General features: G+C 42.0%; 53 protein-coding genes and 1 riboswitch (1 of these 54 running past the window's edge). Of the genes, 29 read left to right on the top strand and 24 right to left on the bottom strand.

Features of this window, described 5'->3' with window-relative positions:
• Positions 1-111 carry the final stretch of a manganese-dependent inorganic pyrophosphatase gene (locus ACFX4I_RS11205; RefSeq protein WP_309519131.1) on the top strand. 819 nt of this gene lie to the left of the window's left edge, so the window shows 111 of its 930 coding nt (coding positions 820-930); the start codon falls outside the window, past its left edge; the stop codon is at positions 109-111.
• A 99-nt stretch (positions 112-210) separates the two neighbouring features.
• On the opposite strand, the gene ACFX4I_RS11200 is transcribed toward ACFX4I_RS11205, so the two are convergent.
• Together ACFX4I_RS11200 and ACFX4I_RS11195 are read right to left on the bottom strand one after the other, a co-directional pair.
• Positions 211-357 carry a hypothetical protein gene (locus tag ACFX4I_RS11200; protein WP_179891129.1) on the bottom strand — a complete coding sequence of 49 codons (147 nt, stop codon included), beginning with the start codon at positions 355-357 and terminating at the stop codon, positions 211-213.
• Positions 358-441: 84 nt separating this feature from the next.
• A complete protein-coding gene (locus ACFX4I_RS11195; RefSeq protein ID WP_377420616.1) occupies positions 442-1,899 on the bottom strand; it encodes a SulP family inorganic anion transporter in 1,458 nt (485 codons plus the stop codon).
• A 288-nt stretch (positions 1,900-2,187) separates the two neighbouring features.
• Between ACFX4I_RS11195 and ACFX4I_RS11190 the strand changes: the two genes are divergently transcribed.
• Complete coding sequence (locus ACFX4I_RS11190) at positions 2,188-2,352, top strand: hypothetical protein (RefSeq protein WP_377420614.1); 165 nt, start codon at positions 2,188-2,190, stop codon at positions 2,350-2,352.
• Between the two features lie 466 nt (positions 2,353-2,818).
• Complete coding sequence (locus ACFX4I_RS11185) at positions 2,819-2,989, top strand: hypothetical protein (RefSeq protein WP_309519133.1); 171 nt, start codon at positions 2,819-2,821, stop codon at positions 2,987-2,989.
• Between the two features lie 217 nt (positions 2,990-3,206).
• Positions 3,207-3,297, bottom strand: a riboswitch (cyclic di-GMP riboswitch).
• Positions 3,298-3,724: 427 nt separating this feature from the next.
• On the opposite strand, the gene ACFX4I_RS11180 is transcribed toward ACFX4I_RS11185, so the two are convergent.
• On the bottom strand, positions 3,725-4,936 hold the full coding sequence (locus ACFX4I_RS11180) for an MFS transporter (protein ID WP_230302251.1): 1,212 nt from the start codon (positions 4,934-4,936) through the stop codon (positions 3,725-3,727).
• A gap of 202 nt (positions 4,937-5,138) precedes the next feature.
• Here ACFX4I_RS11180 and ACFX4I_RS11175 point away from each other — a divergent pair, with 202 nt between their 5' ends.
• Both ACFX4I_RS11175 and ACFX4I_RS11170 read left to right on the top strand, forming a co-directional pair.
• Positions 5,139-6,446 carry a CitMHS family transporter gene (locus tag ACFX4I_RS11175; RefSeq protein WP_230302250.1) on the top strand — a complete coding sequence of 436 codons (1,308 nt, stop codon included), beginning with the start codon at positions 5,139-5,141 and terminating at the stop codon, positions 6,444-6,446.
• 168 nt (positions 6,447-6,614) lie between these two features.
• Positions 6,615-7,247, top strand: a complete 633-nt coding sequence (locus ACFX4I_RS11170; protein ID WP_230302249.1) for a superoxide dismutase family protein — start codon at positions 6,615-6,617, stop codon at positions 7,245-7,247.
• A gap of 309 nt (positions 7,248-7,556) precedes the next feature.
• On the opposite strand, the gene trhO is transcribed toward ACFX4I_RS11170, so the two are convergent.
• Positions 7,557-8,522: an oxygen-dependent tRNA uridine(34) hydroxylase TrhO gene (trhO, locus tag ACFX4I_RS11165; protein WP_377420611.1), complete on the bottom strand. Its 966-nt coding sequence runs from the start codon at positions 8,520-8,522 to the stop codon at positions 7,557-7,559.
• Positions 8,523-8,662: 140 nt separating this feature from the next.
• Here trhO and ACFX4I_RS11160 point away from each other — a divergent pair, with 140 nt between their 5' ends.
• Both ACFX4I_RS11160 and ACFX4I_RS11155 read left to right on the top strand, forming a co-directional pair.
• A complete protein-coding gene (locus tag ACFX4I_RS11160) occupies positions 8,663-9,679 on the top strand; it encodes a nitronate monooxygenase (RefSeq protein ID WP_377420609.1) in 1,017 nt (338 codons plus the stop codon).
• 17 nt (positions 9,680-9,696) lie between these two features.
• Positions 9,697-10,152, top strand: a complete 456-nt coding sequence (locus ACFX4I_RS11155) for a GNAT family N-acetyltransferase (RefSeq protein ID WP_377420697.1) — start codon at positions 9,697-9,699, stop codon at positions 10,150-10,152.
• 265 nt (positions 10,153-10,417) lie between these two features.
• On the opposite strand, the gene ACFX4I_RS11150 is transcribed toward ACFX4I_RS11155, so the two are convergent.
• Positions 10,418-10,996 (bottom strand): GNAT family N-acetyltransferase, encoded by a 579-nt coding sequence (locus ACFX4I_RS11150; protein WP_230302246.1) that lies wholly within the window; start codon positions 10,994-10,996, stop codon positions 10,418-10,420.
• A 103-nt stretch (positions 10,997-11,099) separates the two neighbouring features.
• Here ACFX4I_RS11150 and pdxR point away from each other — a divergent pair, with 103 nt between their 5' ends.
• Positions 11,100-12,491 carry a MocR-like pyridoxine biosynthesis transcription factor PdxR gene (pdxR, locus tag ACFX4I_RS11145; RefSeq protein ID WP_377420607.1) on the top strand — a complete coding sequence of 464 codons (1,392 nt, stop codon included), beginning with the start codon at positions 11,100-11,102 and terminating at the stop codon, positions 12,489-12,491.
• A 68-nt stretch (positions 12,492-12,559) separates the two neighbouring features.
• On the opposite strand, the gene ACFX4I_RS11140 is transcribed toward pdxR, so the two are convergent.
• Together ACFX4I_RS11140 and ACFX4I_RS11135 are read right to left on the bottom strand one after the other, a co-directional pair.
• Complete coding sequence (locus ACFX4I_RS11140) at positions 12,560-12,979, bottom strand: MarR family winged helix-turn-helix transcriptional regulator (protein ID WP_076367409.1); 420 nt, start codon at positions 12,977-12,979, stop codon at positions 12,560-12,562.
• 359 nt (positions 12,980-13,338) lie between these two features.
• The gene (locus tag ACFX4I_RS11135; RefSeq protein WP_098372640.1) at positions 13,339-13,542 is read right to left on the bottom strand and encodes a hypothetical protein; all 204 of its coding nucleotides are present in this window, start codon (positions 13,540-13,542) and stop codon (positions 13,339-13,341) included.
• Between the two features lie 128 nt (positions 13,543-13,670).
• On the opposite strand from ACFX4I_RS11135, the gene ytvI reads away from it, so the two are divergent.
• The gene (ytvI, locus tag ACFX4I_RS11130) at positions 13,671-14,714 is read left to right on the top strand and encodes a sporulation integral membrane protein YtvI (protein ID WP_377420605.1); all 1,044 of its coding nucleotides are present in this window, start codon (positions 13,671-13,673) and stop codon (positions 14,712-14,714) included.
• Between the two features lie 348 nt (positions 14,715-15,062).
• On the opposite strand, the gene ACFX4I_RS11125 is transcribed toward ytvI, so the two are convergent.
• The gene (locus tag ACFX4I_RS11125) at positions 15,063-16,415 is read right to left on the bottom strand and encodes a hemolysin family protein (protein ID WP_230302243.1); all 1,353 of its coding nucleotides are present in this window, start codon (positions 16,413-16,415) and stop codon (positions 15,063-15,065) included.
• A 615-nt stretch (positions 16,416-17,030) separates the two neighbouring features.
• Between ACFX4I_RS11125 and ACFX4I_RS11120 the strand changes: the two genes are divergently transcribed.
• The 4 genes from ACFX4I_RS11120 (at position 17,031) to uptA (ending at position 19,454) form a co-directional block, all read left to right on the top strand.
• A complete protein-coding gene (locus tag ACFX4I_RS11120) occupies positions 17,031-17,603 on the top strand; it encodes a YitT family protein (protein WP_309519136.1) in 573 nt (190 codons plus the stop codon).
• 94 nt (positions 17,604-17,697) lie between these two features.
• Positions 17,698-18,411, top strand: a complete 714-nt coding sequence (locus ACFX4I_RS11115; RefSeq protein ID WP_377420603.1) for a FixH family protein — start codon at positions 17,698-17,700, stop codon at positions 18,409-18,411.
• A gap of 92 nt (positions 18,412-18,503) precedes the next feature.
• The gene (locus tag ACFX4I_RS11110; RefSeq protein ID WP_230302241.1) at positions 18,504-18,668 is read left to right on the top strand and encodes a hypothetical protein; all 165 of its coding nucleotides are present in this window, start codon (positions 18,504-18,506) and stop codon (positions 18,666-18,668) included.
• Positions 18,669-18,830: 162 nt separating this feature from the next.
• Positions 18,831-19,454, top strand: coding sequence for an undecaprenyl phosphate transporter UptA (uptA, locus tag ACFX4I_RS11105; RefSeq protein ID WP_377420695.1), 624 nt, complete (start codon positions 18,831-18,833; stop codon positions 19,452-19,454).
• A 55-nt stretch (positions 19,455-19,509) separates the two neighbouring features.
• Here the strand turns inward: uptA and ACFX4I_RS11100 are convergent, their stop codons facing one another.
• From ACFX4I_RS11100 to ACFX4I_RS11085, 4 genes are all read right to left on the bottom strand, one after another.
• Positions 19,510-20,841: a hemolysin family protein gene (locus ACFX4I_RS11100; RefSeq protein WP_230302240.1), complete on the bottom strand. Its 1,332-nt coding sequence runs from the start codon at positions 20,839-20,841 to the stop codon at positions 19,510-19,512.
• Between the two features lie 281 nt (positions 20,842-21,122).
• Positions 21,123-22,232 (bottom strand): histidine kinase N-terminal domain-containing protein, encoded by a 1,110-nt coding sequence (locus ACFX4I_RS11095; RefSeq protein WP_230302239.1) that lies wholly within the window; start codon positions 22,230-22,232, stop codon positions 21,123-21,125.
• 227 nt (positions 22,233-22,459) lie between these two features.
• Entirely contained in the window at positions 22,460-23,347 is an 888-nt protein-coding gene (locus ACFX4I_RS11090) for a cation diffusion facilitator family transporter (RefSeq protein WP_230302238.1), read from the bottom strand.
• Positions 23,348-23,817: 470 nt separating this feature from the next.
• A complete protein-coding gene (locus ACFX4I_RS11085) occupies positions 23,818-24,342 on the bottom strand; it encodes a universal stress protein (RefSeq protein ID WP_230302237.1) in 525 nt (174 codons plus the stop codon).
• Between the two features lie 282 nt (positions 24,343-24,624).
• Here ACFX4I_RS11085 and ACFX4I_RS11080 point away from each other — a divergent pair, with 282 nt between their 5' ends.
• Positions 24,625-26,682 (top strand): transglycosylase domain-containing protein, encoded by a 2,058-nt coding sequence (locus ACFX4I_RS11080; protein ID WP_230302236.1) that lies wholly within the window; start codon positions 24,625-24,627, stop codon positions 26,680-26,682.
• Positions 26,683-26,870: 188 nt separating this feature from the next.
• Here the strand turns inward: ACFX4I_RS11080 and ACFX4I_RS11075 are convergent, their stop codons facing one another.
• A complete protein-coding gene (locus ACFX4I_RS11075; RefSeq protein ID WP_061461953.1) occupies positions 26,871-27,179 on the bottom strand; it encodes a hypothetical protein in 309 nt (102 codons plus the stop codon).
• A 193-nt stretch (positions 27,180-27,372) separates the two neighbouring features.
• Between ACFX4I_RS11075 and iadA the strand changes: the two genes are divergently transcribed.
• From iadA to ACFX4I_RS11045, 6 genes are all read left to right on the top strand, one after another.
• Positions 27,373-28,548, top strand: coding sequence for a beta-aspartyl-peptidase (gene iadA / locus ACFX4I_RS11070; RefSeq protein ID WP_377420599.1), 1,176 nt, complete (start codon positions 27,373-27,375; stop codon positions 28,546-28,548).
• A gap of 499 nt (positions 28,549-29,047) precedes the next feature.
• A complete protein-coding gene (gene pdhA / locus ACFX4I_RS11065; RefSeq protein ID WP_230302261.1) occupies positions 29,048-30,136 on the top strand; it encodes a pyruvate dehydrogenase (acetyl-transferring) E1 component subunit alpha in 1,089 nt (362 codons plus the stop codon).
• Entirely contained in the window at positions 30,136-31,119 is a 984-nt protein-coding gene (locus ACFX4I_RS11060) for an alpha-ketoacid dehydrogenase subunit beta (RefSeq protein WP_377420597.1), read from the top strand. Before pdhA ends, ACFX4I_RS11060 begins: the two co-directional genes overlap by 1 nt.
• Positions 31,120-31,148: 29 nt before the next feature.
• Positions 31,149-32,429, top strand: coding sequence for a dihydrolipoamide acetyltransferase family protein (locus ACFX4I_RS11055; protein WP_377420595.1), 1,281 nt, complete (start codon positions 31,149-31,151; stop codon positions 32,427-32,429).
• A complete protein-coding gene (gene lpdA / locus ACFX4I_RS11050; RefSeq protein WP_377420593.1) occupies positions 32,430-33,854 on the top strand; it encodes a dihydrolipoyl dehydrogenase in 1,425 nt (474 codons plus the stop codon).
• A 351-nt stretch (positions 33,855-34,205) separates the two neighbouring features.
• The gene (locus ACFX4I_RS11045; RefSeq protein ID WP_377420591.1) at positions 34,206-35,585 is read left to right on the top strand and encodes an amino acid permease; all 1,380 of its coding nucleotides are present in this window, start codon (positions 34,206-34,208) and stop codon (positions 35,583-35,585) included.
• A 77-nt stretch (positions 35,586-35,662) separates the two neighbouring features.
• Here the strand turns inward: ACFX4I_RS11045 and hisC are convergent, their stop codons facing one another.
• On the bottom strand, positions 35,663-36,787 hold the full coding sequence (hisC, locus tag ACFX4I_RS11040; RefSeq protein ID WP_377420589.1) for a histidinol-phosphate transaminase: 1,125 nt from the start codon (positions 36,785-36,787) through the stop codon (positions 35,663-35,665).
• Between the two features lie 174 nt (positions 36,788-36,961).
• Here hisC and ACFX4I_RS11035 point away from each other — a divergent pair, with 174 nt between their 5' ends.
• The gene (locus ACFX4I_RS11035) at positions 36,962-37,429 is read left to right on the top strand and encodes an Lrp/AsnC family transcriptional regulator (RefSeq protein ID WP_034314805.1); all 468 of its coding nucleotides are present in this window, start codon (positions 36,962-36,964) and stop codon (positions 37,427-37,429) included.
• 99 nt (positions 37,430-37,528) lie between these two features.
• On the opposite strand, the gene ACFX4I_RS11030 is transcribed toward ACFX4I_RS11035, so the two are convergent.
• Positions 37,529-37,924, bottom strand: coding sequence for a carboxymuconolactone decarboxylase family protein (locus ACFX4I_RS11030; RefSeq protein ID WP_377420587.1), 396 nt, complete (start codon positions 37,922-37,924; stop codon positions 37,529-37,531).
• 118 nt (positions 37,925-38,042) lie between these two features.
• Here ACFX4I_RS11030 and ACFX4I_RS11025 point away from each other — a divergent pair, with 118 nt between their 5' ends.
• Both ACFX4I_RS11025 and ACFX4I_RS11020 read left to right on the top strand, forming a co-directional pair.
• Positions 38,043-38,471, top strand: coding sequence for an Lrp/AsnC family transcriptional regulator (locus ACFX4I_RS11025; RefSeq protein WP_230300994.1), 429 nt, complete (start codon positions 38,043-38,045; stop codon positions 38,469-38,471).
• Between the two features lie 152 nt (positions 38,472-38,623).
• Complete coding sequence (locus ACFX4I_RS11020; RefSeq protein ID WP_377420585.1) at positions 38,624-39,556, top strand: catalase family peroxidase; 933 nt, start codon at positions 38,624-38,626, stop codon at positions 39,554-39,556.
• 283 nt (positions 39,557-39,839) lie between these two features.
• Here ACFX4I_RS11020 and ACFX4I_RS11015 read toward each other — a convergent pair whose 3' ends face one another.
• Both ACFX4I_RS11015 and ACFX4I_RS11010 read right to left on the bottom strand, forming a co-directional pair.
• Complete coding sequence (locus tag ACFX4I_RS11015) at positions 39,840-41,510, bottom strand: ABC1 kinase family protein (RefSeq protein WP_377420583.1); 1,671 nt, start codon at positions 41,508-41,510, stop codon at positions 39,840-39,842.
• A gap of 15 nt (positions 41,511-41,525) precedes the next feature.
• Positions 41,526-41,828, bottom strand: coding sequence for a phasin family protein (locus ACFX4I_RS11010; RefSeq protein WP_309519143.1), 303 nt, complete (start codon positions 41,826-41,828; stop codon positions 41,526-41,528).
• Between the two features lie 243 nt (positions 41,829-42,071).
• Between ACFX4I_RS11010 and ACFX4I_RS11005 the strand changes: the two genes are divergently transcribed.
• Positions 42,072-42,821 carry a glucose 1-dehydrogenase gene (locus ACFX4I_RS11005; protein WP_377420581.1) on the top strand — a complete coding sequence of 250 codons (750 nt, stop codon included), beginning with the start codon at positions 42,072-42,074 and terminating at the stop codon, positions 42,819-42,821.
• Between the two features lies 1 nt (position 42,822).
• Here the strand turns inward: ACFX4I_RS11005 and ACFX4I_RS11000 are convergent, their stop codons facing one another.
• The gene (locus ACFX4I_RS11000; protein WP_054397303.1) at positions 42,823-43,053 is read right to left on the bottom strand and encodes a hypothetical protein; all 231 of its coding nucleotides are present in this window, start codon (positions 43,051-43,053) and stop codon (positions 42,823-42,825) included.
• 63 nt (positions 43,054-43,116) lie between these two features.
• Positions 43,117-43,908: a TIGR00266 family protein gene (locus tag ACFX4I_RS10995; protein WP_377420579.1), complete on the bottom strand. Its 792-nt coding sequence runs from the start codon at positions 43,906-43,908 to the stop codon at positions 43,117-43,119.
• A 190-nt stretch (positions 43,909-44,098) separates the two neighbouring features.
• Here ACFX4I_RS10995 and glpK point away from each other — a divergent pair, with 190 nt between their 5' ends.
• The gene (glpK, locus tag ACFX4I_RS10990; protein ID WP_377420577.1) at positions 44,099-45,589 is read left to right on the top strand and encodes a glycerol kinase GlpK; all 1,491 of its coding nucleotides are present in this window, start codon (positions 44,099-44,101) and stop codon (positions 45,587-45,589) included.
• 73 nt (positions 45,590-45,662) lie between these two features.
• Complete coding sequence (locus ACFX4I_RS10985; protein ID WP_230300989.1) at positions 45,663-46,130, top strand: CBS domain-containing protein; 468 nt, start codon at positions 45,663-45,665, stop codon at positions 46,128-46,130.
• A 54-nt stretch (positions 46,131-46,184) separates the two neighbouring features.
• Here the strand turns inward: ACFX4I_RS10985 and ACFX4I_RS10980 are convergent, their stop codons facing one another.
• The 3 genes from ACFX4I_RS10980 to ACFX4I_RS10970 all read right to left on the bottom strand — a co-directional run bounded on the left by ACFX4I_RS10980 (position 46,185) and on the right by ACFX4I_RS10970 (position 50,208).
• On the bottom strand, positions 46,185-48,299 hold the full coding sequence (locus ACFX4I_RS10980; protein WP_377420575.1) for a peptidoglycan D,D-transpeptidase FtsI family protein: 2,115 nt from the start codon (positions 48,297-48,299) through the stop codon (positions 46,185-46,187).
• Positions 48,300-48,661: 362 nt separating this feature from the next.
• Complete coding sequence (locus ACFX4I_RS10975; RefSeq protein WP_377420573.1) at positions 48,662-49,015, bottom strand: hypothetical protein; 354 nt, start codon at positions 49,013-49,015, stop codon at positions 48,662-48,664.
• Between the two features lie 74 nt (positions 49,016-49,089).
• On the bottom strand, positions 49,090-50,208 hold the full coding sequence (locus ACFX4I_RS10970) for a DUF2515 family protein (RefSeq protein WP_377420571.1): 1,119 nt from the start codon (positions 50,206-50,208) through the stop codon (positions 49,090-49,092).
• A 768-nt stretch (positions 50,209-50,976) separates the two neighbouring features.
• Here ACFX4I_RS10970 and ACFX4I_RS10965 point away from each other — a divergent pair.
• The 3 genes from ACFX4I_RS10965 (at position 50,977) to ACFX4I_RS10955 (ending at position 55,125) form a co-directional block, all read left to right on the top strand.
• The gene (locus ACFX4I_RS10965) at positions 50,977-52,728 is read left to right on the top strand and encodes an ABC transporter ATP-binding protein (RefSeq protein WP_377420569.1); all 1,752 of its coding nucleotides are present in this window, start codon (positions 50,977-50,979) and stop codon (positions 52,726-52,728) included.
• Positions 52,725-54,743 carry an ABC transporter ATP-binding protein gene (locus tag ACFX4I_RS10960; protein ID WP_377420567.1) on the top strand — a complete coding sequence of 673 codons (2,019 nt, stop codon included), beginning with the start codon at positions 52,725-52,727 and terminating at the stop codon, positions 54,741-54,743. The genes ACFX4I_RS10965 and ACFX4I_RS10960 overlap by 4 nt, the downstream gene beginning before the upstream one ends.
• Positions 54,744-54,876: 133 nt before the next feature.
• On the top strand, positions 54,877-55,125 hold the full coding sequence (locus tag ACFX4I_RS10955) for a type B 50S ribosomal protein L31 (protein ID WP_061461980.1): 249 nt from the start codon (positions 54,877-54,879) through the stop codon (positions 55,123-55,125).
• 112 nt (positions 55,126-55,237) lie between these two features.
• Here the strand turns inward: ACFX4I_RS10955 and metC are convergent, their stop codons facing one another.
• Positions 55,238-56,419: a cystathionine beta-lyase gene (metC, locus tag ACFX4I_RS10950; RefSeq protein WP_377420565.1), complete on the bottom strand. Its 1,182-nt coding sequence runs from the start codon at positions 56,417-56,419 to the stop codon at positions 55,238-55,240.
• Positions 56,416-57,528, bottom strand: coding sequence for a methionine biosynthesis PLP-dependent protein (locus ACFX4I_RS10945; protein WP_230300981.1), 1,113 nt, complete (start codon positions 57,526-57,528; stop codon positions 56,416-56,418). The genes metC and ACFX4I_RS10945 overlap by 4 nt, the downstream gene beginning before the upstream one ends.
• Positions 57,529-57,671: the final 143 nt, after the last annotated feature.

Genomic DNA, 57,671 nt, shown 5'->3' with positions numbered 1-57,671 from the left:
GTGGAAAAAGCATATGACGTTTCATTAAACAATAACATCGCCGTCTTAGAAGGCGTTGTATCCCGTAAAAAACAAATCGTGCCGGTCTTAACGGACGTATTCAGCAAATAATACAGGAAAAGGGGTGCTCATTAATAACATGGGCATCCTTTTTCTGTACATGCAAAAAAAAGACTCAACCACCATTAAGGGTGTTTTGAGTCTTTTTTCTTAATTCAAAGCTTCCTTTTCTTTTTCATAGGCAATGACAATCAGTTCTTTGTTGGCTTCCTCGCCAAGTCTGCTTTCAAAGCTTTTCAGTTCATTCAATAAATCCGGTGACAGATTTGCTGCCGTATAATCCTGCTCGGGTGTCATGCTTTTCGCTCCTTTCAAAAGGAATCATTCATGTTATCTATTTTGTCGGTTTGAAAAGTTTCTATTCAGCAAAATTTTACTTCTTCAAGATATTTTACTTTCTGAGGTGGCGAGTTTTTCAAGCAATAACGAACTTTCTTCATCGAGTCCTTGCACTTGGACAGGTATTCCCAGAAGCTGATATTTAAGGACAACCGTATCAACAGCACCGACTGCCGAAGCATCCCAGATTTTAGAATGGGAAAAGTCGATGACGATTGAATCGGCTTTTTCCTTGAAGTCGAACTTCGAAACAAAGTCCTGGACAGAAGCGAAAAATATTTGCCCGCTGATATGATAAATGATTTTCTTAGCCTGGAAATCTTCCGTTTTCTCTACAGCCACTTTAGAAATTTTAGCCGAGAAGAAAATCATGCTCAAGAGCACTCCGGCAAATACCCCTTTTGATAAATCATGTGTATAAAGGACAATGAGGACCGTCACGATCATCACGGCTGCATCCGACTTTGGAGCTTTAGTGAGCCTCTTTAGGGAAGACCAGTCAAAGGTCCCGATTGAAACCATGATCATGACTGCGACAAGTGCAGCCATCGGGATTTTAATAAGGACATCATTCAGTACCACGATTAATATCATAAGGAATGCGCCAGCTACAAATGTGGAGAGCCGGCCCCTTCCTCCCGATTTAATATTGATACCGGATTGGCCGATCATCGCACATCCTGCCATGCCGCCAAAGCATCCGGCAATGATATTCGAAATCCCCTGACCTTTGGCTTCCTTATTTTTATTACTGTCCGTGTCAGTCATCTCATCGACTATTTGAGCTGTCAATAATGATTCAAGCAGCCCAACAAATGCGAGGGCAATGGAATAAGGGAAAATGATCGCCAAAGTTTCGAAGGTCAAAGGGATATCTGGAAGCATGAACATCGGAAGCGCTTCGGTCAATTGCCCCATATCCCCAACCGTCCGTACCGTAGCCCCCGTGGTAACAGCGACGATCGTCATGAATATGATGGCGACAAGTGGTGAAGGTATGACTTTCGTGATGAGCGGAAAAAGATAAATGATAGCTAAAGAAACGGCTGTCATGACATACATGATCCATGTTTCGCCCACGAAATGGGTGAGCTGTGCCGTGAAAATCAAGATGGCTAAAGAATTCACAAAACCAGTCATGACCGGCTTCGGTATGAACTTCATTAATTTCCCGATTTTTAAAACCCCTAGTAAAATTTGCAGCAAACCAGTCAATATTGTTGCAGCAAGTAAATAGTTCAAGCCATGATCTTTAACAAGATCGACCATGACGAGTGCCATTGCGCCAGTGGCTGCCGATATCATTCCCGGCCTTCCGCCGACAAAAGAGATGACGATGGCAATGCAGAATGAGGCATATAGACCAACCATTGGGTCAACGCCAGCAATGATCGAAAAGGCAATCGCCTCCGGAATCAATGCCAAGGCAACGACAATTCCCGATAGAACATCTCCTCTAACGTTGCCGAACCATTCCTGTTTATATCCAGATGTATTCAAAGAAACACTCCTTCTTTCTATATATGTGTGTTCATTTCCTTTTTAACGCACTAAATTATAGCATGGGTCCTTCTTTCTATCTATATGGATAATATTAACGACAAACCGAGGGCTATTCATTTCTTAGCATTGACGACAGAATTTAAAATTCCTAAAAAGGGGCATCATCCAATAAGAAAGGGCAAAAAATTTCCAAAGGCTTCTGAATGGATTTCGCTTCATGATTCAGATTTTTATGTGTTTAAATGTGTTATTCCTTTATTATGAATGAAAATGGGGGTTACTCCTATGAACAAGAGTGAGAAAAGAACGAAACTATTGGAAAAGATTGAGAATCATGTAAGACTGACTGCAAGAAATTTAGTGAAATTCGATACAATCCAGGAAACATTGGATTTTACGGTGGAATCATTTCTTTTCGTGGGACTTTGTGGCGATCGTATTGAGGGATGATGATCGTTTATATCCAAAAGTATGGAAAGGCGGTTCGCCGCATTTTGCTGATTCTTTTTCCATTCACATAGGTGAATGTTCTCCGGATATTCTAAGAGGAAGAGGCTTGACGATACTATGGGGGTGTATGGTCCACCAATAAGCTGGAGGATTATTATTATGCCTTCAAACAGGCCATGCATGCCTATATTGTTCCCCGAAATGGATTCCCGAAAAATGTCTTGGCCATTTTTGACGAATTGGGAGAGACCCTGGACTTGCCGAGTTATTACTTAAGAAATATTTGCCCCAGTTGATGGAATATCAAAAGGGAAGCGGAGTAGAGCTTATAAACTGCATGATTTATATGAATCGAACCAGTTATATTCCGCCGCACATTCAATTTACATAGCAATGATAAAAGGTCTTGAAAGGGTCTTTTTTTATTCGATTTTGTGTGTAATCTAGGTAAGGAGGCATGAGGAAGATGGCTATTGTTACCGGAACAATAACTTCCCTTTTCAACATACATGGAAGTGGTGTGGGTGAAAAGGCCAGCTCAATCAAAGTTTTTGGAGTAGGAACCCTCCCGGTGTTAAGAGGCTATTCCTTATCAATGATACTGGATTTACATTTAGGACATGTCACTTCATTATAATGCTTGAACCTGATCTTTCGAAGGTCGCTTCTGGTCAACATTGCGAATACATTATACCTTGTGCCGCATGCACAAGTATTTTTATCTTTAACTATGTGTCTCTCATCCGTAGTAGCTGAATAAATGGTTGGAAAAAACATATATAACCCTCCTATTTTTAATTTTAGGCAAATTAAAAAGGGGCAATTGATAATAAAGTGATCCATTCAAGAAAAATCTTGGCAGCTCGGCTGCCATAACAACTAAGATGTTGTGTTAGGCCCGTGGCTTTGCGTCTTTTACTTTCATAAAATTTGCCTAAAATAATCTTAACATAAAATTTGATGCGTTATGAAGTGTTTATGGCTGCGGCCAAACTTCCCCTTTTATTAAGTATCAACAGCAATCAGCGGGATTGTCCAGAAGGTAAATAGAGAAGGAAGGTTTGGAATGGGTACTTATTTAGTTGCTAGGTATACAAAAGGGTCTCTTCGATTCGTACAAAAAGTACGAATGAAAGAGACCCTTTTGGTACGCTATGTACATATAGCTTGGGAAACCATGTGCAGCAGCTGGTTTCCAATATTCCTTTTTCATGTGTGCAGTACTCTTGTTCTTTTTTGGCCTCACTGCCTGTATCGGAATACGACCGAAACGAAATCCAGTTCCAGAAGTATCCAGCACTACAGCTGTAGGAGCATTAAACATGAGAAAGCCTGCTTCCATCTGGAGGCAGGCTTTCATGCCAAAGTGTGATTAATGTGATCTTGCCAATTCCGGATTGCGGTGCATCGCGAAATAGAGAACAAGTCCCGCTATGAGGAGTAACGTGCTTGTCGTAATGAAAACGGCGGAGAATCCGTAGAAACCAGCAACCATTCCGCCCATCGCGGGTCCAATGATATTGCCTAAAAAGCGCAGGCTCGTATTGTACCCAAGTACTTCCCCCTGCATTGCGACAGGAGCTTCCTGGCGAATGTAGGCAATCCTAACAGGGATGATGCCGCCTATTGCCATGCCAAGTATGAAACGTACCAAAACAAGCTGCCAAAAATGATTGATGAAGGCACCGGGCAAGTAGACTGTAGCAGTTAGAAAAAGAAGCAGCACAAGAATCTTCACATGTCCATGACGATCACCTATCTTGCCCCAGTGGCGCGCCATCAATAAATTCCCCAGGCCTGCTGCAGAAAAGGCGATACCTGAATAAAATCCAAGATTGGAAGTTCCATGCAGCTCGCCAACGTATAAAGAAAGAATGGGCTGGATGCTGAAGTGGGCAACTTGAACAAGTGTCGAAATGAGCATGACATTGACCAGGATGGGATTCCTTAAGATATGCGATAGAACCTCCCTGCTTGTATAGCTCGACTTTGTTCCCTTCTGCTGTTCCATTCGGTACTCCTTGGTTGCAAAAACAAGAAGTCCAGAGATGAAAATGGTGATGGAGGTGAATTTAAAGGCGGTTGAATAGCCGAGTGTGTCTGCAAGCAGACCGCCAAGCAATGGTCCGAAAAGGGAACCGGTTATATTTCCCGTTTGCAAGGTTCCCAGTACGCGTCCGGCAATTTCTTTAGGGGTCTGCGTTGATATGAAGGCCTGTGACATGGAAATAAAGCCAGTGAATATTCCGGTGAACATCCTTAAGACGAATAGCTGCCAAACATTTTCAACGAATCCCATCAGGAAAATGGACAGTCCCATCCCAAAGGCACAGGCAATCAAGATTTTCTTTCTGCCGTACCGATCACCAATTCGTCCCCAAATGGGAGAAAATAAAAAGGCAGTCACAAAAGTGATTCCAAATGTCCAACCGGACCAGTGCTGGATATATTGAGTCGAATAATCTCCGAATGTACCAATGTATAAGGATATGAATGGGAGAACCATCGTCATGCTCCCGCCTATGAAGAAATTGGCGAACCACATGATAAAAAGATTCCGTTTAGCTATTTTATGAGCATTCATTTTACATTCAACACTTCTTTCCTCCGAAAAAAAACTTCGGGTTCCTAAATAATAGTATACATAATTTAACTAATTTATTAAACGAATTTGTTTTACAGGTTTTTTAATGAATATGCAAATGATATAATGTGAAAATATTGATTTTTCAGAAAAATCAAATTAAACAAAGGTATTTACTTTTCCATTTAAAGGGGTTTTTAACATGTTGACGATTTTAGGATTTTGCATGATTTTAACGTTTCTGGTCTTAGTCATCACAAAACGCTTATCAGTGGTTGTCGCTTTTATCTTTACTGCAATAGCTTTTGGTGTGATTGGTGGCTTTGCTTCGGAAATGGGAGATATGATGGTGGCAGGTATTTTAAAGGTGACACCGACAGCAGTCATGATCGTTTTTGCCATTCTATACTTTGGTTTAATGATTGACGTTGGTTTATTTGAGCCCATGATCGCTAAAATACTCAGTTTTGTAAAAGGAGATCCGCTAAAGGTTGTCATGGCAACCGCCATTATAACCATGTTGGTAGGTTTGGACGGAGACGGTTCTTCCACATTCATGATCACCGTTTCAGCCATGCTGCCGCTTTATATCAAATTAGGGATGAACAGGCTCGTATTGGCCTGTGTTGTTGGTTTAGCCGCTGGCGTCATGAATATGATTCCTTGGGGAGGTCCTTTGGTCAGGGCGGCCGCGAGCCTTCAGGTTGAAGTATCGGAGTTATTCATTCCTCTCATTCCGGTCATGATTTGCGGTCTTTTATGGACGCTTTTTTCGGCATATGTACTTGGCAAAAAGGAAAGGGAGAGATTGGGAGTCAGCTCCCTGAAGACGAACATGCAACCTGGTATGGGCGAACAGGCTGCAGCTGTTGAAACCGCACCTATTGGAACATCCAAGCTTTTTTGGTTTAATTGGTTCTTGACGATTTTACTGATGGTTTTGCTGGTGATGGAAGTGCTGCCGATCCAAATTTTATTTGCCACTGCTTTTGCGATTGCACTATTCGTTAACTTTCCGAACCCAAAAGAACAGCAGGAAAGGATTTTAAGTCATGCCAATAGCTTTGTGATGATCTGTACACTCATTTTCGCTGCAGGGATTTTCACGGGTGTATTCACAGAAACAAAGATGATGGACTCGATGGCTGCTTCAATCGTAACTGTCATTCCAGAGTGGCTCGGGGCACATTTGCCACTGGTGGTAGCGTTGACGAGCATTCCGATGGGGTTCATTTTTTCACCTGATGCCTATTACTTTGGCATTCTGCCAATAATAAGTGAAACAGCATCGAACTTCGGCATTTCTCCTGTAGAAATCGGAAGGGCGGCTTTATTAGGCCATTCGACCGCAGGGTTCCCATTATCGCCATTGGTTCCTGCAACATTCATATTGATTGGTCTTGTAGGCGTGGATTTTGGGGATCACCAAAAATTCCTGTTTAAATGGGCATTTGGGACAACCATCATCATGACGATTGCAGCCATTACTTTTGGGGTCATCACTTTGTAAAATGTGAGCCCATTAAGCTATAATGCAAAATTTTTGTCTGTGATTTTAGTAAGGTGTTCACCCTCACGGAATAATCTATTTACCTATTTATTCCTCTTTCTGTTTATTCTTCCATAATGGTGGAAAGTAATAAGAGGAAGATACATATAAGAGAGTGAGGGAGTTTATATGAACTATAAACAAAAACTTGTGCTGCCTATGTGTGCTGCCCTTTTACTGTATGGATGTAATTCGGCGGATGATTCAAATCAGTCCGACAATGATGCCGAGGACATGACTACAGTGGGACAAGGAACAGAAACAGGGGTTGATCCGCAGGTGAAAGCGGAAGTTAAAGATGTAGAAGGTAAAACACTTGGGACGGTTAACTTTACCGCCGAAGGGAATACTGTAGTGATCGAGACCGCTTTGGAAGGCCTTGAGCCAGGCTATCATGGATTCCATGTCCACGAAAACGCAGTATGTGAGCCGGATGCTAAGGAAGGCCCTTTCACTACAGCGGGAGGACACTTTAATCCAACTGGTGAAACGCACTCTAAACATGCAGGGGATATGCCCCCTTTATATGTAAAAGAGGATGGGACAGCCATATATACGGCAACATTGGATAACATGACGATAGACCAGCTGAAGAAAGAAGAGTTGGCTGTAATCGTTCATGCGAATCCAGACAACTTTGCCAATATTCCTGACCGTTATGAAGCCAATGGAGAAAAAGGACCGGATGTAGATACCTTGAAAACCGGTGATGCAGGCGATAGGCAAGCTTGCGGGATTGTTGTAAGTTCAGAGGGAAAATAACATTAATGAAGCAAAAGCGATTCCTCTAAAAAGGAATCGCTCTTTTCATTGAAGGTAAAACCACTGGCCGCTAAAATCTTAAAAGAGCTGAATTTTTTCTTTTTTCGTTTTAAGAAGGTTTTTTCTATTGTGATATAGAAGTAAGAGAGTAAGTAATATTGCATTAGAAGCAGAGGGTATTAAAAGCATAGTTAATTCTTGCAGTGGGATGAAGTCCAAGGCATAGGTTTAATATAGGAAAATAAGATTTGGTTTATATGGATAAAAAAACCCGAATAGGGATCATGTCCGCTGATTCGGGTTTGCTTATCATTTTGCGGTAATGGATTCTTCAATTAGCTGTAATCTCTCAGCCACTTCTTCTTCAGAAAGGTTGTGCTCGACTACATAGCGGTTACGGGGATGCACTCGGCATTCATGAGTACAGCTGCGCATATGTTTGTGTTCGTTCTCTTCACTGCAAAGGATTTTCTTGTTGCATTCAGGGTTAGCACAATTAACATAGCGTTCACAAGGTTCGCCGGAATAAATATCGCGACCGACAATGACATGTTCCTTTTGATTGATAGGTACGGCAATCCTTTCATCGAATACATACATTTGGCCATCCCAAAGTTCACCTTGGACTTCGGGATCTTGTCCGTATGTTGCGATGCCGCCATGCAGTTGGCTTACATCTTCAAAGCCTTCTTCGACAAGCCAGCCGGAGAATTTCTCACAGCGGATACCGCCGGTGCAATACGTTAGGATTTTTTTGCCTTCGAACATTTCTTTATTTTCCCGGACCCAATCCGGAAGTTCACGGAAATTCGTGATTTCTGGCTTGATTGCACCCCTGAAATGTCCCAAATCAAATTCATAGTCATTTCTGGCATCAAGGACGATGGTATTTTCATCTTGCATTTGCTCGAAGAACTCCTTCGGGCTCAAGTATTTGCCTGTCGTCCGGTTCGGGTTGATGTCATCTTCCAAACGAAGCGTTACAAGTTCATTTCGTGGACGAACATGCATTTTTTTGAAAGCATGGCCGTCAGCTTCATCTATTTTAAACACGATATCGGCAAAGCGGGGATCGCTTTTCATCATGTCCATATATTTGTTGGTTTGTTCGATCGTACCAGAAACTGTTCCGTTGATACCTTCTGCTGCCACCAAGATACGGCCTTTCAATTCAAGTGCTTTACATGCCGCAAGATGCTCGGCTGCGAATTCTTCGTGATTCTCTATGGGTACATACAAATAATAAAGTAATACTCTATATGGTTTTGTTTCCATTTTTATTTACCACCTATGTTTTATATTTGCAAGATATAAAGGGTGATCATTTAGACACTTTTCTCTTACAGATAATCATTATACCAAGAAAACGTAAAAATGATAAGGGCATGAAGAAAAATCAAAAGGAGTTGTATGGAATGTTGAAAGAGTTAATGAGATATCCAATCATTCAAGCACCGATGGCAGGAGGAGCTTCCACCCCGAAGCTTGCGGCTTCAGTATCCAATGCAGGAGGATTAGGCTTTCTCGCAGCTGGCTATAAGACTGCAGAAGAGATGAAGGACGAGATAGGGCAGACCCGTCAGTTGACTGAGCACCCTTTTGGCGTGAATGTCTTTGTGCCGGGCAACGAGGCAGTGGATGAAAATATATTATTTGCCTATCGTGAAAAGATCAAAAAAGAGGCCGAGAGCGTTGGGGCTGAGATTGGAAAAGACAATAGTGATGACGATGATTGGGAAAATAAAATAACGGTATTGAAGGAGGCTGGGGTCGCCGTCGTCAGTTTTACATTTGGATGTCCAACGGAAGATGTAATAAGGGAACTCCAAGATGTCGGTTCCCTTATAGCCGTGACGGTAACCAACCTTCAGGAAGCAAAAAGGGCGGCGGGAGCAGGTGCGGATGCACTATGTGTACAGGGTTTTGAAGCAGGGGGTCACCGGGGCAGCTTTGAAAACCGCACAGAAGACGATTACGGTCTTTTAGTTTTGATACGGTTGATACAAGGTGAGTTGAACTTGCCGATCATTGCGGCGGGCGGATTGATGCATGGAAAGGATATCGCGGCCGTGCTCGAAGCGGGAGCAACAGCGGCACAATTGGGAACAGCTTTCCTTCGCTGTCCCGAAAGCGGGGCAAGTCCCGTCCATAAGGAAGCTCTGGGAAATCCACGGTTTACCCAGACCTCTATTACCCGAGCCTTCAGCGGCCGGAGGGCACGCGGGTTGGTGAATCACTTTATAACCGAATATGATGGCGTTGCACCAGTCGCCTATCCTCATGTCCATCACATGACAAAGCAAATGCGAAAAGCTGCTGGACAAAAAAACAATCCTGAATTGATGGCTTTGTGGGCAGGACAAGGATATAGGTTGAGCAGGGAACTTCCCGCATCGGAATTGATTGAACTTCTTGTACAAGAACTAAAATGAGAAGGGTTTGGATGGAGATGGAGATAAGGGAATTATTCATGGATGAGCAACCGCCGATGCATTTATTGCTTTTGGCAGATCCTTCAAGGGAATTGGTCGAGGAATACTTGGGAAGCGGAACATGCTTTGTTGCCGTGACTGATGAGCGAATGATCGGTGTTTATGTTTTACTGCAAAAAGGTCCAAAGCTGGTAGAGATAATGAACATCGCGGTGGATGAACGGCACCATGGAAGAGGGATCGGCAGGCAATTGATTGAACATGCCATAGGTCATGCAAGGGAACAGGGATATAAAACGATTGAAATCGGCACGGGAAATTCGGGGATAGGGCAGATTGCCCTTTACCAAAAATGCGGTTTTAGAATAACTGGGGTCGATCGGGATTTTTTTAATAGAAACTATGCCGAGGCCATTTATGAAAATGGGATTCAATGCCAGGATATGATTCGCTTGTCACAAAGTTTGGACTAAGCAATGATCATCCAAGTTTGACGGAAAAGCTTTACAGACAAAAGTGCGCGTCGCATTGCTTAGGGGGAATGAACTTGTTCATTGGAGATATGATTTATCTTCTTCTTGCTTTACTAATGCCGTTTTTATTTGCGATTGGCGTTTTCATATTCCTTCGATCAACGAAAAGGCAAAAGGATTTTTTATCGGAGATTAATAAAGACTCACATGAAAGATGGCATCAAGAGAAAAAGAGTGCAAAACAACGGCACTCTTTTTCATATCTTCACCTTTTCAAAAAGGCTTCCAAATTCCTTTTCACACTGGGCCATTCATGCTCGAGAATACTGTAGACCACCGTGTTCCTTATCCTTCCATCTTGCAGTTTTTTCTCCATTCTCAAAATGCCTTCTTCTAGGGCGCCGAGCCTGGTTATTGCTGCGCGCGATCTTTTGTTGCATTCGTCTGTCCTGAATTCAACCCGTTTCATTTCCCACTTTTCAAAAGCATGCTGCAATAGCAGGTACTTACATTCTGTGTTAATGGCTGTCCGCCATTTGTCGGGATGATACCAAGTCGCACCGATTTCCAGGGATTGATTATGAAATTGAATATTTCTTAAGCTCGTGCTGCCAACTATCGAATCATCAGTCTGATCGATAACGACAAATGGATGATGAAGTTCCTGTTCCCTTGCTCGAATGCCATCCTTTACATAAGAAATCGCCTCTTCATATGACAAAATTTTTGTTGCGCTCCATTCCCATATTTCAGTTGGCAGGGAAGCGGCGTATAGCGGTTCGATATGATGATCCATCATCGGGGTGAGTATCACGTGTTTCCCTAATAATTCGATATGTTCCATAGTATCCTCCTCTTGATTGATAACTTCATTATAAAAATATTCTGGTCCTGCAATAAGGACCAATGCTGATATAATTTATGGAACCAGTTTGAAGGAGGACCAAATGTTTGAAATCACCCTAAACTTAGATAAAACGAATAAAGAAGCTTTATATGTCCAATTGTATAAATACTTTATAAAGGAAATACAGAATGGACAAATAAAGGCCGGAATGAAACTGCCTTCTAAACGAAAACTAGCTGTGCATTTAGGGATAGGCCTAAATACAGTGGATACGGCTTATCAGCAGTTGATGGCAGAAGGATATGTGGAAAGTCAATTAAGGAAAGGGTATTACGTAGCCGATTTAGAACCGATCTCACCTTTGAATGAGCCTTTGCCTGTAAAAGAAGGGATGATGTGCCCTCCGAATGAAAGAAATGAGATAGATTTCAATCATGGACGGGTGGACGTGGATTCTTTCCCGCATGCCGTGTGGAAAAAATGCTTGAACCATACAGTGTATTTACAGGAAAGGGAACTGTTCATGAGCGGTGATCCTCAAGGGGAATGGGGGCTCCGGTCTGAGATCTCATCCTATCTATTTCAATCGAGAGGAGTTCGCTGCGGGGCCGATCAAATCATCATTGGGGCAGGTACCCAGTATTTCATCCATCTGCTTCGGTTACTTCTTGGAAATGAGCGGGTATTTGGGTTGGAAGACCCTGGCTTTCATCGAGTAAGGGAGGTACTGAGGTTGGAGGGGGCGGATATGGCATTCATACCCTTAGATGAAAGTGGAATGAGTGTGGACTCCTTGAAAGAGAGTGCCGCGAATGTTGCCTATGTCACTCCTTCCCATCAATTTCCTTCCGGTATGATCATGCCGATAACTAGAAGGGTGGAATTGCTGAATTGGGCAGTGGAAAAAAAAGGTTATATCATTGAAGATGATTATGACGGGGAATTCCGACATTCAGGCAAACCGATTCCGTCCTTGCAGGGGTTGGACACAAAGGGAAAGGTGATCTACCTAGGCACGTTTTCAAAGTCGCTTATCCCATCAATCAGGGTGGGATTCATGGTGTTACCCATGGAGCTGGCTTGCCGCTATCAGGAGAAGTTAATTGGATATAAACAGACCGTTTCCAGACTGATTCAGGAAACGCTCTGTCTTTTTATGAAAAATGGACATTGGGAACGCCATCTGAATAAAATGCGAACGATTTATCGTAAAAAAAATAAGGTGCTGCTGAATGCAATTGAAGAGAGCTTCCATGATCGTGTAGCCGTTATCGGTGAAAAGTCAGGATTGCACGTTCTTTTAAAAGTAAAAAACGGCAGCAGTGAGGCAGAGCTCATTCAAAAGGCTGCCAGTGTTGGGGTTAAAGTCCGCCCAACTTCGGTTTATCATTCTAAGAATGTGAAAGATCCGACTGTTTTGATTGGGTACGGTGGTTTAACCGAAAGGGAAATCAAAGCGGGAATCCGACTTTTAAAAATGGCATGGCTATAGCTTGGTGCGAAAAAATAAGGAAAAGGCCTTGATTCACACTTATTCAACAATGATATAAGGTATCCATTTTAGTTTCTTATATTATTGAGGATTTTAAGGACCGTCTGGAAAAATATTTCCTGTTCTTCCTCAGTAATGCCTTCCAGGGCTTTTCCTTCGATTTTTTCTGCAATCTTAAGACATTTTGTATGTACCTCTTTTCCCCGGGGAGTCAGTTCGATTCGTTTTTCCTGTTCATCTTTTCCAGGAACTTGTTTAATCATATTATTCTGTTCCATGCTGTTGACCGAACGTGTGATGATAACACTATCAACGTCCAAGTAACTGCAAATATCGGGGATTGTGGAATATCCACAGTTCTTTAAATAATTCAGGATTGTCCACTGATTATGGTAAATTTCAAGGGCTGTAATTTGTTCATTCATTTTGCTGACTAATGATCTCGATACTTGTAAATATTGATGAAATAATTGAGTAGGGTTCGTCATATGATTCTCCTTTATAATGGTCGACCAGTCCATTATATTCTTTAATTCTTAAAAGTCTATTGTAAAGAATCATTTTTTTCAGTCAATGTTTATTTTTGGAAGTAGAGAAGGAGAGGGGGGAATTCCGGCAATGCGAATGAATTATGGGAGAGATCAATTGTACTGAATTTTCAAAAAAACTAACAAGAGGGACCTTAATATATGATGGCAAAAATATATTTTTTTCCTTCAAATGTTCCATTAGCAAGTGCCAAAGTGCCGCCGATAATTGGTAAAAGTCAATACGACACATCACCTTGAAGCTGAATGCAATTATATCCTGCAACCAAAAACCAGCCTCTAAAGTGGCTGGTTTTTGGTTAAACCCTCTCGCTGGTGGAGCGGTGTTTTGTTTCTTTTTTATTTCGTTCTTCTTGTCGTTCATATTTAATTTCATCAATTGGTAAATCATCAATGGGCATGACCACTTGATCACGTTCCAGTTGTTTTTCCTGATCTTTCTTGAATGCCTTGGATTTATCATTACGCTCCTCAAGATACTTTTCTTTATCTTTATTATCCAATGTCAATCCCTCCATCCCTTTGTATCTCTTTTTCCCCTTAATGAGAAAATAAAACGTATAAGCGAAATATATGTGACCCCATTTCATAAATATAAGGAGAACAGGAAAGTGCAAGGAGGGTTTGTTCAGTGAATGTCGCCGTCTTTTTCCGTTGGTTTTGGAGAGGTATTCTCCTTTTAGGCATATTAATCGTCATTCCCTATTCATGGGCTTTGATTTTAGCGTTGCTTACCGCCATTCTTTTGGATGGATTGGTCCGCATGATTGGTGAAACGGCAAAGCTGCATCGGTTTTGGGCAGTATTGATTTCGTTTGCTCTATATGTAGGCGGGCTTATGAGCATCACTTATTTTTCCTTTTCGGTATTGATCAAGAAGGTCATTATCTATTCGGAAGAATTTCCTGGTTTCATACGTGAAGTATATTTGACGGCTATATTGCCAGTCATTAGGCAATGGGAACGATATTCCCAAACGTTGCCGCCAAATCTCATTCAGTCAATAGAACAAACGATGGAAAAGGGAGTCAGGGCTTTAGAGGGGTTCACAGAGGGCTTTGTTCAAGATATGGTTCAGTTCGTTACACTCATTCCGGGATTTTTCATTGACTTTTTAATTTATTTAATCGCTTTATTCTTATTTAGTCTTGAATTGCCTAAGTTAAGAAAAAAGGTGTTCTTTTATTTAAAGACATCCACTTATCAAAAGATTTCGCTAGTTTATCAAGATTTAAGTATGGCAGCCGTAGGCTTCATCAAGGCACAAATCCTTTTGAGTTTAATAACTTTCATCATGGCTTATGGAGGACTATGGTTATTAAATGTGAAGTATACGATTCCATTGGCACTGTTAATAGTAGTTGTGGACATTCTTCCTATCTTGGGGACGGGATCTGTACTGGTTCCTTGGGCAGTAATTGTTTGGGCTCAAGGAAACCATCATCTAGGTGTTGGCCTCATCATCCTATTCCTCGTCATTACCATCATAAGAAGGACCATCGAACCGAAAATCTATTCAGCAAATATGGGATTGAGCCCATTGGCATCGCTGGTCAGCCTTTATTTAGGGTTTAAAATGCTTGGTTTCATCGGGCTTTTCCTTGGACCTTCGATACTGATTGTTTATGATACGTTAAAGAGGGCAGGTGTCATCAAACCCAACTTCAAAATATGAAAGATTATTAGATGTTTTTTGCCTGATTTCTTAGATTTGACATATCTTTTACAGCTTTACCTTGACCGTTGCAATGATTGCAGTCCCGGGAAAAGAATTGCAGATAACGGGTTTTCCCTTTCCCTTTGCAGTGTTGGCAAATGGTTATGAGTTTCATGATTCCTCACTCCTTCAAAAAGTATCGCTTTTTCTAACAGTATGAAACAATAAAGGTAGAAGTATACTTCATGTAATCATTCAATGTTAAATGAAGCAGGTTTTATATAATATGTTTTTATTTCATTTCATGTACCAGTTGGAAAAAAAATAACCCCCGCTCCTAGTGTCAATTAGGAACGGGGGTTATTATCATGAAACGATTTCAGTTTGTGATATCATCGGGAATTCCTTTACTTCGCTTACGACTTTTGCTTGTTTGTATATTTCAATATAACGAATATGGTGATCTTCCATTTCTTTTATCCTAAAGTTATAGGGACCATAAGTCAGGATATCACCTTGTTTGGCCTCGTAATTCTCGGTAAGGATCCATCCGCCCATCGTATCAATATCTTCATCATTGATATCCAATCCAAGTAAATCATTCACTTCACTGACTAATACCTTGGCATCGATGATATAGTGATCTTCTTTTAATTTTCGGACATCCGGAACTTCATCCAGGTCGAACTCATCGCGGATATCGCCAACGATTTCTTCAAGGATATCTTCAACGGTCACCAAACCTGACGTACCGCCGTATTCATCCATGAGGATAGCCATGTGGATGCGCTCCTTTTGCATTTTTAAAAGTAAATCGTGAATTGGGATACTGTCAATGACACGGATGATCGGGCGAACATATCGTTGGATCGTTGATGCTGCCTGATTGTTCCTGTCTATCATTTCAGTGAATAGCTCTTTTATATTGACCATTCCGATAACATGGTCTTTATCTCCGTCAATGACAGGATATCGTGTAAAGTTCTCTTCCGCCATAACGGTGAAAAACTGTTGGATCGTATCATCTTTGGATACCGTTGCAATTTCTGTACGTGGAACCATGATTTCTTTTGCAATCCGATCATCGAATTCAAAAATTTTATTCACATATTTAAACTCTGATTGGTTAATTTCGCCACTTTTGTAGCTTTCGGAAACAATGATACGAAGCTCTTCTTCTGTATGAGCCAAATCATGTTCGGAAACTGCTTTTAATCCTAGCATTTTTGTAAGCGTCCTTGCAGAGCCATTCAGTACCCAGATGAATGGATACATGATTTTGTTAAAACCAATTATAGGTTTGGAAACCAATAAAGTTACTTGCTCCGCTTTTTGAATCGCCAATGTTTTCGGTGCCAATTCCCCAACAACCACATGTATGAAGGTAATGAAAGAAAAGGCAATTGCAACTGAGAGTGCTTGTGAAGCGGAATTTGGAAGATTCAATTGATTCAAGAGTGGGTGCAAAATGTTTTTAACTGTCGGTTCCCCAAGCACCCCAAGCCCTAGAGCGGTAACGGTAATTCCGAGCTGGCATGTTGAGAGGTATTCATCCAGGTTGGATATTACCTTCTTTGCTGAAAGTGCATTCGGCTTTCCTTCTTCAATTAATTGATCGACCCTCGTGCTTCTCACTTTAACAATCGCAAACTCCGTAGCTACAAAAAATGCTGTTAAAGCAATTAAAATGGCAATAAGAACCAAGTTTATTATGTCCAAATAGTCTCCCTTAACTCGCCTACGAGACGAATAAGGAGTCCACCTCCTACATTTTTAAAATATACAAGTATATTTTTTTTGCCGTGCTGAATATTATCGGGAATCATTCAAAATGGCTGTGGTAATTGATGTCCAGCCGCTTGAGCTCCCATTTCTTTAAGTGATGAAGAGAATAATAGTATATGCCGATTGGCGATGCGTAGACGGGAAATAGAAGAATTTCTGTCTGAAGGAGTGCAGCCATTTTTCAATAGGATGCAAATATCCATTACGCAAATCAGCGTCCGCCTGTCAAAACGAACATTCTTTAATGCCCCATCAAATCACCTCAATCTAATTAATTTAAATACTTTCATTATAGAAAGAGTTAATCATTCAGTCAAATAGCTTCCTGCACCAAAAATCCGGTAAATTGCTTGTAAAGGATCAGTTTGAGCTAATAATTAGCTGTTTTTGACTGTTTTCTCTACTTTATTGTATAATATTATAGAATATTCAGAAAACTAGAGGCGGTTTCATAAAAAATTGGTCAGTATCATTATTTTTTCGATGGTTCATACATATTCTATAGAGTCCAAGACAAGTTCTAAATGCAGATTAAAGGGGGTGGCAGCCATGAAAATCATGGAAAGGATGGCAGCGATCATTGCCGGCAGCATGCTTGTAGGCGTGGGAATCAATTTTTTCCTGATACCTTATCATTTATTGGATGGCGGCATGATAGGGATTGGGCTGATTTTTCATTACTATATAGGACTTCCGACAGGCCTGGGTGTGATTTTGAGCAGCATTCCATTATATATATATGCTTGGTACTTTGAAAAGAAATTATTCCTGAACAGCTTGCATGGCCTGCTTTTTTCCTCTTTATGCATCGATATTTTTTCCGACGCTGTCATCGGATGGAATCTTCCCATTTATGTAAGTGCGATGATCGGGGGAGGTTTGATTGGATTAGGAATCGGCTTGATGCTTCGGTATGGGACATCAACCGGCGGAACGGATATGCTGGCACAGATCCTATCCAGGAAGAGCGGATTCAATGTAGGTTTGCTGATTTTTATCATTGATGGATGCGTACTTCTTTGCGGATTGAGTGTTGTGGGGACTTCAATCTTTTTATATTCATTTTTAACGATCATCGCGGTAGCCATGCTGACCTCAGTCACCGTGATGCGAACTATTTGATGATGAATCATGTATAAAAATCCGAAAAAAGGAAAGGATGGGCAATATGAAAAGGACAGATTTTTAGTCTAATAAATAGTAAAGGAAAGTTCATATGAAAAAACTCTATATGTTTACTGCATTGTTAGTTATGCTGGCAGGGTGTCAAGAGTCTGAAATGCCAGAGGATAAGGAAGTGAACAGTGCTGTTCCAGAATCGATGGATGCATCAATTGTCATTAAAGGGAAATTGGAGCCTGGAAAAGAAGTCATTCTTGAAACGGCAGTGAAACAGGGAAGCCAATTGGTGAATGAAGCAGATGAGGTACTGTTTGAAGTGAGAAAGTCAGGGCAGGATAAACGGGAAATGCTTGAAGCAAAGAATACTGGAAGTGGCATGTATCAAGTGATGCATACTTTTGAAGAACAAGGCAAATATATTGTAGTCTCCCATGTAACGGCCAAAGGCCTTCATGTAATGCCTGAAAAAGAAGTTGTCGTTCCAGAACATGATAGTGAAGGCGCATCGGTTCATCCTAGTACGGATGTATCCATCGAGTTTCAAAGTAACCCTGTAAAGGCAGGAAACAGTTCGAACTTTGAAGCGACCGTTGAATTGAATGGGAAGCCACTGACAAATGCAGATGTGAATTTCGAGGTGTGGAAGGAAGGCAGCGAAGAGAGTCATTTCACCAAAGCTGAAGAAGATGGAAAAGGAACATATCTAAATAAGGTATCTTTCGAAGAATCGGGAACCTATAAGGTGCAGGTACATGTTGAAAAAGACGAAGTGCATGAACACCAGCTGCAAACCATTCAAGTCAATTGATTGTTTTTTGGAGCGAATTGTTTAAACAGGTTTTATACTTTCGTTAAATGGGAAGTTAAAGGTTAACGGTACAGCAGAAAGGGAGGGTAAGCATGAATAATCAAATAATCAACAAGTATAAGGATCTCGGGATTCATATTGAAAAAACGAAATCACGCCAGGAGATTTTCACTAATGTTTCGCAAAATGATTCATCCTTACTCACCACAGCTGTTTTTTCTCAATTTTCCCAAAAACGGGAGCTAAAAGAATATTGATGCAATGAGACCGGAGTACATATCAGCTGGTCTTTTTTTGTGCATTCCTAAATGTGATGCATTGTGAAACTGGATATGAAAAGCGAATAGAACGTTATGAGCTGAAATAGGATAGAAGGACAAACAATTTGAAATTAGCGGTAAGGGGAGTCCGATAGCATGATATCACAGCTTATTATGACGATATTGAACTGTTTTGCGGAAATGGGATATATGGGGATTTTATTGGGGCTTATGGTTGAAATCATCCCGAGTGAGCTTGTTCTAGGATACGGTGGTTATGTGGTCGGCCTGGGGAAAATGAATTTTTGGGGAGCTGTTCTTGCAGGTGTGGCAGGCGGGACGATGGCACAACTATTTCTCTATTGGGCTGGTTATTATGGAGGACGGCCCTTTCTCTTGAAGTATGGAAAATATATTTTAATAAAAGAAAATCATATTGTAAATGCTGAAGAGTGGTTTCAAAGGTATGGCGTAGGCGTGATTTTTACGGCTCGATTCATTCCAGTGGTTCGCCATGCTATTTCCATCCCTGCCGGAATTGCGAGGATGTCCGTATGGAAGTTTATATTTTATACGGTTGCGGCTGTCATACCTTGGACCATATTGTTCCTGACCTTAGGAAGGGTCCTTGGCGAGAATTGGCAGCAAATCCGGGAAATAACTGAACCTTATCTAATTCCGGCTGCTGGTTTTTCCTTTATCTTTATCATGCTGTATATCTTATGGAAAAAAAAGAGCACTCCTCCAATCGTAACGGTTAAAAAAATGGGACGGGATAAATGAACAAATTGAAAAAACAGACACGTAAAATCACCTTTTACGTGGCTGTTTTTAATCATTATCCTTGAGGAAGGTCTTCTTCCAGAGGAAGCTGTACGACCTTTTTGGTGACCTCAATAGAACGAATGGCGTGATCTTCCATTTCAATCACTTTAAAGCAGAATCCGTCTTTTTCCATGATGTCCCCTACCTTCACATCATAATTTTCAGTAAGGACCCATCCGCCTATAGTATCGACATCATCTTCTTCTAAGTGAATGCCAAGTAAATCATTCACTTCCTTTACAAGAAGTTTAGAGTCTAAAATATAATGTCCATCTTTAATTTTCCTGATTGAGGCAACTTCATCGATATCGAATTCATCACGAATTTCCCCAACGATTTCCTCGAGGATATCCTCGACTGTGACAAGTCCCGAAGTTCCGCCGTATTCATCCATCAAAATGGCCATATGAATGCGTTCTTTTTGCATTTTTAACAGCAAATCGTGAATTGGTATATTTTCCATCACCCGAATGATCGGACGAGCGTAATTTTCAATCGCTTTGATATGGATTTCCCGGTTCTTAATAAGATCCGAGAAAACTTCCTTTAAGTTCACTAAGCCGATGACATGGTCTTTATCACCTTCGACTACCGGATATCGAGTGTATTTTTCCAATTTGGCCACATCGACGAATTCCTGTACCGTTTCATCTTTGGATATGGTCATGATTTCTGTTCTTGGAACCATGATTTCTTTGGCAACACGATCATCGAACTCAAAGATGTTATTTACATATTTAAATTCCGACTGGTTAATTTCTCCGCTTTTATAGCTATCTGATAGGATGAAACGTAATTCTTCTTCCGTATGGGCTATTTCGCTTTCCGATGCTGGCTTAAAGCCAAATAATCCGACAACAAATCGGGAAGAATGATTCAAGGCCCAAATGAAGGGAAAGGCAATCTTATGGAAAAAAATCAGCGGGTTGGCAATTGCCAAGGCCACTTGCTCAGCCTTTTGGATGGCAACCGTCTTTGGAGCCAATTCACCTACAACCACATTCAGGAACGTAATCAGGGAAAATGAAATAACGAATGTCAGAATGCTTGTGACTTCTTGAGGGATGTTCAATGCATTGAATAAAGGCCCAACCAATTTGAGGACGGTTGGTTGCCCTAGCCACCCCAATCCAAGGGCAGTTACGGTAATTCCAAGTTGTGTCGCGGATAGGTACTCATCAAGATCGGATGTAACCTTCTTTGCCGCAATGGCTTTTTTGTTTCCCTCTTCAATCAATTGATCGATCCGAGAGCTGCGAACCCTTATGATCGAAAATTCCGAAGCTACAAAAAAGGCCGTTAAAGCAATTAAAATAATGACAAATAAAAAACTTAATATGTCCAATTAGTGTGGGACTAAATAGAATCGCCAGATGTTGAGAACGATTTAATTATCCCAGTCACCTCCCAAAACCAATAATGAATGAAATGATAGTAGTATATAAAATGTTAGATGAAAAATAAGTCTCGTCTATCTCGTATGAAAATTACTCTGGTTTTTATTTTCAATCTATAGGATCATTCACCTCGATTAGTAGTGGAACCTACCTATTAGTATAAGTAAACAGACGTCAATCAGTCAAAAATTTCACACTAAAAACCTAAGGAAAAAAGGATATTTATCCATTATTTAGTTTTTAATTGTATGGAAAAGGTCGTAAGGAAATCGGTAGAGTGACAGGATAAGGTTCCTTGATGCTTTAAAACGATTTCTTTACAGACGAATAATCCCAATCCCGTTCCTCTTTTTTTTGTGGTGATAAATGGTTCAAAAATATTCGGCAGGACGTCGTCAGGTATCTTCGGCCCATTGTTCGATATATTTAAAGTAAGAATGCCGGGTGGTGATTCAGAGCCTGAAATGTAAATGGACGGGGAAGGCATCCCTGCAACCACATCAAGAGCATTTAATATAATATTAAGTAAAACTTGACGGAATTCTTCTTTTGAACCGGAAATTACGGCATCCTCGGCAATATTACATGTAATGGAAGCATTCACTTCCAAAATGCTTGGATATAAAAATTCGATCACCTCATTCACAAGCTGAGCAATGGAAAATAGATCAGGTGGTGATGCTGAAGTTTCCTTTTTGGAAATATTAAGAAATTGGGTGATCCGGTAATTGAGCTGATCCAATTCCTTCGAAATGATATCAAGGTATTTTATCTCAGGTTGTTCTGCCTGTAACAATTGTATGAATCCCATGATGGAAGTCAGTGGATTTCTGAATTCATGGACAAAGCTTGAGGTCATTTGGCCAAGGAGTGTCAACCGGTCTTTATGGTTTGGGCTTATGAATTGATAGCGTTCTTCAAGCTCCATCGTTTTCAATTCGGTATAATGGGAAAATGCAAAATGAATGAGTTTATCGAAGTAAACGTTTACATGCTTGATTAGATCCGATATTTCTTCTTTGGATGATTCGGAATTCAAAACATGCTCTATGATGATGGATCTCCCGATGGTTGCAGTGGAAAAGAAATTTTCCATATCCAATTGCTTATTAACTCGATCAGACGCAATTTTTTCCCCTACGACCCTCAGTACATCGTCTATTTCAGTATCCGATTTTCCAAGCTGATCCATTAGCAGATTGAAAATATTCTCCACTTCTCCTTTAAAATACCCCAGATATCCGTCCGGTAAATGCAGCAACTCATCTTTCCATTTGGAAATGATACTGCTTTTTTGAGAAGATAAAAAGTGAATGGTCATTTCTCGATTAGATACCATTTTGCCCTCCATACTGTAGGAAAATGAATTTACTTTTGACCCAGAAATTGCTTTATTTGAATAAAGTTACAAAATATCAAAATAATTACATCTTGATTTCATGATAACAGATTAATGTCCTTTTAACATGTGTCAATTGGATAAATATTCGGCAATCAATAAATAAATCCCTTTTTTTGACACAGTTTTATTACAGTAATTAATAACAAAAAAAGGTATCCGTAAAGTTAATGACGGTTACCTTTTTTATGAAATGCATATGGTTCGATGTGAACGATCGCATGCTGGATATTATATTCCTTCAAAAGATTTTCTTCGATTTTAACCGTAATATCATGACCTTGAATGACGGTCAAAAGAGGGTTAACATGAACGGTAGTTTCGAGCAAGATTTCACTTCCGTGCATCCGGGCCTTAATTTCACTCATGTCTTTAACACCCTCTGTCAATATAATGGTTTGTCCGATCTTTTGCAGGAGCTGCTCGTCGAAACCATCAGTTAAAGAGATGGAGGCATCACGAAAGATGTCCCAAGCCGTTTTGCATATGATGACCCCCACGACTGCTGCAGCTATCGCATCCAGCCAAGGGATTCCCATCTTAGAACCGATTATTCCAATGAAAGCACCAACACTGACAAGGGCATCGGAACGATTATCCTGTGCAACTGCATAGATGGAAGAGCTGTTGATCTTTTTACTTAATGATAAGTTATAACGGTAGATTCCGTACATGAAAATTGCAGAGAAAAGAGCGACATAACCGGTCAGCATACTGGGAACGGTTGTTGAATCTTGGTTAATGAAGGATTCAATGGCACTGAATACTACCTGAAGGCCTACGGTGATCATGATGAAGGCAGCTACCAACGAGGCTACGGTTTCTGCCCGTAAATGACCATATGAATGATTATCATCAGGAGGTCTCTTTGAAATTTTCAAACCGATCAATACTGCTAAGGAAGCGATGATGTCGGTCGTATTATTTAAACCATCAGCCCAAAGCCCTTTAGAATCACCGAAATAACCAAATGACAATTTAAGAGCAGACAAGAATATGTAAGCAACAATGCTTATGTAGGCGCCTTTTTCAGCTGAAATTGAATGTTTATCCATGTCCATTCCCTCCCCAATGTAAATTAGGCTTATTAAATCAAACCTTAGTGAGTCTATAGAAAATTGTCGTATTTAGCCATCTAACTTGATTAATGGCAGGTGTAATGAAGGTCTGTAAAGAAGTTGGTTAAACGAAAGAATATCGCCATAAAATGGGAATGGCAAGTTGAGATGATATATACATTTTCTTTAATTGTCATTTGTAGAAACTAATAGTATATTCTAACCGATGATCGAAAATTAAATACTTCCGCAAGGGGAGCCAAATGACTGAGAGTGACACTTTGAACCTGATAGTTAGCGCTGTGTAGGATGTGGTTTTGGGCAGCAATTAGCGCCACAGTGTTTTTCGGCTGCTCCAAATGTATGACTGAAAAAATCCTATTAACAAAAAGGCCGGATTCTATAAGGATCCGGCCTTTTTCGGAGAATGCTCTATTTGAGCCATACAGGGCGAACCCGCTCAATCTTCATTTTGCAATGAATACCGAACAGGGTGCGTTTTTCGCAATGGAACTACTTGTACTGCCAAGGAAGAATTTTTCCAAACCGCTTTTAGCACTATTGCCGACAACGATAAGGTCAGCTGAAGTTCTTGCTGCAAAGTCACATATGCTATCTGGCGCATATCCTTCCAATAGTTCGAATCTTCCCTTGACTTGACATTCACTTAACAATCGCAACGTATTACTTTCCGCGTTCTGAATACTATTCTCGACGGGGGAAGGGGTGTCATTTACCTTTTGAGGTCCTGGCTGATCGACTTCAATAACGGGATGTGTCTGGACTGGATCCACATAAAATCCGGCAGCAGGTACGAACCCCGGAGCCGAGGCGTCTCCCATGATACGCTGTTCAACCTTATCATTCAGTACATGAACTACTGTCAACTCGGCTTTTGGAAAGGCCTTTTTCAATGTTGCTCCATATTCCACGGCCCGTTTACTCTCTTCATTTCCATCAAAAGCGATGACAATATGTTTTAAGTCTTTCATTGATATCATCTCTCCCCTTTATAAGACCTTATAAGTTTTATACCCACTTTTAAATGGCTTCACGCCTTAATCGGTATATAGATTGCCTTTTACGGGTAAAGGATAGATACGAGCATAGTTAAAATGGTAGGATGAAATCTGGTCCTTCATTTAGCTGGCATGCTCAGGCGATAAAGGGATATCATTGAAAGGATGCCGATTCGCGAGTATAGTGCTACAAGAAAAGGGCGCCTTTTATTCATTGGGCGTGTTTTCTTTAATAAAAAGGGTAAAATATTTTTAATGAAACATGTCGCAGATGGGAAAATGGGGGTACAAATGAGAGGGTTAGTGAAATTAGGTCTAATTATAATATTGGCAATTGTGGTTTTAGGCGCCGGTACACTATTGTATTTCAGGCAGGGTGCAGATATAAGCCATCTTGAAAATATTCTTCAGCAACCGACAGGAATCTATGATCTGGATGGGAATCTTGCCAGTACGATCACGGCTAATAAATCCGAAGGGGTTGCGATAGATGAAATACCGGAACATATGAAACAAGCGGTGGTTTCCATTGAGGATCACCGTTTTTATGAACATCATGGCATAGATTATCAAGGGATTATGCGGGCTTTGGTTAAAAATGCGAAGGCTGGAAGTGTTGTTGAAGGCGGGAGCACTCTCACCCAGCAGCTTGTGAAAATCACGATGCTGGAATCGGATCGAACATTGAAGAGGAAGATAGAAGAGTTTTTTCTAGCCCAGGAAGTTGAAAATCAATATACAAAAGATGAAATTCTGGAAATGTACTTGAATCAAGTTTATTTTGGCCATGGAGCATGGGGAATCAAGAAGGCCGCAAATATTTATTTTTCCAAAGAGGTCTCTGAATTGACCGTTGCCGAGGCAGCTTTGCTGGCGGGTGTCATTAACTTGCCATCCAAACTTGATCCTTACAAGAATTTAGACGGGGCAGTCAAGAGGCGTGATTTGGTTCTTTCGAGAATGGCGGAACATGGTTATTTGACGAAAGATGAAGAAGCAGCTGCAAAAAAAGATTCGGTGACACTTCTTATGGGGGAGAAGGAAATAGATCCATTAAGAGGTAAATATCCTTATTTTGTCGATCATGTTTTATCGGAAGCATCGAGTAAATATGGTATTAAGCTTGAGGAGCTGCTTTCAAAGGGCTACAAAATATACACGACACTGGACCAATCCATGCAGCAGTCTACAGAAACCGTGTATGCGAATGATGCCAATTTTCCAGTGGGAACGAGTGCCGAAGAACTGGTTCAAAGCGGGTCTGTCCTCCTTGATCCTGAAACGGGAGGCATAAAGGCACTTGTCGGTGGGAGAGGTAAGCATCAATTCATGGGATATAACCGGGCAACTCAACTGACAAGATCTCCTGGTTCATCCATTAAACCGCTTGTCGTATACTTGCCAGCGGTTGAAGAGGGATACGATATCACTGACCCTTTAAAGGATGAAAAAATGAGCTTTGGTGAATATGAGCCAACAAACCTTAGTGGTGAATATAAAGGAGAAGTGCCGATGTATGAAGCGGTGATGAATTCCTTGAATGTACCAACGGTTTGGCTATTGAATGAGATTGGCATCGATAAGGGGCTTGATTCACTTAAGCGGTTTGGGATTCCATATGAAAAGGATGATCGAAACCTATCGATAGCTTTGGGGGGGATGAAAAAAGGTGTGTCCCCGCTGCAGATGGCGGGAGCCTTTTCAGCTTTCGCCAACGATGGGGAAAGGATGGAAACCCATGCCATTGTAAGAATAGAAAATGCCGATGGAAAAGAGGTAGCCGCCTGGAAAGAGAAAAGCACCAAAGTGACCTCTGAAGGCGCCGTCGACAAAATGAATGCCATGCTGCTTGGAACAGTGGAATATGGCACAGCGAAAAACGCGGCTGTTTCCGGTTATGAAATAGCAGGTAAAACAGGTTCCACACAAGTTCCCATCGAAGGAATATCAGGGGTTAAAGATCAATGGTTCATCGGTTATTCACCTTCGCTGGTCGGTGCTGTATGGGCTGGATATGATAAGACGGACGAAAAGCATTATCTAACGACACACAGCAGTCAGGGAAGTGCACTCATCTTTCAAAAAATTATGTCGCAAGCTTTAAAGAATCAAGCCGCTCAATCCTTTAAAGCTCAAGATATCGGTCCGCTTATAGCTGAACAACAGGCACTTATATCTGAGCAAAAGGCAAAAGAAGAAGAGGAGCAAAAGGCAAAAGAAGAAGAGGAGCAAAGGAGACAAAATTGGATTGATAAAGGAAAGGAAATTCGGGAAGGTTTGAATAAATGGAGGGACTGGGAGTTGCCATGGTGATTCAGGAAAGAAAGAATGAACAAGCTTTTGCTTAATTCAATCAACAAAAAAGACTGTCAATAATTGACAGTCTTTCGTCGTTCTTAAAAAATGAGATTTGCTATTATGCCGATTACGACGATTGCGCCTATAACCATTAAAATGGTTCTCATATATATACACCCTCTTCATGACGTAGTTGGAATCATTTAAATATTAACGGTTTGGTTCGATTGGAATCCAAATGCACTTTCATCATTTTCTTTACAAATAGCCTGTACTTTTTCTAGCATGGCATGTACATTCTCGCCTTCAAGTATGACTTTCATGGTTGCACACTCTTGAAGAATGAGCACAAAGGATACGAAAGTCGAAAGTTTCTTGGCATCGACCAATTTATGGTTGCAGATAAAATATATATTCCCTTTAAATTCTTTTGTAACTTGATATAGATTCATGATTTGTCGCATGGATAATCTTTTATTTGTTTTGATATCAGAAGAAATCACTTTATTCATGTCGTATACTCCTTTTGTTTTTATACTTTTGGAAAAGCATAATCAAGATGTCAATTCAGCTACAACTTTTTAAAATGAACAAGTATGTTTGGTCTTTTTTATGTAATTGTTAGCGGGTCATGTTGTATATTTACCCGAGTGAAAGATTTTGAAACCTATTTGAAAATTTCAGTTTTTGAAGGGGGAACGAACAATGCTCACACTTATTAAAAATGGGGAGCTTTATGGTCCGGAATATATGGGCCAAAAAGATATCCTCTTGGTTGGAAAGCAAATTGGCTTCATTGAGGACAAGATTCATGTACCTGCCAATTTCGTTGAAATGAAAGTGATTGATGCGAGTGGTCAAATTGTGGTTCCGGGTTTTATAGATGCTCACGTACATATTATCGGCGGAGGTGGGGAAGGGGGCTTTAAAACGAGGACACCAGAAATCCAATTAACAGATGCCACTTTAGCGGGTATAACGACATTGGTAGGGGTCATCGGAACAGATGGAACGACAAGGACCATGCCAGCACTGCTTGCTAAAGCGAGAGCGCTTGAAGAAGAAGGAATTAGCTGCTTCGTTCAAACTGGTTCCTATCAAGTTCCAGTCAAGACGTTAACCGGTAAGATCGAAGATGATTTGATTCTTGTGGATAAAATTATCGGTGTTGGCGAAATAGCCATTGCCGATCATCGTTCTTCACAGCCGACTGCAGCTGAACTGGCTAAACTGGCCTCTCAGGCGCGTAATGGAGGTCTGTTGTCCGGGAAAAGCGGTATCGTCAACATTCATGTCGGCGACAGTCTAGATCATTTGCATGTAATTGAAGAAGTTGTCGAGACAACGGAAATACCGATCACTCAGTTCTACCCTACACATATAAACCGAAATCCGCATTTATTCAATGCAGGTGTGGAATATGCAAAAAAAGGGGGGTATATCGATTTTACGACAAGTACGATCCAGAAGTTCCTTGAAGAAGGCGAGGTCAAAGCAAGTACAGCAATAAAAATGGCACTGGAAAAAGGCGTTGAAATCGGGCAGATCACCATAACTTCAGATGGACAAGCCAGCCTGCCTGACTTCGATGGCGGCGGTAACCTGCGCGGTTTGAACATTGGTACATGCATGTCCTTATATGATTGTGTTGTCGATGCGATCCTTGAGGATGGAGTGACAATTGCCGATGCCATACGAGTTGTGACGGAAAATCCGGCAAACATTTTAAAACTTTCTACAAAGGGGCAGCTTGCGGTAGGTAAGGACGCCGATATCATCATGATGAAGAAAAAAACTTTAGAAATGAATAGTGTTATTGCGATGGGGCAGATCATGGTCAAAGATGGTCGAGCTGTCGTGAAAGGAACATTTGAAAGATAGATCTTTCTAATTTTGTTGGTAGGGTATTCCGCAAATGGATTGCGGTTATGGCAGGAGCGATTTCCGGTGCTTGTAATACCCCCATCAATCATGAAATGCAAAAAGACCCATAATTATATAATGGGTCTTTTTTTTATGATGGAAAATTTTGGATAGTCCAGAAATCGATCGAGCATATCAACAATTTGTAGGTAATCAATATGAAATTTCCCCATTAATGGTTCTTATTTTCAAAATGAAGGTAAGGTATCAGAAAACATATTCTAAATAAAGGTAAACTGTGAAAAATTCATTCTATTTAACATATTATTAAAAACATGGATGTATTATCCTTTTATATAAGGAAATGTAGTTTATGAAACAGCATTTAATCACAGACATAAAGACCAATAAATACATTTTGGGCTGTTATTTCATGACTGTTCAAAACCTTGGTAAGTTTGCGAAACAAATCTATCTTAAGGGGAGAAATGAAATGGAAAAGACGGGAAACCCAATAATGAAAGCGTATTCAAATGAAGTTGAGCCGGAAATATTTCGTGTATTGACTCCTGATGGGGAAATCATTGAAACGATTGATGGAAAAATCGATAAATCACTTATGTTAAAGATGTATGAGAGCATGCTCCTGCTCAGAACATTTGACCGAAAATCCATTAATCTCCAGCGCCAAGGCAGGATTGGAACTTATGCACCTTTTGAAGGACAGGAAGCATCCCAGGTAGGAAGCGCTTTAGCGTTGTCGGCAGGGGATTGGATGTTTCCCACATACCGTGATCATGGAGCGGCAATCATTCATGGGCAGGAATTATACCGTGTTTTCCTATACTGGATGGCGCATTTTGATGGCTCAATTTGTCCAGAAGGAAAAAGGATATTGCCTCCAAGTGTTCCAATTGCCACTCAAATGGTTCATGCCGTTGGAACGGCTTGGGCAAGTAAGATTAGGGGCGAAAAGAATGTTAGCATTGCTTATTTTGGTGATGGAGCCACTTCTGAAGGGGACTTTCATGAGGCACTGAATTTTGCTGGCGTTTATAAAACCCCAACAATCTTTTTCTGCCAAAATAATGGCTACGCGATCAGTGTCCCTTTTGAAAAGCAATCGGCATCCAAAACAATATCCCAGCGGGCTGCCGCTTATGACATCCATGGGGTGCGAGTGGATGGAAATGATATTTTCGCAGTATGGCTGACTGTAAAGCAGGCTGTCGAAAGAGCGCTTAAAGGGGAAGGACCTACATTAATCGAAGCCATTACCTTTCGTTATGGCGCCCATACTACTGCAGACAATCCGAACATATATCGCGATCAGGACGAAATTTCAACGTTCTGGAGGGAAAACCGGGATCCCATTACACGTCTTAGAAAGTATTTGAATACCGAGGGTCACTGGAATGAAGAGCAGGAGGAATTGGCGTTAAAACAATTCAACGAACTGATTGATGCTCACCTTCAAAAAGCCGAAGGGTATCCAAAATCCGACCCGCTCGAAATGTTTAACCATGTATATGCCGAGGAGTCATGGCATTTAAAGGAACAGAAGCAGGAATTGAACCAAATCTTAAGGAAAGGCGGGAAGAAATAATGGGCAGAAATTTAACGATGCTCCAGGCTATTACGGAAGCGATGGACCAAATGCTGGCTCATGATGATCGCGTGATGATCATGGGTGAGGATATTGGAGTGAATGGCGGGGTTTTTCGATCGACGGAAGGACTTTATGAGAAGTATGGAAAAGATCGAGTCCTGGATACGCCATTAGCTGAATCCGGAATCATCGGCTCTGCCATTGGTTTAGCCCTTAACGGAATGCTGCCCATAGTAGAGATACAGTTTCTCGCCTTTATTTATCCGGGATTCGAACAACTCGTTTCCCATGCTGCCCGTATGAGGTATCGTACCCGTGGGCAATTTGGGGTGCCCCTTTTAATCCGTACGCCATATGGTGCCGGAATCAGGGGACCTGAACTTCATTCCGAAAGTGTCGAAACCTTCTTTGCCCATACCCCGGGTTTAAAGGTGGTTGCACCCAGTAATCCATATGACGCAAAAGGGCTGCTCATTTCAGCCCTCGAAGATCCAGATCCGGTGATTTTTTTGGAACCGACTAAATTGTATCGGGCTTTTAAGGAAGAAGTTCCCGAAGAAATGTACCGAATACCAATCGGGCAAGCAAAAGTGGTCCAGGAGGGAAGCAATCTGACCATTTATGCATGGGGGGCCATGTTAAGGGAGGCATTGAATGCCGCGAAAAAGATTGAAGCAGAAAAAGGCTGGAAGTGTGAAGTGGTCGATCTTCGAACATTATACCCTTTAGATAGGGATACGATCGTGCAATCCATTAAAAAGACAGGTCGTGCATTAATCGTCCATGAAGCTCATAAGACTGCCGGATTAGGTGCGGAGATTATCTCCATCATTAATGATGAAGCTCTTATTTACCTGAAAGCGCCGATTAAGCGTGTAACAGGTTTTGATGTACCGGTTCCGCCGTTTACAATAGAAGATCATTATTTACCGACTGTTGACCGTGTAAAACAAGGAATTGTCGAAACGTTATCATTTTAATTGTGATTAAGGGAGAAGGAGGATGACGCATGATGGAATTTAAACTTCCTGATGTAGGGGAAGGGATGCATGAAGGGGAAATTATCCAATGGCTCATCAAAGAAGGGGAGGCGGTCAAACAGGACCAACCCATTGTTGAGGTGCAAACGGATAAAGTCAATGCGGAATTGACGGCTCCTGCAGCGGGAGTGGTCAAGAAAATATTTTTTTCCGAAGGGGATATCGTGGAAGTGGGAACCACTATATTCACAATTCAGGAAGAGAACGATGTGTCAGTTCCGGATACAAACATTAGTGAAGAAGAAAACCAAGTCGGGCAATCCGGTGATGTAAAAGTAAATGCGGAGCATATTACGACTAAACAGCACCATCAGGCAGTGCGTGCGTTGGCAACCCCATTTGTGCGTCAAATGGCCAGGGAAATGAAGATTGATATCGAGAAGGTTAAAGGTTCCGGTCCGGCTGGGCGAATTACCGAAAGTGACCTGAAGCAGTTTAAAGAAAATGATTCGATTACACGGGAAGATGCCAAACAGCATGATGACAAGACTGGTCAAGAGATGGCCCCGATGAAGGATGCCGTACTGGCAAATGGTTTGGAAAATGAGCGGGAAGAGCGGATTCCGCTTAAAGGCATTCGTAAAAAAATCGCTGAACATATGGTAAAGTCCGTTTCGACCATTCCTCATGTAACGCATGTAGATGAATTGGAAATGGACCGATTGAAGGAATTTAAAAGTCAATTAAAGGAGTACTCAGATGATAAGGATATAAAATTGACTTTTTTGCCGTTTTTCGTTAAAGCCATTGTCATCGCTTTAAAGGAGTTCAAAACATTAAATGCTTCAATTGATGAAAGAACCAATGAAATCATCCTGAAAAATTATTATCATATTGGGATTGCGACGAATACGAAAGAGGGTCTCATTGTTCCTGTGATCAAACATGCCGATCAAAAAACCATTTTCCAACTGGCTGATGAAATCAGGCAATTGGCAACCCAAGCTCGTGAAGGGAAGTTGAGTATAAACCAAATCACAGGCAGTACATTTACCATCAGCAATGTAGGACCGATTGGAGGGATGCACGCTACCCCGATCATTAACTATCCGGAAGCTGCCATATTGGCTTTGCATAAAATGGAACATCGCATGGTCGTTCGCGATTTGGAAGGTGTTATCCGTTTAATGATGAATATGTCTCTTTCTTTCGATCATCGTTTGATTGATGGGGTAACAGCGGTGCACTTTACCAATAAAATTAAGGAATTGCTGGAAAATCCAATTCGTTTAGTTGTGGAGATGAGATAAATGGTAGTAGGGGAAGTTGCTGTTGAGACGGATGTTGTCATCATGGGAGGAGGTCCGGGAGGATATGCTGCGGCTATCCGTCTCGGCCAGTTAGGAAAATCGGTCGTGCTGGTTGAAAAGGATAAGTTGGGCGGGGTTTGCCTTAATCGGGGCTGTATACCTTCAAAAGCATTGATTCACGCAGCTGATCAATACCATGGGCTTAACGATTTAGGGAAAATGGGAATCCGGCTGCCTCAGGAAAGAACCACTATGGACTTGGGGGTTTGGCAGGATTGGAAAGGGGGCATCACATCCCAGTTGGGGCATGGTATTGCCCATTTGTGTAAGGAAAACGGAGTGACGGTGGTTAAAGGCCAAGCAATTTTTTTATCTGATGACCGCATTGGAGTTGAAACCGGTGGTGATTTTGAAACCTACAAGTTTGAACAGGCAATTATTGCGACAGGGTCCAGGCCTTTCATTCCATCCTTCATAAAAGTCGATGGAGAATATATATTGGATTCAACATCATCTTTGCAGCTGAATGAAGTTCCAGCGAGCTTGTCGATCATTGGCGGAGGATATATCGGAATCGAGCTGGGTATGGCATTTGCAAAGTTAGGGACTAAAGTGACCATCATTGAGATGGCCAATCGCATACTCCCTCAAGTTGCTGAAAACCTGGTAAAGGACGTCACCCGGAATGCCAAGAAGCTTGGGATCAATATCAAAACATCCTCGAGGGTAGAGAAAGCGAGTGTAGTGGATGGTCAAGTGCATCTTCTTGTTTCCTCGGAAGAACAGGGTACGGAAGCGGTCGTGAGCGAAAAGACCCTGGTTACAATTGGAAGAATTCCTAACACGGAAGAAATTGGCCTGAATCGGGCTGGAGTGACGGTTGGTGAGAAAGGACATATAGCAGTGGATATGGAATGCCGTACAAATGTGCCGCACATCTTTGCCATCGGTGATACTACGCCTGGTCCGGCACTTGCCCATCGAGCGTCCAAACAGGGAATCGTGGCAGCTGAAGTGATAGCGGGGCTGCCAAGTGCCGTTGACTCGCCTTATGTTCCCTATGTAATCTTCTCGGACCCACAAATAGCTGGTGTTGGTTTAAGCCGTGAAGAAGCTGAACAACAGGGATACAGCGTAAAGGTTGGCAAATTTCCGTTCAGTGCCAACGGAAGGGCGCTTGCAACGAATGAAACGGAGGGATTTGCAGAAGTCATCGTGGATGCCAATAGTCATATATTGCTTGGAATGCATATGGTAGGTGCTGATGCTTCCAACCTTATAGGTGAAGGGGTCCTTGCCCTTGAGCTGGCGGCTCGGGTCGAAGATATAGCCCTCAGCATGCATCCTCATCCGACCTTGACCGAGGGGTGGCTGGAAGCGGCTGAAGCAGTTTTGGGACATGCAATTCACATCGTAAATAAATAGGAAAAGGTAAATTCATGGGGATTACCAATGTAGTCCCCGATTAGAATGTTTTATCTTAATGGAGTCAAAGACCCGAAAGGCAAGGCTATCAGTAAATTCACTCCATTTGGAATTATGTCCCGGCGTTTGACCAAACAGGGGCCGTATTGGCCTGCAATGATTCCCTCTTGTAAAACCATCGGCATATTGATATCATTTTTACTTTGGGGAAGTATAGAGTTTTCAATAAGGCTTTGGATCCTTCCACTCCTAAACCATAACGGTTGATGAGATAACAAATCTATTCGCCATTCAACGATTAAATGGGTTTAATTTATACGAGAAAATTATGGAATGAAGGAGGCAAATGTAATGGAGTCAAAAGGTGGGTCATTGCAAAAGAAATTATTGCCGAGGCATATTAGCATGATGGCAATGGGAGGGGCAATAGGTACTGGGATTTTTAAAGGAAGTGCCGAAACCATATCGTTAGCAGGGCCAGGAGTCATATTCACTTATATTTTTGCAGGATTGTTATTGCTAGTAGTCATGGGTGCCATAGCGGAAATGGCAATTGTCTATCCAAATACGAATATGAAAGGCTTCGTTCAGAAAGCATTCGGTAAGCGCCTTTCCTTCATCGTAGGCTGGATGTATTGTTTTATGTGGCTGTCCGTTTGTGTGATTGAGGTAGTGGTGGCAGGAAGCTTTTTGCAGTATTGGCTCCCGGCAATCCCGCTATGGATATTAAGTTTAGGGTGTGCGGCCTTCATCATTGGGATTAACATGATGAATGTCAAAAATTATGGTGAATTCGAATTTTGGTTTGCCGGCATTAAAATTACAATGATCATCTTATTCATCATATTGGGAGCCTGTATTTTATTTGGTGTGATCCCAAGCGGCGGATCTAATTATCTGCAAAACTTCACAGGGCATGGAGGATTTTTCCCGAATGGGTGGATGTCCATCTTTTCGGCATTACTGATCGTCATGTTCTCCTATGGCGGCTCCGAGTTAATAGGGGTGACGGTAACGGAAGCAAAGGATGCAGAACGCATTTTACCTAAGGTCATTAAAAACTATATTTGGAGAGTTGTATTATTCTTCACCTTACCGATACTTGTAATCTGCGGTTTGATTCCGTGGAATGAAATCGGCGACCAGGCAAGTCCGTTTGTACAGGTTTTGTCAATGTCAGGTTTTCAGGGATCTGCACATATCATGAATTTCATTTTGATTACGGCCGTCTTATCTGCCGCTAACTCTGGAATATATGGGTGTACCCGAATGCTACATTCTTTAGCTGCAGAAGGGGAAGCTCCCAAGTCGTTCTCTTATGTATCAAAAAATGGCGTTCCCTTGTATAGTTTGATATTAAGTGCTTTTGTATTGATTGTCGGCTCCATGATTACTTTCGTTGCACAGGACAAGGCATTTACTCTATTAATGGCATTTCCGGGTTTTGTAGTATCACTTGTATGGATCAGCATCTGTTTAGCGCAGCTTAAACTTCGCAATTCATATCCCAAAGCTCCCAGTTTTAAGTTGTGGGGATTTCCATATATAACCTTGTTTACCGTAATCACGTTAAGCATCATTTGTGTCACGTTCGTTTTCAGTGATCAGAATCGAATCAGTATCATTACTTGCCTGATTGTGTTGGCTGCCTTAATCTTGATTTCAATTTTTAAATTTAAAAGAGTGGACAAACAGGAAACACCTATAATAGAAAAAAAAATCGCTAAATAAATCTGCATAAAAGATACGACATGGGCAAAGGCGTCCATGTCGTTTCTTTCATTACTGATCACTGATATTCTGCAACTTCATTTCGATTGGTCATCTCCAGATGTTTTCTTGATTATATGTTGTAAGGATGCTATGAATCTCTCGTTCTCAAGCGGAGTGCCGATTGTCACGCGGATGGTATTTTCATAGCCTAGCAAATGACCTGAACGGATGATGACACCCTGAATTAATAACTTCTCAAAAATGTCCTTGCCAGGCTGGTTCAATTTAACCATCAAGAAGTTGGCATGTGAAGGGAAGAATGTCAAACCCATCTTGCTTAGTTCATTTTCTAAATATCTTCTTCCTTCCTCATTCTTACGAACACAATTCTCAACAAATGAATGGTCGTCGAGGGAAGCGAATGCCGCAGCCTGTGCCAAACGATTGGTATTGAAGGGTTCCTTCACTTTAACTAGCTCTTGTATGATGGAAGCGTCCATTAAACCGTATCCGATCCTTAAAGCAGCCAGTCCATAAATCTTTGAAAAAGTGCGTAAGATAACCAGATTTGAATGCGTATTGAGAAGCGGTAAGGTTTCTAAATATTCTGCATCATCGACATATTCATAGTATGCTTCATCAACGATCAGTAAAATATGCTTCGGCACCTTCTCGATGAAAGAGCGTAACTTTTCTTTTTGAACGATCGTTCCTGTCGGATTATTGGGATTACAGACGAATATCATTCTCGTTTTATCTGTTATGGCTTCATACATACCCTGAAGGTCATGTACACCATTGGTAAGAGGAATCTTTACAGGTATGCCGCCGTCAATCAATACATTCGTTTCATAGCGTGGAAATGTCACATCAGCCATGATGACTTCATCATTTTGTTGGATATAGGTTCGTGTCAACAAACGTATCACTTCATCAGATCCATTGCCCATAATGATATGATCTTTATTGATATTCAAGTTTCTTGCCAGTTTTTCAGCTAATGCAGGCGCCATGCCTTCAGGATAAAAGGAGGTTTGCTCCATTTCGTTAAGCATGGCTTCTTTTGCTAGAGGTGAGTAACCGAATGGGTTCTCATTGGATGCCAATTTAACGATCGTTTCAAGACCAAGTTCACGTTGCACTTCTTCAATTGGTTTGCCGGAAACATATGGACGAATGCTTTCGATGTTTTGTCGAACCGGGATTTTCGTAAAGGTCAATGCAGGTTCCTCCCTTTGGTAAAGTTCTGAATTTTCTTTTTCTATTTGATTATTTTAATGATAGAATATTAACTGTTAAAATTACATACAAAAAAGAACGTATTTTTCGCTATCCATACAACATTTTAAAGAAATATATGCTTATATTCCTTCATTATGAAAGGCGGTTGCTTCATGGATGAAATAGATGTCAGTTTACTGGAACTTTTACAAAAAGATGGACGAATTACGATTAGTGAACTATCGAAGAAATTGGCTCTCAGTCGACCTAGCATCTCTGAACGTATGTACCGCCTGCAAGAAAAGGGAATCATTGAGGGGTTCAGCGCAAGGGTTTCCCCTTTGGCAATAGGAAGGGGTGTACTTGTGTTCATTCAGGTGAGTGAACTTAAGGTTCCTGTTTCCGATTTTGAGCAATTGGTGAAAAATGATTTAGACATTATCGAGTGCCACCGTGTAACAGGAACAGTTGGATATTTTTTGAAAGCGGCTTTAGCTGATATGGACAGCATGAGATTACTGATAGATCGATTAATACCCTATGGACATCTGAATACATCCGTGGTTTTGACATCCCCGGTACCTTCCCGCTCCATCCTTCCTAGGATCAATGAAATGGAGGATCATGGTGCGAAATCCTAAGTGGAATTTCAACCGATCCTTGTAAATGGGTTTGCACGGAAACTAATGAAGGTTTACAGAAAGGAACGAGGCGCGGTGCCTGTTCCTTTTTTGGTGTTATTATAAATCCATCAAAGCCCCGAAATATTGCTGGGCCGTTGTAAAACAAATGAATGCCAATAGTTCAGAAATCTCTTCATCACTGAATGCCTCCTTCAATACTAGGAAAAACTTTTCCTCCGTTTTTTCACGTTGCAAGAGGAATACTTCCGCAAAGGCGATTGCATAGCTTTCTTTCATATCTTCCGGCTGTAGTGGAATCCCTTTTGCCTGACAATATGAGCAGCCATTACCGTATGCCAGAACTCTTCTGACGTTTTCCTTTAACTTCTTTGAAAGTTTCCCATCTGCAGATAAGCAATCTGAGAGCTCCGACCATTTATGCGTAATCTCTTCAGAATGAAATAATCTTTGAAATGGACTGGATCCCTGCGATGATTCTTTTATTCTTGTCATGTACATCTCTCCTTTGAGATAATCCTAATATAAAAGTCCAGGAATTTTAATTCCGTTTGTAAAGCATTGCGGTTTAATATTGAATAAATGTAAAGAAAGGAAGGTAAATATTTATATAATGAAAATTGATGAAAAAGACCAGAGCATCCTTGCTGAATTAACATTGAATAGCCGAATTTCCATGAGGGAATTGGCAAAGAAAGTAAACCTCTCCGCTCCCACTGTTGCCGAACGGGTACGGCAAATGGAGTCGTTCGGGATCATTAAAGGGTATGTTGCCGAGATTGATCATAAAAAGATCGGTTTTCCAATTGAGTGTATCGTGGAAGCGACGATAAAAAATGGGGAATATGAGAAATTCAAAAAGTATATCTCCAAGGTGCCGAATGTTGACTTTTGTTATCGAATTGCCGGGCAGGCTTGCTTTATGCTGAAAATCCACAGTGAGAGTCTTGAAGAAGTGGAGGAATTCATCAATCGGACCATTCCGTTTGCGGCAACCGTTACCCATGTGATCCTTTCCCAGGTGGAGCGGGAAGTGGAATGAGTATTTTTTTCTAACATGATGTGTGCAGCGCCTGGATATTTCCAGGTGTTTTTTTGGCGATTAATGCTTTCGGTGATTCAATTAGAATAAGCTATTGGAATAAGGGGTACATGTAATAATGGATTCGAATCTGAAAAGGTGGGTGAGGCATTATGGAGGGAACGGAAGACTATAAACCTGAACTAGCCAGAGAAGCAGTTAATGTGATTGAAAATGTAGCTGGAACACATCCTGGTTATCGGCGTGCGCATGCAAGGGGATATGTTTATGAGGGGGTTTTTACCCCAAACGGAAAAGCATCCCCATTAACGGTGGCTCCGCATCTTCAGGATGAAGCTGTGCCGGTGATCATTCGGTTTTCAAATAGCTCGCCTATTCCAAGCCATCCTGATGCCATTTCCCCTGTAAAGGGCATGGCCGTCAAGTTTCAATTGCCGAATGGAGAGGAATCAGATCTTATTACTGTGACCATTCCGTTATTCTTTGCGAAAACACCGGAAGCGTTTGTTGATATTGCTGACTTTTTCAAGTCTGTCAAAGAAGGTTTCCCCAATCTGAAAGAGCTTGCAAAAATCCTGTGGAAATACCCTGAAAGCAAGGCAAGCCTGCAAATGCTTAAAGAAATGCGTTCTCCAGCCAGTTTCTCAACGTGTCAATATTACTCCATTCATGCATTCTATTTCATTAATGCGGAAGGAAGGCGGCAGGCCATCAAGTACGAGTGGGTACCTGATGCCGGCCTTAGTATGCTAGAAAAAAAGGAGGTGGCCAAGCATTCGCCGGAGTATCTGGATGAAGAAATGGAAGAGAGGCTCAAGCAAGGTCCGGTGGGCTTTAAATTGAACATCCAAATAGGAGGGGAAAATGACCCTACTGACGATCCAACCACAGCTTGGTCGGAAGATAAACAGGTAATCACGATAGGGCATTTAATGATTTCCAGAAAATCGGCAGTGTTTAAAGATACTTTAATGTTTGATCCAACCAATATTCCTGAAGGAATCGAATGCTCGGAAGACCGAATCTTGCATTTTCGCCATAGTGCGTATGCCGTCTCTTATGAACGTCGGATAAATAACAAATGAATGAAATCAAGAAAAAAGGGAATTCCCTTACTATAAGGGTTCCCTTCAGACTGTTGGCGAACTTACTTTAAGAAACAAACTTCATTTCCTCGGACTGAGCCAAGCCTCATCAAAGCAAACGCCTGTGGGGTCTTGGCTAGCCAGTTATTCGGCAGGAGTGTCGCAAATTTCTTCAATTTTACAAGGGTCTCATTTATATAACAGTAAAAAAACATGAAGGAGAACCTAGTATGTTTTAAAAAATCATGGTTCGGAGACCAATCCGAACCCCTTTTTCTTATGTTTACATTTTTCCGGATCTGAATATGGTGTAGAGCATAAGTAAGAACATCAGGGTTGCAACGACAAATCCAATCTCGATAACCGGTATCTTCCATAGGATCAAGGTTTCCCCGCCTATTGCAGAGCCGATAATGAGACCGACCATGATTATGCTGAATGCTAGCAGGATAATACTGAAAGACAGCCGGTTCGAGATTTGATCAAGCTTATGTAAAAAAACTTGGAGTTCGGGAATGTTGATATCGAGCCGCAATTTCCCTTTTTTAATGATACCTGTCACTTCCCTGATATCCTTGGGCAATTCGGCAATGGCTTCAGCAGACTCGATGAATTGATTCCAGGCGTTCTTCGCAATGTTTTTGGGATTGTAGCGTTCCTTAAAAAGCCTTTCCCCAAAAGGTTCAGCTGCCTTCATAATGCTGAAATTCGGATCTAATCCTTCTACAATGGCCTCCATGGTAAGCAAAGCCTTGCCGAGCATCGTGAATTCGGGAGGGATTTGGACTTGATGCCGATTGGCAACCGTGAACAGGTCATTGACAGCTCCGCCTAAGCTGATTTGGCTCAATGGGATATCATAATATTTATTTCGCAGTTCATCGATATCCCCTCTTAATGGTGCCATGTCGATTTCGTCCGTCAGGAGGCCCATCTCTGAAAGCGTCTTGATCAATCCATTGGTGCTGCCTCGTTTCAGATTAATGACAAGCGAGGCGAATTGAAACTTCGTTTCTTCCTCCAGCCGTCCCACCATTCCGAAATCCATGAGTGCAACGACATTCCCGGGCAAAATGATGATATTGCCAGGGTGGGGATCGCCGTGGTAAAAGCCATCGATCAATATTTGCTGAAGCATGGAATTCGCTAATCTTTCCGCGATTTGCCGGCGATCATAACCTTCTTCATCAAGCTGTTTATAATGATTGATCTTAATTCCTTGAATGAAATCCATCGTCAGGACCCTTTTTGTGGAAAACTCCCAATGGATCCTTGGTACCTTAAACCCTTGATCATCGATGAATTGCTTGGCTATTCTTTCCCCGTTTCGTCCCTCGGAGTTATAATCGAGTTCTGCACGGAGTGATTTAGCGAATTCATCAATCATTTTTCTGATTTGGTAGCGTCTTGCCCAAGATATGCGTGCTTCCATTAGTCTTGCCAAATCATCGAGAATTTCCAAATCCGTTTCCACAGTCGGCAGGATATCGGGCCGCTGCACTTTGATTGCTACGACTTCCTGTGATGGAAGCCGTGCCGTATGGACCTGCCCAATCGAAGCGGTTGCAAGTGGGGTTTCATGAAATTCAAGAAAAATGTTTTCCAAAGAATCACCCAATTCGGCTTCGACAATTTTGCGAACCCTCTCAAATGGAAAGGGGGTGACCTGGTCCTGTAGCTTTTCAAGTTCGCGGACGATTTCGTCAGGAACGAAATCACGCCTCGTACTTGCAATCTGACCAAGTTTAATGAATGTAGGTCCCAAGCTTTGTAATATCGTATGCAGCCGCACTCCAATTGAGCGGAGGTTCAGGTTTTCATCGGGTTGGAGTTTCGATGCAGCTTTGCTCTCGGATAATCCCAGACGATAGATGAAGTAACCAAAACCATTTTTCAAGAAGGCATTAATGATTTCTTGGTAACGATGTGCGTGTTTCAGTCGCTTGCGAAACATTCAAGTACCTCCTGATTAGGATTGTATGTTTTGGTTCTGTTTTTCCAAAATCGCGATACGGCGTTCCAATTCCTGAACTTCTTCTTTAGTTGCCAAGTTTAGGCCATTGATCGCTTGGTTGACTTTGGCCATGACGGAAACATCCAGCTGCTTTTGGGCTTGTTCCCCTTTTTCGACCCATTGCTTAATAAGAACCTTGGAATCTTCTTTTGAGATATCGCCTTTTTTCACAAGAGAGTCCACTGCTTTTTCAATTTGCTCTTTTGTAGCAGCGGCAGCACCTAATCCTAAAGAAAACACATTTTTTAATAAGTCCATTTTTACATTCCTCCAATATAAATTTTCACACTGTAAGAAAGATAATGGCGGATGCCTTTCACCGTGGTTCATTCTTGTTGTTATTATCTATCATACATCACTTTAGGGCCGCTACAAAAATATAAGGGTCTGCAGATTTTTGATGATAAGGAAAAGGATTAGTTGATCAGTCGTGGAAATGTTTGAAGTGAAGCGAATTGGATATTATGATAGGGACAAATCTGTGAAAGTGGTGATGGAATAATGGGATTCGCAAATAAAACGGTGATTGTAACAGGCGCTTCGAATGGTATAGGGAGAGGCGTGGCAAAGGGATATGCAGAAAGCGGCGCTTCTGTCGTTCTCGCAGATTTGGACGAGCGTGAAGGTGTTCTGTATGTGGAAGAGCTCAAAAGTAACGGTCATGAAGCCATGTTCGTTAAAACGGATGTACGTAAGGAGGCTGACATCCAACATTTGATGGATGTAACTTTAAAAACATATAAGTCCATTGATATATTAATCAATAATGCAGGAAAGGCATTATTCAAATCGCTTTATGATCTGACGATTGAGGAATGGGACGATATGATGAATACGAATTTGCGCAGTGTTTTCCTTTGTTCCCGGGCAGCCACAGAATCGATGCGGAAAAATGAAAAGGGCGGTGCAATCATCAATATAGCATCAACCAGAGCGATAATGTCTGAGCCGGATTCGGAATCCTATGCCGCGACAAAAGGAGGGATCAAAGCACTGACACATGCACTTGCCGCTTCTTTAGGCAAAGAGAAAATTACGGTCAATTCGATTTCTCCGGGATGGATTGAAACGGGAGATTATGACTCGCTGAGGGATAAAGATCATCAGCAGCATTTTTCCAATCGGGTTGGCAAACCGGAAGACATTGCAAGGGCCTGTCTTTATTTGACGGCAACGGAAAATGATTTCGTTACAGGTGCGGATCTTATCGTGGATGGAGGCATGACAAGAAAAATGATGTACGAGGAGTAACTCATTTTTTCCGATAGAGATATTGCAGTTCAGTTCCGAGCTCACGGTTGAGCAGCTGTTCCATTTCTTCAAGCTCCTTTATGCCGATAGGGGCATCGGCAGCTGTCCAGTGAACGGTATAAACAAAATAGTAATCTCTTATTTTTCGGAAAATAACAGGCGAATTCGGGAATTGATCAAAAATTGCCCTGATATTATAGCGTCTCATGTAGGACCACTTAACAAGCTGCATGTAGCTACCCATCCTTTTCAAAAGAGATCAATGACTGCCAGGATGGCAGCCATTGGTCGGTTCTTATTTATCGTTGAATAAATTGAATAAGCCTCTAGCTACGCTGCCTTCTTCGGATGATCCTCCATTTTGCGGCGCTGCAGCAAATACACGGCTGGCAAGCCGGCTGAATGGCAATGATTGCACCCATACGGTTCCGGGTCCTTTTAATGTTGCAAAGAATAAACCTTCGCCCCCGAATAAAGCGGTTTTCACGCCTTTTACAGATTCAATATTATAATCTACCCCGCTAGTCATTGCCACTAAACATCCTGTATCGACGCGTAAAATCTCTCCTGCTGCCAATTCTTTTTTATGGATCGTACCGCCGGCATGAACGAAGGTCATTCCATCTCCTTCAAGTTTTTGCATGATGAAGCCTTCACCGCCAAAGAAGCCTGCCCCTATTTTTCTCTGAAACTCAATTCCGACCGAAACGCCTTTTGCTGCCGCCAGGAAAGCGTCTTTTTGACATATGATTTTCCCGCCGAGCTCGCTTAAATCCATCGGGATGATTTTACCTGGATAAGGCGAGGCGAATGAAACGTGTTTTTTATCTCGTCCTTCATTCGTAAAAGCCGTCATGAAAAGACTCTCACCAGTAAGGAGCCGTTTCCCGGCACCGAATAGCTTACCCATCATTCCGCTGTCGCCATTCGAAGACCCATCGCCAAAGATGGTTTCCATCTTGATTCGATCTTCCATCATCATTAAACTTCCAGCTTCGGCAATCACCGTTTCCCGAGGGTCCAATTCCACTTCAACAAACTGCATGTCATCTCCATATATTTTAAAATCTATTTCATGGTTATTCATTTTCCATTCCTCCTATCCGCCTTGTTTTCATTGTAAAAGATAAACTCTTAACCTGCCAATATTTTTCGTTTTCCGCCGTAATTTATATATTTTTTGTTTTCAAGGGTATATCTAGTAAAATGAAGAAAGAAAAACAGCATGACACTTAAGCTGAAATGAAACGTAATCTTAAGTGTAGGGGGAGACAACCATGGAGACTTACATATTATCATTGGACCAGGGAACGACAAGTTCGCGGGCCATTTTATTTAATAAAAGCGGGGAAGTCTTGCATATTGCGCAAAAGGAATTCACCCAATATTTTCCGAATCCTGGATGGGTGGAGCATAACGCCAATGAAATTTGGGGTTCCATTTTATCGGTAATCGCGTCCTGCCTTTCGGAAATGAATGTAAAGCCGGAACAAATCGCTGGAATTGGCATAACGAATCAACGGGAGACGACCGTGGTATGGGATAAGGAAACAGGTCTGCCTATCCATCATGCCATCGTCTGGCAATCCCGGCAGACAAGCGAAATTTGCACTCATTTGAAGGATGAGGGTCTCGATGACTTATTTTTGCAGAAAACCGGTTTGTTGATTGATGCTTATTTTTCCGGTACAAAGGTGAAATGGATTCTCGACCATGTAGATGGGGCACGGGAAAAGGCTGAAAACGGAGACTTATTGTTTGGTACGATCGATACGTGGCTGATATGGAAACTTTCGGGTGGTAAAGCACATATAACCGATTATTCGAATGCTTCAAGGACGCTGATGTATAACATTCATGACCTGAAGTGGGACGAAGAGCTGCTGGAAATCCTGCAAGTGCCGCAAACGATGCTCCCGGATGTTCGCTCTTCATCAGAGATATACGGGAAAACAGCGCCACACCATTTCTTTGGACACGAAATCCCGATTGCCGGAGCAGCTGGAGATCAACAGGCAGCTTTGTTCGGCCAAGAATGCTTTGAAAAAGGAATGGCCAAGAATACGTATGGCACCGGATGCTTTATGCTGATGAATACAGGAGAAAAGGCAGTGAAATCAGAGCATGGCCTGTTGACCACGATTGCATGGGGACTGAAAGGAAAAGTCGAATATGCCTTGGAAGGCAGTATTTTTGTCGCAGGTTCGGCCATACAATGGTTAAGGGATGGGCTGAAACTCTTGCATGATCCGAAAGACAGTGAAAAGTATGCTTTGCGGGTCACTTCAGCCGATGGAGTCTATGTAGTCCCCGCATTTGTTGGATTAGGCACCCCTTACTGGGATAGTGATGTCAGGGGAGCTGTATTCGGACTGACAAGGGGGACATCGAAGGAGCATTTCGTCCGGGCAACATTGGAAGCGTTAGCTTACCAGACAAAAGATGTCCTTAGCGCCATGGAAGTCGATTCAGGGATTAACCTAAAGTCATTGAGGGTCGATGGCGGGGTTGTCAAAAACAACTTCTTGATGGAATTTCAAAGCGGTCTCCTGAATGTCCCCGTCGAAAGACCGGTTATTAGTGAAACGACAGCGTTAGGCGCAGCGTATTTGGCTGGACTCGCTGTCGGGTATTGGGAAAGCCAGGAAGAGATTTCAAAGCTATGGGCCGCCGATAAGAAATTCGAACCTAAGATGGAAGAACAGGAACGGAAGGATTTATATACTGGCTGGAAAAAGGCAGTTCAGGCGGCAACGGTTTTTAAATAGAGTAAGTAAGGGTATTATTAGTAGAGGAGAGAGATGAATACAGAACGTCCAAACATAATAAAGGGGTGGTAATATGTTAGTTAAGGATTTCATGATAAGGGAAGTCTATGTAGCCCGTCCGAATTTTACATTAAAGGAAATTCTGCGAATCTTAATCGAAAATAAAGTGGGCGGGGTACCGGTCGTGGATGAACATGATAGGCTATTGGGAATGGTTACGGACGGGGATATCCTTCGTTATTTGACACCTGCAGAAGAAGCCATCATGGGGTATTTCACATACATTACGGTTCTTCCCGGTGAAGAATTGGATGAAAAGGTTACATCCAAAATGCATGATAAAGTCTCACAAATCATTAAAAATAAAAGGATAACAAAGCTTTCCCCCGAAGATCCGTTAGATGAATTGATAAAGGTCCTTTCCAAGCATCATTTCAAGAAAATCCCCGTCGTGGACAAAAATGATAAAGTCGTCGGCATCATCAGCAGAGGAGATGCACTTAGGGCTCTATATAAGGAATTCGTTCAAAAGCTCGAATAAATGGAGCATCAAAAAAGGCCTGCTCGTAATCGAGCAGGCCTTTTTTTGTAATTATCATTGAGTGCTTTCTACTGCCTTATCTGCATCAGATTCACCTTTTGCTCTTTTTTCCTTCAATTTAAAGTAGGCGTCCATTACGTCCCGCCCGATCCGTTTGTTAATATCATCAGAGGGCTTGCCTTGATACACCCATGGCACGACGACAGAGAATGCCACTTCCGGATTATTGTGAGGTGCATAACCTACAAGTGTCAGATTGATAGTCGGGACTGGCGCGCTATATTGATTCCTCCGCGGTCCATCGTAAAAGGCCTCGGCAGTCCCCGTTTTTGCTGCCGCACGGTAGGATTTGCCGCCGAAATATTTATATGCCGTCCCGCCTGGCTCCTGGGCAACCTGCCTGAATCCTTCCTGGACACGCTGGATCCAAACGTCTTTCCCACCTAAATCGTTTAACACTTTGGGACTCATTGTTTTAAAGACGCTGCCCAATTCATTGTGTTCGTTGGATGGATTCCTGATTTCCTTAACCATATGTGGCTCAAGCCTTTTTCCGCCATTTGCAATCGTCGAAACGTACTGTGCCAATTGCATTGGTGTATATGTATCATACTGGCCAATCGATAAATCCAGCAGTAATCCATCTGTAGACATGTCGACGCCTTTAAACCCTACGGATTCATTAGGCAGGTCGATGCCGGTACGGACACCCAAGCCGAATTGGGCATAATGATTCCGCATGATGGCATAAGCTTCCCGGTTGATTCCTAACGGTCGATGAGGGATATAATGACCGCCGGCAATTCTGATCGCCGTCATGAACATATAAACATTCGACGATTTTTTTAAAGCGGATACATCCGTTACATATCCTAAAGGGCTATAAGATTTTTTTGGTTCGGCACCAGCTAATAAAAGTGGATGGTCATGAAATGCTGACCCTGGTGCGATGGCTCCTGTCTGAAAGCCCGTGTAGACCGTAGCCCCTTTAACAGATGACCCCATCGTATAGGAGGTCGTAATGTTTCCAAGGGCGAAATCGTTCATTTCGGTCAATCCGGTTTTACTGTTGCGGCCGTATTGCCTGCCGGCCATCGTAATCACCTCGCCTGTATTCGGGTCCATTAAAACGACGAAGGCACGATCCAATAAGTAGGTATTTCCCCTAGCCTTAGTTCTGCGCAATTCATTTTCGATGATTTTTTCAACCTGTTGCTGCAGCTCCATATCAATTGTCAGGACCAAGTCTTTACCGCTTTGCCCTTCAGTGAGGGTATTCGTTTTGATGACTTCCCCTTTGCTCAGCACATTTTCAATCCGCGTCTTTTGACCGCGCAGGACATCTTCATATTGTTTTTCGATATAACTTTTTCCGACCCGGTCATTCCTGGTATAGTCGCGTGCCAGATAATAGTCAATATTTTCACTGGGAATGCCTTCTTCGGAAGAAGAGACCTTGCCAAGAACCGAGCGGAGGGTCTCATCATACTTATAGGTCCTTTCCCAATCCGTCGTTACGTCCACGCCTGGCATTTCATCCAAATGTTCGCTGACCCTGGCGAATTCCTTAGTGGTGACATCTTTATTCTTCACAATCGACGGTGCGAGGGCATAGCCGCTATTGAATTCCCGGAAGATGGCGATCACTTCCAATTCATCCTTGGAGAATTCATTGATATTCTCATCGGTTACCCGTTCCATTTGAAGTTTGTATAAATCTTTTTGCTCCAGTTTTTTTTCGATTACTTTCTTCTTCTCGGCCTTGGTAATCAAGGCATCGGCTTCTTTCGGATGTTTTAAAATCCAAAAATCCTTTTTATCCGGCAGGGTTACCTTTTTGGTATCTTTTTCTATCAAGGTAGCGAGGACCTCTGCCGTCTTCACCATATCGGCTGTTTTCGTATTCGGGTATTTCGTATAAGTGATGGCATTACGTGGCTCATTATCAACGACCGGATTCAAGTTACGGTCATACATCTTGCCACGGGGAACGGGGGTATTGGCCACATCGTTTTCCGTTCTGTCCACTTCTCGAAGGTAATCATCCCCATACACGATTTGGACGATACCAAGCCGGATGATTAGACTTGAAAACAAAATGAATATTAAAAAGAACATAAAGTTCAGTCGGAAAGGAATTGGGGTTTTTTTCTTTTTTTCTTTGGCCATCAGTAACATTCCTTTCTAGTAAAAGTAAAAAATAAGAAAATTCCTATCTCCAATGATATATAAAATTAACTTATTTTTCTAGGCTTTATCCGTAAATTTATCTATATTTCCAAAAGAATGTTTTGGAGCTATATAATTCCTAGTAATCTTATAATTGGGAAAATTGATATAAAGGCCAATGAGTCCGAAGGGGTTTTAATAGATAAAGAGAGGGCGAAGCGGCACGCGACAATCATGGGGAGAGATGTATATATGAGTCGCTCATGTAAAAAGGGGAGCTCACAAAGTAAATGAATGAACAATTAATGACTTTAATCTTTGGAGTCCATTCACAATGACTTTAGTACCATGATTTTTAAGCATTAATTTGCTTCATATTTCTTAACGGGAGTTTGAGTCGTGACGCTGATAATCTCTATGAAATATCCGCAAAGCTCAAGCCATTTTTCAGGGTATATATAGATGAAACGTTCGATCGTTTCCAGAGAGTGAAGCACCAGGCAATCGATTTGACCCGTTTTTTTATTTTGTAAATTGAGTAGAAGCTCATGCGGGATGGTGTAATAAGGATGGATTTGATACGGATTCAGTATGACCGGGGAAATATTCTTCTCTTCTATATACTTGTCCGTCATAATCTTTTGGATTGCAAAGCTTTCATTCGTATGTAAATCCCCGATTTTGTAATGTGGATTCAATAGTACAATGCCTCTCATTTGATTCACCCATTCTTTTTGCTAACCATTCTTACCAAATGGGGGATGGGATATTCAAAGTAAGAGGCTTTATGCTAGAAAATGGCTTTCATTCCGTTAAGGGTTTTCAGCTGCTTGACATTTTCGAGCACCTCGTTGGTCAGGTCCGCCTTTTTAATGATCGGTGTACTTCGTAAATCTTCTATGAAGCTTTCATTCGTGAACCAATCAAAAGAGTGGGGAGGAAAGAAAAGTTGATCTTCCCATGCATCATGTAGAGTGGGGCTGTAGACTTTATCATCTTTTGACGCGGATGCATCAGAGGTATATATGCTTCCCCAGTAATCCTCTCTGGAACCAGTGTGGGGAATCTCTTTTGTAAATTGGCCAACACCGCGAAAAACCGCCGGATGCTGAAAAAGAAGCCCATATAATATTTTCCCCGTTTCAATACGCTGTTTCGGGTCGGCAAAGCGTTCGACGGTAAGGCCTGTCAAGTTATGAAGTCCTTTTTGCTTGTTTGCATAAGGAAAGATCACTTTCATGAAGCCTAAGTACTCCTGAAGCTGAAAATCAAGCCTGCGGAGGATTTCACCATGACGGGTGCGCTTTAAGATCCTTTCCTGAAGCATTCTTTGTTCATTAATGATGAGGGCCGTTGTCAAAAGGGGTGAATGGGGATCTTCGATGAAAGATTCCCAAATCGGGGCCATGAATCTTGAAATGCGGAATACTGGTAAATACCTTCTTAGCGGAAGTTCATTTTGTTTAGAATGTTCATATAAAAGAAGCTGGGGGAAGGCATCTGCAAATATGGCTGAATTGGCGCGCTCAAGGAACAGGAAAAATTTCTGCCGTTCGGCTCTGTCAAGGAGATGGGTCATGGTTGAACTTTTCAAGTCAGTCATATGGTATCCTCCATTCCTCGAAACCATATGTGCTAAAAAGGCCCAATGAATCTCTGGATTACGATTGTAAAAGGCAAGATATGCTTGTGTTCTTGTAATATTGTTCCGGTTCAAGGCAGCCGTCTCGGTTCGAATGCTTTTTATAAGGGAGGTTTCCTCAGGAAAAAAAGCTTTTGACTCATCAAAAGGCTGAAAGAGCTCTTTTTGTAAACGGGATTTTAGCGTGTCATATCTTTCAGCATCGCTGATGGGTTTTGTTTTGACAGGGTGTTTGCCCATCAGCTTCTGCAAATATTGGGAAAGCATACAATCACCACGAATGTTTTTCGATCATTATATGCAGAGCCGTCAAGAAAGGGGCGTTGCATTTGCAACGCCCTAAAGGTGATGTCATCAATTATTTTTCTTCTTCTTTTCCCAGTACAATAAAATATAATAAACTATCCAGAAAAGAAACACAGGAATGAAGGTTAAAAATCTATATTGGACCGGTACGGCAAATAAGATGAAAATGGATGAAAATAAAAAGGGAACCGCTAGGAGTATATATTTTCTCCATTGCATATGCTGAACCTCCTTAGGTTACGTCATCCTTATAAGAATAAAGGATTATCCAGCAATAATCTAGAAAAGTCGCAATTGACAAAAATATGTAAACGTAGTAATCTTTAAACGTAAGTTAAATATTACCAATAATTATTAAAAAAAGGAGGCGAACGTCATGACTAAATCAGTTAAGCACAGTGATGTCACAATTGAATATCATACGTCCTCCTGCCCTGGGACCTTGTCTTTCTAGACAAAGGATTCAAAGTGTTCATTGATCATTTTAAAGCGCAGGTGTGGAGTTTTTGCGGCCTGCGCTTTTATATGTGTTATTACGCATCTAAAAAAAGCTTCCGCTAATTGGCGGGGGCTTTTTGGCATTTGGGGTAAAGGTGCATTAGCATCCTTTCCATATAAAAGATAGGAGGAATTTTAAATGAGACGAAAGACATTGGAAATCTTATTGCAGCCCGGAGATCCAGAAAGCGGTTAGCGAGTGAAAGGTTTGAACAAAAGGGAGGGGAATTCATGTTTGCGATTTTTAAAAAGCTGTCCTGGTTCTTTAAAGAACAGTGGCGGCGTTATACCTTGGCGATTTTATTTCTGTGTCTGGTGAATATCCTGGAGGTTATCCCGCCAAAACTCGTCGGGAATGCCATCGATGATATGAACAATGGCAGCATGACACAGGAAGGGGTCATGAAATACGTTATTTATTTGCTCATGGTACTGAGCGGCAGTTACCTATTTGGTTACTTATGGAGTTATCTGTTATTCGGCGGCGGAAACCTGGTCGAACGAAAGCTAAGGTCCGGATTTATGGGCCATTTGCTGAAAATGACGCCGACGTTTTATGAAAAAAACCGTACAGGGGATTTAATGGCAAGGGCAACCAATGATTTAAAGGCAATATCCCTCACTGCGGGTTTTGGGATATTGACGCTCGTTGACTCGGTGCTGTTCACTATTACGGTTGTAGTCATGATGGGAGCCACGGTCAGCTGGCAGTTGACGATTGCGGCGGTGCTGCCGCTTCCGATCATGGCAGTGATGATGCAAATTTACGTGAAGAAAATTTACAAGCGTTTTACGGATGCACAAGCAGCCTTTGGTACTTTAAATGACAAGGTCCTGGAATCCATTTCGGGTGTCCGTGTTATCCGGGCCTATGTCCAGGAACGGGAAGATGAAAAGCGATTTGATGAAATGACAGAGGATGTATATCGCAAAAATCTAGCCGTGGCAAGAATCGACGCCCTCTTTGATCCGACAATCAGCATTATCATCGGCATCAGTTATTTAATCGGGTTGGGCTACGGGGCTTATCTTGTGTTTCAACAGGCCATAACGCTTGGCGGACTTGTTTCGTTCAATGTGTACCTAGGCATGTTAATTTGGCCGATGATAGCGGTGGGTGAGCTGATCAATGTCATGCAAAGGGGAAATGCTTCGCTAGATCGTGTTCAGGATACCCTTTCATATGAAGCGGATGTGAAAAATTCATTGGGTCTGAAGAGTATTCAAAAACCGGGAAATCTCCATTTCAATTCAGTGTATTTTACATACCCTTCCTCAACGGTTGTGAATCTATCCAATATTTCCGTTCAGCTTGAGCGGGGTCAAACATTGGGGATAGTGGGGAAAACGGGAAGTGGAAAAACGACATTCGTGAAGCAATTGCTGCGGGAATATCCTTTAGGAACAGGTGAAATCGCTTTTGCAGGCATGCCGCTGGAGCAACTGAAACTTGAAGATATTCGTAAATGGATCGGCTACGTTCCACAGGACCATTTTTTATTCTCGAAATCTGTTAGGGAAAATATCTTATTCGGTAAAATGGATGCAACGGAAGAGGAACTGGCTGAAGCTATCCGGCTTGCGGATTTTGAGAAGGACTTAATGATGCTGCCCAACCGTCTTGAGACACTCGTCGGTGAGAAGGGTGTCGCGCTATCTGGAGGTCAAAAGCAGAGAATCTCGATTGCCAGGGCACTGATCAAAAATCCGGAAATCCTTATATTGGATGATTCCTTATCCGCTGTAGATGCAAAAACGGAAACGACAATCATCGAAAATATCCAAAATGAACGTGCAGGGAAAACGACGATCATCACAACCCATCGCTTGTCAGCCGTTCAGCACGCGGACAGAATTATCGTGTTGGACAGCGGAGAGATCATCGAAGAGGGGACTCATGCGGATTTACTGCTGAAGGATGGCTGGTATAGAGAGCAATATGAACGACAGCAGGTTGACGAAGGGACGGAGGTGAAGGCATGAAAATCGTAAAGAGACTTTTAAATTATGCTGCCTTTTATAAAAAATTGATCATTGGCGCCCTGATCATGCTGGCACTTTCGGTAGCGGCCGATTTAACAGGTCCTTTCGTTGCCAAGAAAATCATCGATTCACATATACTTGGCATTGAATCTACCTGGTATGAAGCGGGTAAAGGAAAAGATGCTGTTAAGTATGATGGAAATTGGTATAAACGGGCTGATTACTTTGCAAAAGGTGAGAAGAAAGGTAGGGAAGTCCATGTTCTGCAGGTTGGCAATCAATTTGTCTTCGTAAATGAAGCAGTCCCTATCGAGGGGCGCAGAACCTTTGAGAACCAATCATTGATCATCAAGAAAGACGGGAAAGAGCAACGTGCGCAAGCAGTGAAATTGACAAGTCAGGAAGTTATGCGGTTTTACCAACCGGAAATTCCGCGGATCATTAAGCTTGTGGCTTTTTATTTTAGTCTTGTCATCCTTTCCTCCATTTTTCAATATGGGCAGAGTTTTTATTTACAGAAAGCGGCGAACCGAATCATACAGAAGATGCGAAATGATATTTTTACTCATATTTCCCGTCTGCCGATACGTTATTTCGATAATATGCCAGCGGGTAAAGTTGTAGCCAGGGTCACTAATGATACGGAAGCGATCCGGGAATTATATGTAACCGTGCTCGCCAATTTCTTCTCGAGTACGATTAATATTTTCGGGGTTCTAATTGCTTTATATATTCTGGATCCACGAGTCGGTACCATTGGTCTTTTACTTATTCCGATCATCGTTATCTGGACGATGGTATACCGTAAATTCGCCTCGAAGTATAATCACATCATTCGGGAACGGGTCAGCGATATTAATGGGATGATTAATGAATCCATTTCTGGAATGAGCATCATCCAGGCATTTGGGCGTGAAAGGGAGACGAAGCAATCTTTTGAAAATCTGAACCGGGAGCATTATTCCTATCAAAATAAAATGCTCCATTTGAATTCATTGACGGGCGGAAACTTGATTGGTGTCATTAAGGTTTTGGCGCTAATGGCATTCGTCTGGTATTTCGGCGGGATTTCCCTTACAGCGAGTTCAGCCATTTCTTTAGGGATGATGTATGCAATTGTTGATTTGATCAGCCGCCTGCTTCATCCGCTTCACGGAATCGTCAATCAGTTCGCTAACCTTGAACAGGCACTTGTTGCAGGGGAGCGGGCATTCAGTTTATTGGATGAGCAGGGAGTGGCAGTCAGTGATGAAAACATGTCCAGATACAAAGGAAATGTGCAATTCGAAAATGTTTCTTTTGGTTATAAAGATAATGAATATGTGTTAAGGGATATTTCCTTCTCCGCTAAACAAGGGGAAACAGTCGCTTTAGTTGGCCATACTGGGTCAGGAAAAAGTTCCATAATGAATTTATTGTTCCGTTTTTATGACAGTAGTGAAGGTCAAATCAAAATTGATGGCACGAATATATTGGATATCCCCCATCAGACGCTTAGGGAGCATATGGGAATCGTCCTTCAGGATCCCTATTTATTTACTGGCACCATCGCTTCCAATATCAGTCTGAATCATAAAGGGATCACAAGGGAAATGGTTAAAAAATCATTAAGAGATGTAGGGGGGGACAAAGTGCTGAAGCATCTTCCTTTAGGGTTGGATGAACCCGTGATAGAAAAAGGAGGAACGTTGTCATCCGGACAGCGGCAGCTAATCTCTTTTGCACGTGCTCTTGCATTCAATCCGGCGATATTGATTCTGGATGAAGCGACAGCAAGCATCGACACTGAAACCGAGGCAATTATCCAGGAGGGAATGGAAGTGCTGAAAAAAGGGAGAACGACCTTCATCATTGCACATAGACTTTCCACGATAAAAAATGCCGACCAAATTCTTGTACTGGATAAAGGGCGGATTGCCGAGCTTGGTACACATGAAGAATTAATGGAGTTAAAAGGGAAGTATTATCAAATGTATGAACTGCAGGCTGGTCCGCATAAAGGCATGGCTGGCTGAACACCCGAATAAGGTTGGATAATCAAGATCAAACTATAATGAGGGTGCCGTAATCGGCCCCTTCAAGCAAAATTTTCGATAATAGTAATCATTACGTTTAAGATATACCTATACAGACGATGAGGTGATTATAGTGAAACAAGAAATTCATCCCGATTATCGACAAGTGGTGTTCATGGATACCAACAGTGGGTATAAATTTTTGACAGGCTCCACGAAAACGTCAAATGAAACGATTGAGTGGGAAGACGGTCAAACGTATCCATTATTAAAAGTGGAAATCAGTTCAGATACGCACCCCTTTTATACCGGGAAGCAGAAGTTTGCTGAAAAAGGCGGACGGGTGGATCGCTTCCTGGATAAATATAATATGAAGAAATGAGAGTCAGGCCATCGGGAAATCGATGGTCTTTTTTTATGACTGGGTTGAAAAAGAGTTAATAATGATACTAAGAAAAAGGGTGCCCATAGTATATGAGGCACCCATCCTGAAATCATTTTGTAGCAATCGCTTCCCCTTTGGCAATATTAACGAGGGCTGCATCGAAGTCCTTTATTAAATCGTCCGGATTTTCAAGTCCGACAGAGAGGCGGAGCAAGCTGTTCGTTATGCCTCGCTTTTCCCTCTCATCATCAGGCATGGCAGCATGGGACATTTTGGCCGGGTAGGATAATATAGATTCGACCGCTCCAAGGCTTACGGCAAAAACAGGGAGCTCGACAGTGTTCACGAAAGAACGGAAGACTTCCTCACTTTCCAATTCAAATGATAGCACCGCCCCCGCTCCAAGTGACTGGCCTTTCTGGATGGCGTGCTGTGGATGATCGGAAAGGCCGGGATAATACACTTTTTTCACCAAGGGCTGCTGCTTTAAGTAGGCTGCAATCTTTTCTGCCCCTTTTTGGGAGTGCTCCATTCTAACTGACAAGGTTTTCAGACCTCTCATTACAAGCCAGGCGTCCTGGACACCAAGAACCGCTCCAAAGGAGTTTTGGAGGGAACCGAGTCTTGCTGCCAATTCCGGATCTTTCACTACTGCAAGCCCAGCTACCACATCACTATGTCCGGATAAAAACTTCGTCGCGCTATGAAGGACAACATCAGCACCTAGATTCAGTGGTTTTTGCAATGCTGGAGTCAGGAATGTGTTATCAACAAAACTTAAGGCACCGGCTTTTTTTGCGATATCACATACGGCTTGAATATCGGTCACTTTAAGTAACGGATTTGAAGGCGTCTCAATGTATATGGCCCTGGTATTTGGCTGAACGGCCGCTTTGACGCTTTCAAGGTCCGTCATGTCAACGAAGGTATGCTCAATATTGAAACGCGTCAATACACTAGTGACCATCCTGAACGTTCCGCCATACACATCTTCGGAAATGACGATATGGTCTCCGGCAGACAACAGCAGGAAAGCTGTTGAAATGGCAGCCATACCTGATGAAAAGGCAAAGCCGTGTGTGCCTTCCTCAAGTTCGGCAATGATATCTTCCAGCGCCTCGCGAGTTGGGTTACCGCTTCTGCTGTAATCATATTTGCCGAATTGATCGATATCGGATTGATGGAAAGTCGATGCGTGCTGAATGGGAACGCTCACACCGCCCGTTGCTGGATCGAATTTATGTTGATTATGAAGTAATTTGGTCTCAAAGCTAAAATCATGATCTGTCATCGTAGTGCCTCCCTTTTTACATGTGCGAATGCTTGCTGTAAGTCCTGAATCAAATCATCGCTGTCCTCGATGCCAACAGAGAAGCGGAGCAGACGGTTACAAACCCCATTTGCCGTTCTGACTTCAAGCGGTATATCGGCATGCGTTTGTGTAGCGGGATAGGTGATGAAGCTTTCAACCCCTCCAAGGCTTTCTGCAAATGAAATTAATGAGAGCGATTGTAAAAATGGGTTGACCGCCGATTCATCAATGATACGGAATGAAATCATGCCGCCTCTGCCGGGATACAATACGTCCGTGACACAATCATGTTCCGACAAGTAATCTACAAGTATCTTGGCATTCTTTTCATGACGCTCCATCCGCAATGCCAAGGTTTTCATTCCACGCATCAACAGCCAAGAATCAAAGGGGCTCAAGACAGCTCCGGTACCATTATGATGGAAGGCAAGTGCATCACATAATTCAGCGCCGCTAGCAACGATCAGTCCGGCGAGCACATCATTATGACCACCGAGATACTTGGTTGCACTGTGAATCACGATATCCGCTCCAAGCAGGATGGGTTGTTGAATAAGAGGCGTGTAAAAAGTGTTATCAACGATTAACAATAAATTATATTGTTTGGCCAATGCGGCAACAGCGCTAATGTCCGTTTGCTGCATAAGGGGGTTAGTGGGAGTTTCGATGAAGATGGCTTTCGTGTGAGGAGTGATGGCTTTTTCGATATCCTCCAAACAACAAGTGTTTACATAGTCACACTGCAACCCCCATTTTTTAAAACCTTGTTCTAACAGACGATATGTACCGCCATAAAGATCTTCGCTGACAATCCATGCATCACCTGATTTAAAAAGGGCAAGGATAGTGGAAATGGCGGCCATTCCTGAACTGCAGGCATAACCTTGGTCGCCTTTTTCCAGATCGGCGATGGAACGCTCCAATAATTGGCGTGTTGGATTACCTGTCCTTGTGTAGTCGAATCCCGTCGATTGGCCAATTCCTTCATGGCGAAAAGCTGTTGAAAAGTATACCGGCGGATTGACTGTTCCTGTCGCCGTTTCGCTGCGATTTCCTAATTGAGCAAGATATGTTTCAGTTTTGTACATGGTTTTCACTGCTCCTTTGAGTTATATAAAATAAAAAAAAGTCTTCTTTAAGAAGAAGACTCAGACTGTAGACAAAAGGGGTTCGGAATTAAAAAATTCTGAAACCCTTTTGAAATTCCCTTTGAATTTTCGCCTAAAGTTAA

Origin of the sequence: Peribacillus sp. YIM B13472 (assembly GCF_042788005.1) — a bacterium.
Classification (GTDB): Bacteria; Bacillota; Bacilli; order Bacillales; family DSM-1321; genus Peribacillus; species Peribacillus simplex_E.
Note: the sequence above shows the minus strand (reverse complement) of the source record. Positions and strands in the feature narration are given on the sequence as shown.

What these genes read in the sequence shown, in the direction of transcription:
- ACFX4I_RS11200 (WP_179891129.1), bottom strand. Translation starts at nt 357, where the DNA reads ATGACACCCGAGCAGGATTATACGGCAGCAAATCTGTCACCGGATTTA.
- ACFX4I_RS11190 (WP_377420614.1), top strand. Translation starts at nt 2,188, where the DNA reads ATGAACAAGAGTGAGAAAAGAACGAAACTATTGGAAAAGATTGAGAAT.
- ACFX4I_RS11185 (WP_309519133.1), top strand. Translation starts at nt 2,819, where the DNA reads ATGGCTATTGTTACCGGAACAATAACTTCCCTTTTCAACATACATGGA.
- ACFX4I_RS11180 (WP_230302251.1), bottom strand. Translation starts at nt 4,936, where the DNA reads ATGAATGCTCATAAAATAGCTAAACGGAATCTTTTTATCATGTGGTTC.
- ACFX4I_RS11175 (WP_230302250.1), top strand. Translation starts at nt 5,139, where the DNA reads ATGTTGACGATTTTAGGATTTTGCATGATTTTAACGTTTCTGGTCTTA.
- ACFX4I_RS11170 (WP_230302249.1), top strand. Translation starts at nt 6,615, where the DNA reads ATGAACTATAAACAAAAACTTGTGCTGCCTATGTGTGCTGCCCTTTTA.
- trhO (WP_377420611.1), bottom strand. Translation starts at nt 8,522, where the DNA reads ATGGAAACAAAACCATATAGAGTATTACTTTATTATTTGTATGTACCC.
- ACFX4I_RS11160 (WP_377420609.1), top strand. Translation starts at nt 8,663, where the DNA reads ATGTTGAAAGAGTTAATGAGATATCCAATCATTCAAGCACCGATGGCA.
- ACFX4I_RS11155 (WP_377420697.1), top strand. Translation starts at nt 9,697, where the DNA reads ATGGAGATAAGGGAATTATTCATGGATGAGCAACCGCCGATGCATTTA.
- ACFX4I_RS11150 (WP_230302246.1), bottom strand. Translation starts at nt 10,996, where the DNA reads ATGGAACATATCGAATTATTAGGGAAACACGTGATACTCACCCCGATG.
- pdxR (WP_377420607.1), top strand. Translation starts at nt 11,100, where the DNA reads ATGTTTGAAATCACCCTAAACTTAGATAAAACGAATAAAGAAGCTTTA.
- ACFX4I_RS11140 (WP_076367409.1), bottom strand. Translation starts at nt 12,979, where the DNA reads ATGACGAACCCTACTCAATTATTTCATCAATATTTACAAGTATCGAGA.
- ACFX4I_RS11120 (WP_309519136.1), top strand. Translation starts at nt 17,031, where the DNA reads ATGAAAATCATGGAAAGGATGGCAGCGATCATTGCCGGCAGCATGCTT.
- ACFX4I_RS11115 (WP_377420603.1), top strand. Translation starts at nt 17,698, where the DNA reads ATGAAAAAACTCTATATGTTTACTGCATTGTTAGTTATGCTGGCAGGG.
- ACFX4I_RS11110 (WP_230302241.1), top strand. Translation starts at nt 18,504, where the DNA reads ATGAATAATCAAATAATCAACAAGTATAAGGATCTCGGGATTCATATT.
- ACFX4I_RS11095 (WP_230302239.1), bottom strand. Translation starts at nt 22,232, where the DNA reads ATGGTATCTAATCGAGAAATGACCATTCACTTTTTATCTTCTCAAAAA.
- ACFX4I_RS11090 (WP_230302238.1), bottom strand. Translation starts at nt 23,347, where the DNA reads ATGGATAAACATTCAATTTCAGCTGAAAAAGGCGCCTACATAAGCATT.
- ACFX4I_RS11085 (WP_230302237.1), bottom strand. Translation starts at nt 24,342, where the DNA reads ATGAAAGACTTAAAACATATTGTCATCGCTTTTGATGGAAATGAAGAG.
- ACFX4I_RS11080 (WP_230302236.1), top strand. Translation starts at nt 24,625, where the DNA reads ATGAAACATGTCGCAGATGGGAAAATGGGGGTACAAATGAGAGGGTTA.
- ACFX4I_RS11075 (WP_061461953.1), bottom strand. Translation starts at nt 27,179, where the DNA reads ATGAATAAAGTGATTTCTTCTGATATCAAAACAAATAAAAGATTATCC.
- iadA (WP_377420599.1), top strand. Translation starts at nt 27,373, where the DNA reads ATGCTCACACTTATTAAAAATGGGGAGCTTTATGGTCCGGAATATATG.
- pdhA (WP_230302261.1), top strand. Translation starts at nt 29,048, where the DNA reads ATGAAAGCGTATTCAAATGAAGTTGAGCCGGAAATATTTCGTGTATTG.
- ACFX4I_RS11060 (WP_377420597.1), top strand. Translation starts at nt 30,136, where the DNA reads ATGGGCAGAAATTTAACGATGCTCCAGGCTATTACGGAAGCGATGGAC.
- ACFX4I_RS11055 (WP_377420595.1), top strand. Translation starts at nt 31,149, where the DNA reads ATGATGGAATTTAAACTTCCTGATGTAGGGGAAGGGATGCATGAAGGG.
- lpdA (WP_377420593.1), top strand. Translation starts at nt 32,430, where the DNA reads ATGGTAGTAGGGGAAGTTGCTGTTGAGACGGATGTTGTCATCATGGGA.
- ACFX4I_RS11045 (WP_377420591.1), top strand. Translation starts at nt 34,206, where the DNA reads ATGGAGTCAAAAGGTGGGTCATTGCAAAAGAAATTATTGCCGAGGCAT.
- ACFX4I_RS11035 (WP_034314805.1), top strand. Translation starts at nt 36,962, where the DNA reads ATGGATGAAATAGATGTCAGTTTACTGGAACTTTTACAAAAAGATGGA.
- ACFX4I_RS11030 (WP_377420587.1), bottom strand. Translation starts at nt 37,924, where the DNA reads ATGACAAGAATAAAAGAATCATCGCAGGGATCCAGTCCATTTCAAAGA.
- ACFX4I_RS11025 (WP_230300994.1), top strand. Translation starts at nt 38,043, where the DNA reads ATGAAAATTGATGAAAAAGACCAGAGCATCCTTGCTGAATTAACATTG.
- ACFX4I_RS11020 (WP_377420585.1), top strand. Translation starts at nt 38,624, where the DNA reads ATGGAGGGAACGGAAGACTATAAACCTGAACTAGCCAGAGAAGCAGTT.
- ACFX4I_RS11015 (WP_377420583.1), bottom strand. Translation starts at nt 41,510, where the DNA reads ATGTTTCGCAAGCGACTGAAACACGCACATCGTTACCAAGAAATCATT.
- ACFX4I_RS11010 (WP_309519143.1), bottom strand. Translation starts at nt 41,828, where the DNA reads ATGGACTTATTAAAAAATGTGTTTTCTTTAGGATTAGGTGCTGCCGCT.
- ACFX4I_RS11005 (WP_377420581.1), top strand. Translation starts at nt 42,072, where the DNA reads ATGGGATTCGCAAATAAAACGGTGATTGTAACAGGCGCTTCGAATGGT.
- ACFX4I_RS11000 (WP_054397303.1), bottom strand. Translation starts at nt 43,053, where the DNA reads ATGCAGCTTGTTAAGTGGTCCTACATGAGACGCTATAATATCAGGGCA.
- ACFX4I_RS10995 (WP_377420579.1), bottom strand. Translation starts at nt 43,908, where the DNA reads ATGAATAACCATGAAATAGATTTTAAAATATATGGAGATGACATGCAG.
- glpK (WP_377420577.1), top strand. Translation starts at nt 44,099, where the DNA reads ATGGAGACTTACATATTATCATTGGACCAGGGAACGACAAGTTCGCGG.
- ACFX4I_RS10985 (WP_230300989.1), top strand. Translation starts at nt 45,663, where the DNA reads ATGTTAGTTAAGGATTTCATGATAAGGGAAGTCTATGTAGCCCGTCCG.
- ACFX4I_RS10980 (WP_377420575.1), bottom strand. Translation starts at nt 48,299, where the DNA reads ATGGCCAAAGAAAAAAAGAAAAAAACCCCAATTCCTTTCCGACTGAAC.
- ACFX4I_RS10975 (WP_377420573.1), bottom strand. Translation starts at nt 49,015, where the DNA reads ATGAGAGGCATTGTACTATTGAATCCACATTACAAAATCGGGGATTTA.
- ACFX4I_RS10970 (WP_377420571.1), bottom strand. Translation starts at nt 50,208, where the DNA reads ATGCTTTCCCAATATTTGCAGAAGCTGATGGGCAAACACCCTGTCAAA.
- ACFX4I_RS10965 (WP_377420569.1), top strand. Translation starts at nt 50,977, where the DNA reads ATGTTTGCGATTTTTAAAAAGCTGTCCTGGTTCTTTAAAGAACAGTGG.
- ACFX4I_RS10960 (WP_377420567.1), top strand. Translation starts at nt 52,725, where the DNA reads ATGAAAATCGTAAAGAGACTTTTAAATTATGCTGCCTTTTATAAAAAA.
- metC (WP_377420565.1), bottom strand. Translation starts at nt 56,419, where the DNA reads ATGACAGATCATGATTTTAGCTTTGAGACCAAATTACTTCATAATCAA.
- ACFX4I_RS10945 (WP_230300981.1), bottom strand. Translation starts at nt 57,528, where the DNA reads ATGTACAAAACTGAAACATATCTTGCTCAATTAGGAAATCGCAGCGAA.